General features: G+C 65.1%; 43 protein-coding genes. 30 read left to right on the forward strand and 13 right to left on the reverse strand.

The features are described 5' to 3' along the window. A partial coding sequence (locus tag AC30QB_RS09270) for a DUF1615 family protein (RefSeq protein ID WP_489545923.1) occupies positions 1–380 on the reverse strand: 380 nt, incomplete at its 3' end. Between the two features lie 170 nt (positions 381–550). Beyond that, positions 551–1,834, reverse strand: a complete 1,284-nt coding sequence (locus AC30QB_RS09275) for a phospholipase D-like domain-containing protein (RefSeq protein ID WP_489545924.1) — start codon at positions 1,832–1,834, stop codon at positions 551–553. Positions 1,835–2,107: 273 nt separating this feature from the next. Between AC30QB_RS09275 and AC30QB_RS09280 the strand changes: the two genes are divergently transcribed. Together AC30QB_RS09280 and AC30QB_RS09285 are read left to right on the forward strand one after the other, a co-directional pair. After that, positions 2,108–2,791, forward strand: a complete 684-nt coding sequence (locus AC30QB_RS09280) for a response regulator (RefSeq protein WP_489545925.1) — start codon at positions 2,108–2,110, stop codon at positions 2,789–2,791. Continuing rightward, positions 2,757–4,730, forward strand: a complete 1,974-nt coding sequence (locus tag AC30QB_RS09285; RefSeq protein ID WP_489545926.1) for a sensor histidine kinase — start codon at positions 2,757–2,759, stop codon at positions 4,728–4,730. Before AC30QB_RS09280 ends, AC30QB_RS09285 begins: the two co-directional genes overlap by 35 nt. A gap of 12 nt (positions 4,731–4,742) precedes the next feature. On the opposite strand, the gene AC30QB_RS09290 is transcribed toward AC30QB_RS09285, so the two are convergent. After that, complete coding sequence (locus AC30QB_RS09290) at positions 4,743–5,636, reverse strand: hypothetical protein (RefSeq protein WP_489545927.1); 894 nt, start codon at positions 5,634–5,636, stop codon at positions 4,743–4,745. A gap of 279 nt (positions 5,637–5,915) precedes the next feature. Here AC30QB_RS09290 and AC30QB_RS09295 point away from each other — a divergent pair, with 279 nt between their 5' ends. Together AC30QB_RS09295 and AC30QB_RS09300 are read left to right on the forward strand one after the other, a co-directional pair. Then, positions 5,916–7,811: a hypothetical protein gene (locus AC30QB_RS09295; protein ID WP_489545928.1), complete on the forward strand. Its 1,896-nt coding sequence runs from the start codon at positions 5,916–5,918 to the stop codon at positions 7,809–7,811. A 17-nt stretch (positions 7,812–7,828) separates the two neighbouring features. Next, positions 7,829–11,047, forward strand: coding sequence for a hypothetical protein (locus AC30QB_RS09300; RefSeq protein ID WP_489545929.1), 3,219 nt, complete (start codon positions 7,829–7,831; stop codon positions 11,045–11,047). Positions 11,048–11,081: 34 nt separating this feature from the next. Here AC30QB_RS09300 and AC30QB_RS09305 read toward each other — a convergent pair whose 3' ends face one another. Next, positions 11,082–11,825: a hypothetical protein gene (locus tag AC30QB_RS09305; protein WP_489545930.1), complete on the reverse strand. Its 744-nt coding sequence runs from the start codon at positions 11,823–11,825 to the stop codon at positions 11,082–11,084. A gap of 300 nt (positions 11,826–12,125) precedes the next feature. Between AC30QB_RS09305 and AC30QB_RS09310 the strand changes: the two genes are divergently transcribed. Both AC30QB_RS09310 and AC30QB_RS09315 read left to right on the forward strand, forming a co-directional pair. Further along, positions 12,126–14,849: a hybrid sensor histidine kinase/response regulator gene (locus AC30QB_RS09310; protein ID WP_489545931.1), complete on the forward strand. Its 2,724-nt coding sequence runs from the start codon at positions 12,126–12,128 to the stop codon at positions 14,847–14,849. A 95-nt stretch (positions 14,850–14,944) separates the two neighbouring features. Beyond that, complete coding sequence (locus AC30QB_RS09315; RefSeq protein ID WP_489545932.1) at positions 14,945–15,829, forward strand: helix-turn-helix domain-containing protein; 885 nt, start codon at positions 14,945–14,947, stop codon at positions 15,827–15,829. Here AC30QB_RS09315 and AC30QB_RS09320 read toward each other — a convergent pair. Further along, positions 15,762–16,157, reverse strand: coding sequence for a hypothetical protein (locus AC30QB_RS09320; RefSeq protein WP_489545933.1), 396 nt, complete (start codon positions 16,155–16,157; stop codon positions 15,762–15,764). The genes AC30QB_RS09315 and AC30QB_RS09320 overlap by 68 nt on opposite strands. A gap of 35 nt (positions 16,158–16,192) precedes the next feature. Next, the gene (locus tag AC30QB_RS09325) at positions 16,193–17,209 is read right to left on the reverse strand and encodes a zinc-dependent alcohol dehydrogenase family protein (RefSeq protein ID WP_489545934.1); all 1,017 of its coding nucleotides are present in this window, start codon (positions 17,207–17,209) and stop codon (positions 16,193–16,195) included. Between the two features lie 290 nt (positions 17,210–17,499). Between AC30QB_RS09325 and AC30QB_RS09330 the strand changes: the two genes are divergently transcribed. From AC30QB_RS09330 to AC30QB_RS09345, 4 genes are all read left to right on the forward strand, one after another. Continuing rightward, positions 17,500–17,991, forward strand: coding sequence for a helix-turn-helix domain-containing protein (locus AC30QB_RS09330; RefSeq protein WP_489545935.1), 492 nt, complete (start codon positions 17,500–17,502; stop codon positions 17,989–17,991). Continuing rightward, positions 17,988–18,395, forward strand: a complete 408-nt coding sequence (locus AC30QB_RS09335) for a VOC family protein (protein ID WP_489545936.1) — start codon at positions 17,988–17,990, stop codon at positions 18,393–18,395. The genes AC30QB_RS09330 and AC30QB_RS09335 overlap by 4 nt, the downstream gene beginning before the upstream one ends. A 12-nt stretch (positions 18,396–18,407) precedes the next feature. Next, on the forward strand, positions 18,408–18,800 hold the full coding sequence (locus AC30QB_RS09340; protein WP_489545937.1) for a DUF1801 domain-containing protein: 393 nt from the start codon (positions 18,408–18,410) through the stop codon (positions 18,798–18,800). Between the two features lie 131 nt (positions 18,801–18,931). After that, positions 18,932–19,183: a hypothetical protein gene (locus AC30QB_RS09345; protein ID WP_489545938.1), complete on the forward strand. Its 252-nt coding sequence runs from the start codon at positions 18,932–18,934 to the stop codon at positions 19,181–19,183. 85 nt (positions 19,184–19,268) lie between these two features. Here the strand turns inward: AC30QB_RS09345 and AC30QB_RS09350 are convergent, their stop codons facing one another. Further along, on the reverse strand, positions 19,269–21,611 hold the full coding sequence (locus AC30QB_RS09350) for an ATP-binding protein (protein ID WP_489545939.1): 2,343 nt from the start codon (positions 21,609–21,611) through the stop codon (positions 19,269–19,271). A gap of 306 nt (positions 21,612–21,917) precedes the next feature. On the opposite strand from AC30QB_RS09350, the gene AC30QB_RS09355 reads away from it, so the two are divergent. The 5 genes from AC30QB_RS09355 (at position 21,918) to AC30QB_RS09375 (ending at position 25,751) form a co-directional block, all read left to right on the forward strand. After that, complete coding sequence (locus tag AC30QB_RS09355) at positions 21,918–22,280, forward strand: VOC family protein (RefSeq protein ID WP_489545940.1); 363 nt, start codon at positions 21,918–21,920, stop codon at positions 22,278–22,280. A gap of 11 nt (positions 22,281–22,291) precedes the next feature. Then, entirely contained in the window at positions 22,292–22,615 is a 324-nt protein-coding gene (locus AC30QB_RS09360; RefSeq protein WP_489545941.1) for a 2Fe-2S iron-sulfur cluster-binding protein, read from the forward strand. A gap of 77 nt (positions 22,616–22,692) precedes the next feature. Then, positions 22,693–23,913, forward strand: a complete 1,221-nt coding sequence (locus AC30QB_RS09365; protein ID WP_489545942.1) for an NAD(P)/FAD-dependent oxidoreductase — start codon at positions 22,693–22,695, stop codon at positions 23,911–23,913. Between the two features lie 66 nt (positions 23,914–23,979). Beyond that, positions 23,980–24,978, forward strand: coding sequence for an ABC transporter ATP-binding protein (locus AC30QB_RS09370; protein WP_489545964.1), 999 nt, complete (start codon positions 23,980–23,982; stop codon positions 24,976–24,978). Beyond that, positions 24,975–25,751 (forward strand): ABC transporter permease, encoded by a 777-nt coding sequence (locus AC30QB_RS09375; protein ID WP_489545943.1) that lies wholly within the window; start codon positions 24,975–24,977, stop codon positions 25,749–25,751. Before AC30QB_RS09370 ends, AC30QB_RS09375 begins: the two co-directional genes overlap by 4 nt. A 43-nt stretch (positions 25,752–25,794) precedes the next feature. Here AC30QB_RS09375 and AC30QB_RS09380 read toward each other — a convergent pair whose 3' ends face one another. Next, positions 25,795–26,640: an SDR family NAD(P)-dependent oxidoreductase gene (locus AC30QB_RS09380; protein WP_489545944.1), complete on the reverse strand. Its 846-nt coding sequence runs from the start codon at positions 26,638–26,640 to the stop codon at positions 25,795–25,797. Positions 26,641–26,754: 114 nt separating this feature from the next. Here AC30QB_RS09380 and AC30QB_RS09385 point away from each other — a divergent pair, with 114 nt between their 5' ends. From AC30QB_RS09385 to AC30QB_RS09425, 9 genes are all read left to right on the forward strand, one after another. Then, positions 26,755–27,381 carry a TetR/AcrR family transcriptional regulator gene (locus AC30QB_RS09385; RefSeq protein WP_489545945.1) on the forward strand — a complete coding sequence of 209 codons (627 nt, stop codon included), beginning with the start codon at positions 26,755–26,757 and terminating at the stop codon, positions 27,379–27,381. Between the two features lie 414 nt (positions 27,382–27,795). After that, entirely contained in the window at positions 27,796–28,710 is a 915-nt protein-coding gene (egtD, locus tag AC30QB_RS09390) for an L-histidine N(alpha)-methyltransferase (protein ID WP_489545946.1), read from the forward strand. 13 nt (positions 28,711–28,723) lie between these two features. Then, a complete protein-coding gene (gene egtB / locus AC30QB_RS09395) occupies positions 28,724–29,908 on the forward strand; it encodes an ergothioneine biosynthesis protein EgtB (RefSeq protein ID WP_489545947.1) in 1,185 nt (394 codons plus the stop codon). A 185-nt stretch (positions 29,909–30,093) separates the two neighbouring features. After that, complete coding sequence (locus AC30QB_RS09400) at positions 30,094–31,140, forward strand: LacI family DNA-binding transcriptional regulator (RefSeq protein ID WP_489545948.1); 1,047 nt, start codon at positions 30,094–30,096, stop codon at positions 31,138–31,140. Positions 31,141–31,193: 53 nt separating this feature from the next. Beyond that, on the forward strand, positions 31,194–32,552 hold the full coding sequence (locus AC30QB_RS09405) for an enolase C-terminal domain-like protein (RefSeq protein ID WP_489545965.1): 1,359 nt from the start codon (positions 31,194–31,196) through the stop codon (positions 32,550–32,552). A gap of 199 nt (positions 32,553–32,751) precedes the next feature. Continuing rightward, positions 32,752–33,276 carry a hypothetical protein gene (locus AC30QB_RS09410; RefSeq protein ID WP_489545949.1) on the forward strand — a complete coding sequence of 175 codons (525 nt, stop codon included), beginning with the start codon at positions 32,752–32,754 and terminating at the stop codon, positions 33,274–33,276. Positions 33,277–33,303: 27 nt separating this feature from the next. Beyond that, a complete protein-coding gene (locus AC30QB_RS09415) occupies positions 33,304–33,948 on the forward strand; it encodes a hypothetical protein (protein WP_489545950.1) in 645 nt (214 codons plus the stop codon). A 206-nt stretch (positions 33,949–34,154) separates the two neighbouring features. Then, positions 34,155–34,670 (forward strand): GNAT family N-acetyltransferase, encoded by a 516-nt coding sequence (locus tag AC30QB_RS09420; RefSeq protein ID WP_489545951.1) that lies wholly within the window; start codon positions 34,155–34,157, stop codon positions 34,668–34,670. A 51-nt stretch (positions 34,671–34,721) separates the two neighbouring features. After that, positions 34,722–35,168, forward strand: coding sequence for a GNAT family acetyltransferase (locus AC30QB_RS09425; protein ID WP_489545952.1), 447 nt, complete (start codon positions 34,722–34,724; stop codon positions 35,166–35,168). An 83-nt stretch (positions 35,169–35,251) separates the two neighbouring features. Here the strand turns inward: AC30QB_RS09425 and AC30QB_RS09430 are convergent, their stop codons facing one another. Next, on the reverse strand, positions 35,252–35,614 hold the full coding sequence (locus AC30QB_RS09430) for a hypothetical protein (RefSeq protein ID WP_489545953.1): 363 nt from the start codon (positions 35,612–35,614) through the stop codon (positions 35,252–35,254). On the opposite strand from AC30QB_RS09430, the gene AC30QB_RS09435 reads away from it, so the two are divergent. The 3 genes from AC30QB_RS09435 (at position 35,613) to AC30QB_RS09445 (ending at position 40,970) form a co-directional block, all read left to right on the forward strand. After that, positions 35,613–37,952: a nitric-oxide reductase large subunit gene (locus tag AC30QB_RS09435; protein ID WP_489545954.1), complete on the forward strand. Its 2,340-nt coding sequence runs from the start codon at positions 35,613–35,615 to the stop codon at positions 37,950–37,952. The two genes, AC30QB_RS09430 and AC30QB_RS09435, sit on opposite strands and share 2 nt — an antisense overlap. 239 nt (positions 37,953–38,191) lie before the next feature. Beyond that, positions 38,192–39,427, forward strand: a complete 1,236-nt coding sequence (locus tag AC30QB_RS09440; protein ID WP_489545955.1) for an MFS transporter — start codon at positions 38,192–38,194, stop codon at positions 39,425–39,427. Positions 39,428–39,446: 19 nt separating this feature from the next. Then, positions 39,447–40,970, forward strand: a complete 1,524-nt coding sequence (locus tag AC30QB_RS09445) for a hypothetical protein (protein WP_489545956.1) — start codon at positions 39,447–39,449, stop codon at positions 40,968–40,970. Between the two features lie 50 nt (positions 40,971–41,020). On the opposite strand, the gene AC30QB_RS09450 is transcribed toward AC30QB_RS09445, so the two are convergent. From AC30QB_RS09450 to AC30QB_RS09460, 3 genes are all read right to left on the reverse strand, one after another. After that, positions 41,021–41,539, reverse strand: coding sequence for an SRPBCC family protein (locus AC30QB_RS09450; RefSeq protein WP_489545957.1), 519 nt, complete (start codon positions 41,537–41,539; stop codon positions 41,021–41,023). A 47-nt stretch (positions 41,540–41,586) separates the two neighbouring features. After that, a complete protein-coding gene (locus tag AC30QB_RS09455) occupies positions 41,587–41,928 on the reverse strand; it encodes a YciI family protein (protein ID WP_489545958.1) in 342 nt (113 codons plus the stop codon). A 305-nt stretch (positions 41,929–42,233) separates the two neighbouring features. Beyond that, positions 42,234–42,836 (reverse strand): tRNA-uridine aminocarboxypropyltransferase, encoded by a 603-nt coding sequence (locus tag AC30QB_RS09460; protein ID WP_489545959.1) that lies wholly within the window; start codon positions 42,834–42,836, stop codon positions 42,234–42,236. A gap of 671 nt (positions 42,837–43,507) precedes the next feature. On the opposite strand from AC30QB_RS09460, the gene AC30QB_RS09465 reads away from it, so the two are divergent. From AC30QB_RS09465 to AC30QB_RS09475, 3 genes are read left to right on the forward strand one after another with little or no spacing between them, the layout of a single operon-like run. After that, positions 43,508–44,848, forward strand: coding sequence for a sensor histidine kinase (locus AC30QB_RS09465; RefSeq protein ID WP_489545960.1), 1,341 nt, complete (start codon positions 43,508–43,510; stop codon positions 44,846–44,848). Between the two features lie 11 nt (positions 44,849–44,859). Then, a complete protein-coding gene (locus tag AC30QB_RS09470) occupies positions 44,860–45,987 on the forward strand; it encodes a sugar ABC transporter substrate-binding protein (RefSeq protein WP_489545961.1) in 1,128 nt (375 codons plus the stop codon). Then, positions 45,984–46,346, forward strand: coding sequence for a response regulator (locus tag AC30QB_RS09475; RefSeq protein WP_489545962.1), 363 nt, complete (start codon positions 45,984–45,986; stop codon positions 46,344–46,346). The genes AC30QB_RS09470 and AC30QB_RS09475 overlap by 4 nt, the downstream gene beginning before the upstream one ends. A gap of 79 nt (positions 46,347–46,425) precedes the next feature. Here AC30QB_RS09475 and AC30QB_RS09480 read toward each other — a convergent pair. Next, the coding region (locus tag AC30QB_RS09480) for a ferritin-like domain-containing protein (RefSeq protein WP_489545963.1) at positions 46,426–46,929 on the reverse strand (504 nt) is incomplete at its 5' end.

Raw genomic sequence — 46,929 nt, forward strand, 5'->3', positions numbered from 1 at the left:
CTGAGTTGAAGCGCAGCCCGCACCAGCAACTTCGGGATGCCGGCGCGCTCCGCCTTGCGATCGATTTCGGCCCAGGCGATCTTGCCAAGACCTGGTACCGACGGGTCGACTCGATAGGTCGATTCCTGCTCGACTACGGCGAGCACCGAGCAGATGTTTTCGGCACTGTGCTCGATTCGATGCACAGCAAATGCGGCATAGATGTCGGCCGCCCAGCCCGCGCGATCAGCGGTCTTCGGCGGCATCAATGCCACGATCTGCGCGCGCACCTGGTCTGGCGACGCTTGCGGTCGCACTACCTGCTGCTCGACCGCGCAGCCGGCGAGCAGGAGCGTGCCGCCGATGATTGCGGCCGACACAATGGAACGAAGCGTGTGCATGGTGCGAGCTTATCCTGCCGTGGCGACTCAGCGCGATACCTTGACCCGAGCGGAGTCGATACTGGCGCGAATTGCCGCGGCCTCGGGCAACTGACGCTCGGCGTCGCAGTGATCTTCGTGACAGCGGTACTCGGTGGCTAAGCTGGCAGCCTATCGATGACGCTGGCGCATCAAAGCAGCTCGTTGATCAAGTAATAAGCGTTGTCCTTCAGCTTGTGCCACAGGCCGCGCTTGCGCCATGCCTCGAGCTCGATTTCATGACATTGCGGCGCATATTTCTCGAACACGGCGTCGAGGCGTTGTGCGGTCGCCGCGTCGACGATGCCGATCGTGATTTCGTCGTTGGTCTCGAACGAGCGGTCGTCGAAATTGCTCGAACCGATCGCGCTCCATATGCCGTCGACAGTCATCACCTTCTGGTGCAGCAACGTATGCGGATATTCGAACAGGCGCACGCCGCAGCGCAGCAATTTCTCGAAGTTGCGGTGCCCGGCGTGCTGCACCATCGGGTTGTCCGAGCCGCCGGTAGAGGGCATCATCACCCGCACGTCGACCCCGCGCGCCACCGCCCGCCCAAAGGCGTCGATCGCCTCAGGTTCAGGAATGAAGTATGGGTTCTGAATGCGTATGCACTTGCGCGCCATGCAGATGGCGGTGTGGTGCAGCAGCTTCACCGCCGGCGCCGAGCCCACGGGTTTGAGGTAGGCGGCGTGGATCGACACCTCACCGGCCGGCTGCAGGGCGGGGAAAACATCGTCACCGACGAACACTTCGCCGGTGTTGCCGGTCCAGTTTTCGCTGAAGGCGGCCTGCACGCTGTTGACGATCGGGCCATGAAGGTGAACGCTCAGGTCGCCGTAGTGCTCGTGGTCTTGCGCGTCGCCGAGCCAGGTGTCGACGATGCAATGGCCGCCGACGAAGGCTTCTCGCCCGTCGATCACGCACAGCTTTCGGTGGTCGCGGTCATTCATCACGCCCAGGTTGCGTATGGCCCATTCGTGGAAGAACTCGACCCCGCAACCGGCGTCCCGCAAGCGCTGCACCACGGCCTTGCCGACTTCCTTGGAGCCCACCGCGTCCAGCATCACTCGCACCTGCTTGCCGGCGCGGGCGCGCTCGCACAGCGCGTCGGCCAGGCGTTGACCCAGCACGCCGTCCTTCCACAGGAATGTCTCGAAGTGCACCGAGTACTGTGCCGCCGCGATGCGCCGCAGCAGCACGTCAAAGAACTCGCCGTTCTCCAACACGGCAACCGAGTTGCCCGGCACCACGGTGCTCAAGCTCAGCCCGGCGAGTGAGTGGATCAACTGGTCAATCGGCGCGGCGCTCTCGATTTCGAGCTTCGGAGCGTGGTGACGCCGGATGGACCAGATGGCAAGCGCCAACAGCACGACGCCGAACACCGCGCCCGCGGCAACGTAGACGAAGATATCAGTCCAGATCGGGTCGCTCATCGTTCATGCTCTCGTTGAGATCAAGGCCGCTTTGTACCGTATGGCGATCAGCATGCGCGGCGCACCCGCTGGGCTTGGGCTCGATGCCCGACCGATTCTGACGGGCAGACGGGGCCATGGGCCGCTTCACCCGAAGCCGTGGGTCGCCGGGTTGCCAACTGTTCGCGCTGTGTACAAGTCAACAGAAACTCCCATGGAATCAGGCACACGACGCTGCTCTAATTCGCAGAGATCCCCTGTTACCGTCGCGCCCGGCGCGCACTTTGCTTTTCCATGGCTCCCCTTCCTGACTCTCTCATCGGCGTGGCCCTGGTCGAAGACTCCCCGCATTTCCGCGACGCTTTCAGCGCGGCCATCCGCGCCGCGCCCGACATGCAATTGCTCGGCGTCGCAGAAACGCGCGAGCAAGGCCTGAGGCTGCTCGACCAGCCTCCCGCTGATGTGCTGTTGGTCGATCTCGGCCTGCCCGATGGCTCGGGTATCGATGTGATGCGGGCTGCGCTGCAACGTTGGCCTCGTTGCAACATGTTGGTGAGCACTGTGTTCGGAGACGAGGCCCACGTCATGCAATGCCTGGCCGCAGGTGCCACTGGCTACGTGCTGAAAGACAGCTCCCCCGAAGGGATCACGCACGAACTGCGTACCGTTCACGCGGGGGGCAGCCCGATCAGCCCGCTGATCGCCCGCAAGCTGCTGGGGGTCTTTCGCCCTGAGTCGATCCCTGCCCCCACCGTGGCCGACGCATCGGGCCAGGCGCTCGTGTCGCTGTCAGGCAGAGAGACGCAGGTGCTGCAGTACGTGACCAAAGGCTTCACCTACGAAGAAATCGCTGGCCTGATGAGCATTTCCCGCAACACCGTGCTGAGCTTCGTACGGCGCATCTACGCCAAGCTCGAAGTGCGCTCGCAGATAGAAGCCATTGATGAAGCTCGACGCCAAGGCCTTCTGGCGTCGTAGGCGCCCCGCCCTCTGGGGTGTGCTGGCAGCGCTTGCGATCCTCGCCGTGCTCGGCGGCCTCTGGCTCGCGACCGGAGAAGGGCCCGGCGAGGGGCATGTCGCCGTAGCCCGGGTCAAGACCGTGGCGGGCGGCTCGTTCGCAGCGCCGGCGCATGTGCTCGACTTGCCAGCCGTGAATGCAGGCGAGTGGGCAAGCGCGGCGCTGCCTTACGCGCTGCCGCGTGGGGCCCGCGACAAGGCCTCGGCCGAAGTCAAGACTGTCACTTGGCTGCAGGTGTCGCTCGCCAACCTGACGCCCTCTTCCGGTGGCACGGTGTTGTATGTGCCGCGCTGGCAGGCCAAGGGGCAGATCGCGGTCTACGGCGACGAGAAGCTGGTGTACCGCTCGCGTGGCGACCCGCTGTGGAACGGCTTCAACCACCCGCTGTGGGTGGCTCTGGACACCGAGGGCACGCAGCCATTGCCGAAAGTGCTGTATCTGCGCATCGACAGCTTGGCGAGCGCGAGTGGGGCCGTCTCTTCACTGTGGGTGGGCTCTGCCGAGGCGCTGTTGCCGCGTTACCAATGGCGCAGGTGGTTGCAGACGGGCGTGACGCAGGCGATGAGCATCATCGTCTTGGGGCTGAGCGCCTACGCGTTCGCCGTGTGGTTGATGCGTCGGCGCGAACGGGTGTACCTCTACTTCTCGTTGTTCGCCTTCGTCTGGGTGCTGCGCAGCCTGCATTTCCATGTCGGCAACGAGCCGCTGCCGATCCCGCCTGCCTGGTTCGGCTGGATGACCATCACCTCGTCCAACGCGCTGCTGCTCACCTGGTATTTCTTTGTTGGCACCTTGGTGCCCGGCCTGCCGCGCTGGCTCGGGCGAGGGCTGCTGACGCTGCTGACGCTGTCGGCCATCGTCACGCTGCCCCCGCTGGCGGTGTACCCCCGCATCGACGCATTCGCCCCGCTGGCCTACTTGGTGACCATCAGCACCGGTATCCCGGCCGGTTTCGTGTTGGCGTGGTTTGCCTGGAAGCACGGCGGGCGCGAAGGCATTCTCGCCACCTCTGTCGGCTTGGTGCACGTGCCGGTCGCTCTGCACGACTGGCTGCTGCACAGCAGCCTCATCAGCCCCGAGGGCTACTACTTCTGGCCGATCTCGACTATAGCGAGGCTGCTGCTGTTCATCTACATCATCCTCAGCCGCTACACCGGTGCCGTCGATGAGGTCGAGCAGGCCAACCAGCGGCTCGAACAGCGTCTGCGCGAGCGTGAAGATGAGCTCGCCGTCACCTATGAACGCATGCGTCGCATCGAGCAACGAGAAACGCTGACCCAGGAACGGCAGCGGCTGATGCAAGACATCCACGACGGCATGGGTTCGCAGTTGATGACGGCGTTGAAGGTGGCCGAATCAGGTGCCCTCACAGAAGCCCAGGTGGCGCAGGTGCTGCGGGAATGCATAGACGATCTCAAGCTCACCGTCGACTCGTTGGAGCCGGTCGATGCCGATCTGCTTCTGCTGCTGGCGGCATTGCGCTTCCGGCTCGCACCGCGGCTTGAGGGCAGCGGCCTGCGGCTGCGTTGGGAAGTGTCAGACGTGCCAGCACTGAGTTGGCTAGACCCGCGAAGTTCGCTGCACGTGCTGCGCATCGTGCAAGAGGCCTTCACCAACGTGATCAAGCATGCTGGTGCGAGCGAGGTGCGTGTTTCCACCGGCCGAGAATGCGAGGGTGTCTTCGTGCAACTGGTGGACAACGGCGCCGGCTTCGACGCGTTGATGTCGACCGCGGGCCGCGGTCTGCGCAACATGCAGCGACGTGCCCGCGCCGTCGGTGGCGCGGTGTCGTGGAGCACAGACCCGAGCGGCGGCACGCGGTTCAGGCTCTGGCTGCCGTTGCAGCAGCCAGCACCGGCCACGGCGCAGCCGCCCTTGGCCGCACCCATGCCGACCTGATCACTTGAGCCGTCAAGCCTTCTTCGATTTGGCCAACGACTTCGCGAGATCCTTGTGCCGCTTGTGCTCGGCCTTCACGGCCTTGCGGTAGTCCTTCTCGTTCTGCTTGATCTTCTCGCGCTGCTCCTTGGGTAGCTGCTTCCAGTCTTCCTTGGAGAACGAGCCTTCCATCAGCACCTCGCCATCGTGGCCCATCAGCTCGGCGACCAAGGCACCCTTGTCGTCCTTGTTGATCGAGAAGGCTGCGGTGCCGGTGTTCTTCATCGTGAACTGCAGCAGCGGTACCGTCTTGTCGCCGTGCGCGGTGAGCACGATGTAGATGTTGTCGTGCTTGTCTTTGATGCGCTCGCTGATCACGCTGCCGGGCTGCACGTCACCGTAGTTGAGGGTGTACTTGTCCTCGATGTCGTGCTTCACGCTGCGCGCGATCAGCTTGGCCGGGTCGATGGTCTTCTGGATCGTCATGGTGGTCACGGTCGTCAGCGCGCCGCCTGCTGCGCCACCCAAGCCGGCGCCGGCACCGGCCAAAAAGGCCGATGCTGTGCCCGCTGTCGGTATGCCTGCTGCTGCACCCAGCACGCCGCCGACCACGCCGCCGACCACGCCGCCCGTCACGTCGATGGCGGCGAATCCTGCATCGGTCCACTTCTCGATTTTCTTGGTTTTCTTCTGGATCTCGCTCAGCATCTTCGGGTAGTCCTCTTTCTTCTTGAAGACCCACACGCGAATCTTCTTCAGCTCGAAGGTCTCTTTGCCCACGGTCTCCTTGTCGTCATCGGTGACGGTGCGCATGACGAAATTGCCGCTGCTGTCGTCGTCGTAGTACAGCGTGTAGGCCTGCGCCGGGGCGCTGGTGAAAAGAACGAGCGCGGCGGTGAGCGCAGACAGCGGGGGCGTGAACTTCACGGGGTTCTCCTGGAGATGATGGGTGGGGTTGACGAACCCGTTGAAGGAGCGGGCACGGCGGCCTTGCGAAGGCGCGCGGGAATTCTGTGGCGCTGCTGCCGCCGGCGATGTCGCTATCCGTAGCTACAGACGAACACGGCCGTCGTTTAGAGAATCGGCGTCGCGCGCGGTCGCACGACAGCGCGCGTGGGTTGCTGTGCCCGCTTTCTCTCGTTCTGTCGCTTACCCATGAGGTCGTTCCGAATGCATCACTGCGCCGCTCGTCGCCCGCTCCGGCGTTTGTCTCTGGCCCTGCTCGCGGCTTGTGCCTCAGGCCTCATTGAAGGCTGCGCCACGCCAGGCGACGCGGGCAAGCTGCCGGCGGCGCTGGCCGACCTGATGCCGAACACCCGGTTGGTGGCCGAGGTGCCGCTCAACAAGGTGAACACCACGTCGCGGCAGATCGCCATGGAAGGGCTGGTGGCGCTCGACGCCAAAGACTACCGCCGCGCCTCGGAGTTCTTCAACCTGGCGGTGAAAACCGACATGACCAACTCCTACCTGCACCTGCTCAATGCGGTGGCGTACCAGATGCGCGCCATCACCGGCGAGAGCAGCCTGCTGCCGTTGGCCGAGCAAGGCTTCCAGGCGGCGGTGCAGTTCGATTCCTCCAACTGGCTGGCGCGCTATTACGCGGGCCACCTGGCCATGGGTCAGCGCGACTACGCTCAGGCGCAAAAATGCTTTCTCGCCGCCGGCCTCTATGCCGGTGAGCGAGCGGAGTTGCTCTACGACCTGGCCGTGGCTTCGTACAACAACCACGACCCACGCACCGCGGCCGCGGCGCTCGAAGGCCTGCGTCGTTTGAGCCCGGTCGCGGCTACACAGCCCAACGCCCTGCGCGCGGCCGTGTTGGTGCATGCAGCACTCGACGAGCGCGACGAAGCCCAGGCCTCGCTGGCGCAGCTGCGTACCACCTCGACCGACAGCTTTGAGACTTCTCTCGTCGAGGCCCGTGCCGCCGCCTGGAACGACGCTTGGAGCCGCGCCCGCATGGTGAAAACGGCCGGTTTCGCGAAGAAGGCCGACGGCACGCCGGCCACCCCCGAGAAGGCAGAAAGGGCCGACAAGCCCGACGCCAACCCGCCTGCGGCCCCGGGGGCGCCCAAGCCGCGCGACCCGGGCGAGTTCGTCGACAAGCAGATGGCCTCGGTCGACGTGATCATCCTGAGCACCGAAGAAGACAACACCGACGCCGTCGGCATCAATCTGCTCGACGGCCTGAAGCTGCAGTTCGGCAACCCGATCACGCAGACCGGCGCCTTCACCCGCACCTCGACCAGCAGCACCGCCACCACCAGCGAAGCGGCCAGCACCGACCCGCGGCTGTCCACCAGCTCGACCGTCATCACCCGCCTTATCGGCATTCCTGCGCTCACCTACGACCTCAACATCGCCAACGCCAACGCCAAGCGCAACGAAGTGCTGGCGCGGCCCACGCTGGTGGCGCTGGCCAACCAGACCTCGACCTTCTTCTCGGGTGTCGACGTGGTCGGCGCGGCGGTGTCTGGCGGGCAGGGCAGCGCGGTGCAGATCCAGAAAGAAGTGGGCGTGAAGATGTCCATCACACCCGAGTTCCTGCCCGACGACCTGCTCAAGCTCAACGTCGTCGCCGAGCGCACCTTCCTCGCCATTCCCAGCACCTCGGTGAAGTTTGACTTCCGGCTCGACACCACCAAGACCATGGTGAATGCCAACGTGGTGATGAAGTTCGGCGAGACGCTGATCCTCTCGGGCTTGTCGGAGCGTGACCAGACCCGCGACCGCGACGGCACGATGGGCCTGCAGGACGTGCCGGCGCTCAAGTATTTGTTCTCGCGCTCGGTCACGCGCAACTACACCAAGTCGATCCTGATCCTGGTGACGCCACGCCGGGCGCAGTACACCGACCGCTCGGCCGCCGCCATCGACGCCGAGCGCGCCAAGCTCGGCGAGGACGACAAGGCCATGCTCGAGTTCGAAGACAAGCACCGCCCGTGGTTTCGGCCCGTGCCCAACATCGGCGAGGCCACGCGCCAGCTCGAGCGCGGCAGCTTCATGCGTGAGTTCCGAAGCGGCGACCTGATCGGCCCGGCCAGCCGCATCAGCTCGCGCGAAGTCGGTCTCGTGGCCGCGGTGAAGCAGCTCTTCAACTGAGCGCGCGAGGAGCCGTCGTGAAGCGCGTGCTCGCGCTGCTGGCTGCAGGTCTGGTCGGGTTGTGTGCCACGACCGTGGCCTGGGCCATCACCTTGGCCGAGGCCGGCTTCCGGCCTGTGCCGGGCGCCGCCGCGACGCAGCTGTCGGTGGGGCAAGACGGCACGGTGTTCGCAGTCGCGCTCGATGGCCACGTATGGCGCCGTCGCCCCGCCGGCCCGCGTGCGCCCTGGGCGCGCCTGCCCGGCCAGCTCGTGCGCGTGGCCGCATCGAGCGCCACACGCGCCTGGGCGCTCGACGATGGCGGCCAGCTGCTGCGCTACGACGGCACCTGGTGGCGCCCGATGAACTTCATCGCCACCGACGTCGCCACCGGCGTGCGCGATGCCAGCTTCGCCATCGATGCGCAAGGCCGTCTGTTTTCGCTCGATGCGCGGTCGGGCCTGCCCACCGCGATGGTTGCGCCCGGCGAGTTGCGGCGCGTGGCCGTCGACGAGCGCGGCCTGCCCTGGGTGGTGCAGGCGGGTGGCCAGGTGCAGCGCTTCAATGGCTTCGGGTGGACGGCACTGCCTGGCGATGCGCTCGACATCGCCGCCGCGGCCGGGCGCATTTACATCGTCACGCGCGCAGGGGTCTTGCAGCGCTGGGACGCGTTCCAGGGCCAGTGGCTCGCGCTTGCCGAAGGTGTGGCCGCGGTGGCCGCCGCGCCCGATGGCTCGCCCTGGGTGCTCACGCCGCAAGGCGCGCTGTGGGCCGCAAACCCCGACACGCGACGCGGCGACGTGAGGCCGGTCGGGCCGGCGCCGGTGTTTCGCGAGTTGCTGCCATGGCGCCGCGTGAAGGGCAATGCCGAGCAGGTGGCGAGTGCGGCCAACGGTGCGGCCTATGCGCGCAGTGCAAGCGGCGAGGTCTGGGCCTGGAGTGGCCAGCAGCGCTGGACCTCGCTGCCCGGCCGCTTCAAGCGCATCGCCGCCGACCCGGCCGGCGTGCCTTGGGGCGTTGCCAGTGACGGACGCGTGTTTCAGTACCGCGGCAACTTCTGGCGCCCCGTTGGCGGCGAGGTCGTGGCGACCGACATCGCCATCGGTGCCGACGACGCAGTGTGGGTGTTGCAGGCCGACGGCCTGCCCATGCGCTGGAACGCGCTGCGCAACGAGTGGATTGCGGTGCAACCCGCCATCGACGCGCGCCAGCTTGCGGTCGACCCGCTAGGCCACCCGTGGATCGTCGACCCGCAGGGCGAGGTGTGGCAGCACGACGGCGCGGCGTGGCTGCGACAGCCGGGCGTTGCGGCCCGCGGCATCAGCATCGCGCCTGAAGGGCGCGTGCTGGTGGCCGGTGTGGACGGCAGGCCCTGGCGCTTCGACGCCTCGGCCGCGCAGTGGGTGCAACTCAACGGCGATGCCGCCACGGTCAGCGCCGGGCCCTCGGGCCGGCTGTGGATCACCACCCCGCAGGGCGGACTGTTCGCGCTCGCCTCAATGCTGGCCGACACGACCGAGGTGCCGCGCGTGAGCCTGCCCGCGGGCGGCACGCCGGTGGCACACGACACGCTCACGGCAGTGCCCACGCCCCCTGGCGGCGGTGGTGCAGCGGCCGGCCGGCGGGACGCTCCCCTAAGCTTCCAGCGACTCAGCGGCACCGGCCGCCTGCTCGCCATCGGCGCCGAGGGCAGCGTCTTTCTCACCGGCTTCGACAGCAATCTCACGCGCTGGAGCAACCGGCGCAACGCCTTCCTTTCCTTCCCCGGCCAGGCCCTGCGCATCGCCGTCACCCCGACGGGCCGGCCCTGGGGCGTCACGACCCGCGGCGAGGTCTACCGGCACGACGGCCTGCGCTGGCAGCGCGTCTACAACATCGTTGCGCAAGACATCGCCATCGGCTACGACGGCACCGTGATGGTCGCCGACGAGCGCGACGCGCTGCAGCGCTACCGCCCGGCTGACGACCGCTTCGAGCGCGTGACCGATGCCGACGAAAACGGCACGCTGCCGGCCGGGCTCAAGCTCGCCGTCAACCCTGCCGGCAGGCCCTGGACCATAGGCCGCGATGGCTACGTGCGCCGCTGCGAGCGCGGCCCCTGCGAGCGGCTGCCGCAGCGCGCCAGCGAGATTGCCATTGGCCCCGAAGGCACGGTGATGGTGGTCGACGCCAACCACGCCCTGCTGCGCTGGAACCCGTCCAACGCGCGCTTCGAGCTGCTGCGCACCGGCGCCGAACCGCTGGCGGCGGTGGCGGTTGGCCCGCTCGGCAAGCCTTGGGTCGTGAACGGCAAGTTTGAGGTCTGGGCCGCGGGCTTCTTCGAGCGCGACGAGTCGCAAGACTTCGGCCTGGCCGCGGCCAGCGGCAACACCATCGCGCCTGATGCGCCGCCGGTGTTCACCTTCACCAGCAACCTGGTGATGGACGAGGTGACCTGGACCGGCGGCGCGATGACCGTGCGGGCGCTGGCCATCGGCGCCAGCGGCAAGGTGGTGGTGCTCAAGACCAACGGCATCGCGCTGCCGTGGAACGTGCTCGTCTACGACCCGCAGCGCAAGAAGTTTGTCACCGACGGCAGCGTGCCCTTTCCGCCCGTGGCGAGCCCACCCACCGGCGTGGGTGCCGCACTCGCACCCGACGACACGCTGTGGGCGTGGCAGGTGCCGGCCAACATCGGCGACCCGGTGAAGGTGTGGCGCTTCGTCAACCGAAGCTGGTCGGCCGTGCCGGGCCTGACCAGCGACGCCGCCTTCGTGCTCACAGACTTCAATGTCGCCTTTGGGCGCGACGGCCTGGTGCTGGCCACCAGCCCTGCCATCAAGAAGCTCTTCCAGTACGACGTGGCGGCCAACCGTTTCGTGCCCTATGCGCTGCAGATCAACGCGCAACCCTTTGCCGTCGAGATCGACCCCTCAGGCCACGTGTGGGTGGTCGCGGGCTTCAGCCCCAAGGTCTACGAGTTTGACGGCGCGAGCTTTCAATTGCACACCGCGCCCAGCGTCACCGGCGACGTGTGCATAGGCCCGTCCAACGGCTGCCTGGCCATCGGGGCCAACGGCTCGGTGCTGAGCTGGATCTCCGTCGGTTTCGGCCAGGGCCAGCCGGTGCGCTGGAACCCGCTCAGCCGTGCCTGGGACCGCCTCACGCTGACCTTGCTTCCTGCCCAACCTTCGGTCGACATCCGCAAGGTGGCCGTCGCGCCCGATGGCCGGGTGTGGGTCGTGGACTTTCAAGGGAAGGTTTTCCGTGCCCGCTGATGGCTGAGCGTTTGAGCGCGTTGAGGGCTGCCCGTTACCCGAACAGATCGCGCAGCACGCTCCACAGCGCGAACGCGGCGAGCAGTGCACCGAAGACCCACAGCATTCGATTCGAGCGGCGGCGCTCGGCTTGCGCCTGAGGGCTGTTGGGCAGGTACTCGCGCCCGGCGTTGAGCACGCGGAACGCATCTGCGAACGCCGCATGGCGCACTGTGCACATGAAGCGCGCCGACTCAAACGCAGACGCGGTGTCGTCGCTGAAGTCGAACGCGATCGTCACGTCGCTCTGCGGCGGCACTCGAAAGCGCTGGGTCTGATCCCAGACCGCGCGCGATTGCGCCCACGCGATCAGGCCGAACACTGCACCGATGCCCAGCTCCACAAGCACTCGCGTGGCACGGGCATGGAACAGGTCTCCGAGCGCCAGGTACAGAAGAAACAGCGCAGCCAGTGCCGGAAAAACGGCGCCCAGCATGTCCATCGTCGCGAAGCTGGAGATCAGGTCTGACGTCATGGTGCGCTTCTCTTCCTGCGCACGGTGCCGTGCAATACACGTGTCGCAGAAGGGCACGGCGATCGACGTGACGACATAGCGCGTGGGGCCGTCGGAGTCGGGTTGGCGAAAAACCTTGGCGTAGGTGAGTGGCTTCTTGGCCGCGCTGCCGCAGTTTGGACACAAGGGTGGGAACTGCAGGCTGCTCAACCTGCCACTTAAGGTGTAGCGGTGCTGATGCGGCGCCAACTCGGACGCGTTGTCTTGTGGCTCGAAGCGTGTCATTCGCCCGAGCTTAGCGTGACGGCTAAGGCAACGCTGAACAAGCCCCTCGCGAACGGCGCATCCTCGCTTTGGGCGTCCTGCGGCGTTGCAAATGCTCGCGATACCTGCGGGTATCGCTGCGCTTTGCGCCTTGCAATCCATCCCAAACCGAGGCGCGCCGCCTCGCGGGGACTTATTCAGCGTCGCCCTAAAGCGACCCCACCCGTGAAGGAAGCCCGGTAAGCGCGGGCATTCCACGACTGGCGCCGGCCGTGTCTTGGCTAGACTTCAGCGTGTAACTTTCACTTACATTTTTCGCGCATGGCGATTCGCAGTCCTCTGCCGCTGTCCCTGCCCACCACCGCGTGGGCGGCCTTGCTGGAGGCCAGCACGGAGCTGTTGGCTCTGCTGGACCGGCAGGGTGTCGTCTTGTGGGTCAACACTGCCATGCTGCGGGCCGTCGGCGTGCACGCGCAGGCTGCCGCTGCGCAGACGCTTGCGCAAGTGCTTGCGCTGAACGAGCACGAACCCGTGCAAGCTCGGCGGCTGGCCGATGCCTTGCTCGCAGGCCAAGCGCTGCAGTTGAGCGAGCTTTGCTGGCGCGATGCCGACAGTGCGACGCGCACGGCGGAAGCGAGCCTGAGACCGCTTCGCGATGAAGAAGTGCTGCACGACCCAAGCTGCGACGCGCGCTGGCTCTGGACGATGCACGACACCACCGAGCTCACGCGCTTGCGGGCCGAAACGGCACGGATCAGCGAGCGTCTGGAGCGTGCCCAGGAGTTCGGCCGCCTCGGCCTCTTCGAGCGCGAACTGCCGATGGGCCTTGGCCACTGGGACGCCAACATGTTCCGCATGTGGAACCTCGACCCTGCCAAGGGCGCGCCCGACTTCAACACGTTTGTGGCTCGTATCCACCTCGACGACCGCCCTGGGTTGGACTACCGCGAGGCCGCCAAGACACCGGGCAAGTACGCCAAGCGCTACCGGATCATCTCGCCCAGCGGGCAGTGGCGCCACGTGCATGCGCAGTGGGAGGTGAAGGCCGGCCCCGACGGCACGCCGAACATCATCACGGGGGTGATGGTGGATGACACCGAGGTCTACGAGCTGGCCGAATCGTTCAACACCACGAGCGAGCAGCTCAAGCTGGCCGTCGACCTGGGCAACATCGCCATTTGGCGGCGTGACCTTCGCACCAACCGAATCCACTACAACGACAAGAGCTTCGAGGTGCTCGGCATCACGCCGCGGCCCGAGGGCCTGGCCGTCGAAGAAGTGCGTGCGCTGATCCACCCGGACGACATTCGCCGCGCGATGGCCGCGGCCGTCGAATCCCGGAACATCGACCGACCCGTGGACCTGGAGGCGCGCTACCGGCGGCCCGATGGGACGTACCGCTATGTGCTCACGCGCCGTGTGGTGCGGCGAAATGCCGATGGCGAGCCCATCGAGTTCGTGGGCGTGGCGCTGGACGTCACCGAGCAGGTGGCCGAGACCCGGCGCGCCCAGGAGCTGGCCCGGCGGCTCGAAGTGGCGGCGTCTGCCGCGGGGCTGGGCATCTGGAGCCGCGAGCCCGGCCTTGAGCGCGGCGAGTGGAACGCACAAATGTTCGAGATGATCGGGCGGCCGCGGTCGCTGGGCGTGCCGCGGCGCACCGAGTGGCTGAACGAAGTGGTCCACCCTGATGACCGCGAACGCATGCGCACGGCGCACGCCGAGTTGTTCGCCACGGAAGACATTACCGTGGAGCATGAGTACCGCATCGTGCGGCCGGACGGCGAGGTGCGCTGGCTGGTCAGTCGGGCGCGCCACGAGGCGCGCGAGGGAGGGGCTGTGCAGTTCGGCATTGCGATCGACGTGACCGAGCGCCAGGAGAAGCTGGTGGCGCAACGTGAGAGCCAGGCCAAATCAGAATTCCTCGCGCGCGTGAGCCACGAGCTGCGCACGCCACTGAACGCAGTGCTCGGCTTCGCGCAGCTGCTTCGGGTGGACCCTCAGCTGGCCGCCTCTGCGTCGCTTCAGAAGGTCGATCACATCCTGTCGGCGGGTGAGCACCTGCTGTCGTTGATCAACGATGTGCTTGACCTGTCGAGCCTGGAAAGCGGCGAGGTGAGGCTGGCCCTGGGCCCGGTGCGCTTGGGTGATGTGTTGCAGGAAGCCTGGGCGCTGGTCGAGCCGGCTGCCCGTGAAGCCGGCGTCAGCGTCCAGGTCGACGAGACCGATGTGGTCGTGCGGGCCGACCGGATTCGCGCTCGTCAGGTGGTGATCAACTTGCTGAGCAACGCGGTCAAGTACAACACCGCGCGCGGGCGCATCCATGTCAGCGTGAGCGCGCGCGACAGAGACGGCGGCAATTCAGTGGTGCTGACGGTGGCCGACACCGGGCGCGGCATGACGCGCCAGCAGATGGCGCATCTGTTCGAGCCGTTCAACCGCCTGGGTGTCGAGCACGAAGGCATCGAAGGCGCCGGTGTCGGGCTGTCTGTCGTGAAGGCCCTGGTTGAACGCATGGGCGGGTCGGTGCGGGTGGAGAGCACGCCTGGCGTGGGCTCTCGTTTCGAAGTTCGCCTGCCGCTGCATGTGGGGACCGTCGAAGTTGAGGAGGCGCCGCCCCCCTCGGCAGAGGCTGCAGCGATGCCACCCGAGGTCTTGCCTGTGGCACGGCTTGATCGCCCGGGTCGCGTGCTCTACATCGAAGATAACCCTGTCAACGCCTTGCTGGTCGAAGAGATGGTTCGCCACCACGCGGGCCTGCAAATCGAATCGGTGGCCAGTGGGCTTGCGGGCGTGGCGCGCGCCGACGCAACCCAGCCTGACCTGATCCTGATCGACATGCAGTTGCCTGACATCCATGGCCATGAAGTGTTGAGCCGGCTGCGCGCGCAGCCCTCTACCGCGGGCATACGCTGTATTGCGCTGTCGGCCAACGCCATGCCCGAGGACATCGCCCGCGCGACAGCGGCCGGCTTCTCCGACTACTGGACCAAGCCCATCCACCTGGCCACCTTCCTGGCCGCTCTGGATCGCCTGTTTCCGGGGTGATCGCGTCGCGGAGCATCGACAGCTCAACAGGTGAGATGCATGCCATGACCTCTGAGGTCATTGCCTCGCCAGGCTGCGTTCCCTATGCTTGACCCATGGAACTGTTGCAGGCGCCGTCCCCCACGCAAGGCTTCCCGTTCGGCGCGGTGTTGAGGCATTGGCGAATGCTGCGTGGGCAAAGCCAGATGGCGCTCGGGCTGTCAGCCGACGTCTCCACACGCCATGTCAGCTACCTGGAGACCGGGAGGGCGCAACCCAGTCGCGACATGGTGCTTACCTTGGCCCAGGCACTCGACGTGCCCTTGCGTGAGCGAAACCACTGGCTGGTGGCCGCGCGGTATGCGCCCTTGTACCGAGAGACGCCGTTGGATGCGCCGGCGCTCGGGCCGGTGCGCGACGCACTGCAGCTCTTGCTCACGGCGACCGAACCGAACCCGACCTTTGTCGTCAACCGGCGTTACGACATCCTCGATGCGAACCCGACCGGTCATTGGCTGACCTCAACGTTTTCGCTGGACCTCACCCGGTTTTCGTCGCCGCTGAACATGGCGCAGCTGCTCATCGACCCGCAAGGCATGAAACCGTTCGTTGAAAACGGAGAAGACGTGGCACGCAAGGTGCTCGGCCGCCTGCGCCGCGACCTGGGCAGTGCGCCTACGCGCGACGCGGTAGACACCACCCTGTTGGAGCAGGCTGATAAAGCCTGGAAGGAACTCTCCTTGCCGTCCACCTCTGTAGAGGCGCTGCCGCTGATGGTCGGCGTGCGCCTGCGCAGAGGCGATCTGGCGTTGAATCTGTTCACGACGATCGCGACCCTGGGCACGCCACTCGACGTGACCCTGCAAGAGATTCGGATCGAGACGCTCTTCGCTGCCGATGCGGCGACCAAGCGCGTGCTGACAGAGCGCTCTGTCACACCGACGCCGGCTGTGCTGCCGCAGCAAAGTGGTACAGCGATCGGATTCGCCCCGCCTCGTTGAGGACGAAGACGTCTTGGCCTCGCGCCTCGGCCTGCCCGCCGTCTCGCGGCACCATCTCCCACGGAAAGATGATGAGGTTGTTGTGGGCATCGAGCTGGTCTGTGGCCCGGAAGATGCAGCGCTTGGCTTGCACCCATTCCAGGTGTGCGCGGTCTACGCGTTGAATGATGTCTGCAATGCCCCGCACGATGAAGCGGCGTGAGATGTTCTCAGCGTCGTCGGCCCACAGCCCTTGCACGATCGCGTGGCGCCGATCGGCGTCGGGCTCATGCCACATGCTCAGATAGCGCGTGATGACATCGTTGGTTTGCTTGGGGTCCAGGTTCATGTGTTCGCTCCAGTACGGTTAGGGTTTGCTGGGATTCAAGGCATCGAGATCACGACCTTGCCGAACGACTGCCCACGCATGAAATGCCGGTAGGCTTGCTTCGCTTCTGAGAAGCCGAACACCTGCTCGATCACAGGGCGCAAGCGCGTCTGCTCGATGGCCCGGTTCATGGCCTCGAAACTGTCGCGGTTGCCCACGAAGACGCGCCGGATGGTCGCCATCGTGGCCGAGTAGGCCTGGGCTGAAATCTCGATGTTGGGCTTGTGCATGCCGCGGGCGATGAGCAGCATGATCTGGCCATGCAGGCCGACGGCGCGCACCGATTGCTCGATGGTGTCGGCGCCAAAGGTTTCAACCACCAGATCGACCCCGCGGGCGCCGTTGGCCTCGCGCACCACCTTGCCCCATTCCGGTTGCTCGGCGTAGTTGATGACCACATCGGCGCCCAGGGCCTTGAGCCGTTGTGCTTTCTCGGGCGTGGACGTGGTGGCGATCACGCGGGCGCCGGCAGCCTTCGCGAATTGCATTGCAAACGTCGAGACCCCACCGGAGCCAAGCGTGAGCACCGTCTGACCGGCTGTCACGGGCACCGGGCCATTGATGCAGTTCCAGGCCGTGACGCCGGCGCAGGGCAGGGTGGCAGCCTCCTCCCATGACAGATGCGCCGGCACGCGCACGGCCCACTCTTGGTCGAGTACCGCGTATTCGCCGAGCATGCCGTCGAGGGCGCATCCGAGTTGGTCGAACACGTCGAAGTCGATCGGCCCGCTCTTCCAGCGCGCGAAGTAGTGGCCTGCTACACGATCACCGATGCGCCACCGTGTCACCTGCTTGCCCACCGCGACCACCTCGCCGGCTCCATCACTCAGCGGCACCACACCGGGGCGGGCCGGCAGGGGATACGTCCCCTGAAGGATGAAGAGGTCGCGCTTGTTGAGCGACGCAGCGCGCACCCGAACCCGTATGTCGGTCGGCCCGACCCGCGGGGTCTCGCGCTCCAGCACTGCGAGCCCGTCTGGGTCGCCAGCTCTTTCGATGATGTAGGTCTGCATGGTGGGCGTGACGTGTGGTGTTGATGCTCGCCATGCTGAAGGCGCTCCGCGCATCTGTCGATAACGTCGGAGGTGATGACGCCTTGCTAGCCGTTCCATGGCTCCGTTCGCCCCGAGGTATCGAAGGGCAGCGCAGTGCACCAGCGCACCCTTCCATACCTCAGGTCAAACGGAGTTTGAACATGGGGGAGGTCTTTGTTGTCGACGCCGCTGGGCCTGGAATGCCGGTCGTGGCAAGCTTGCGACCGCAAGAAGATCGCGGCAGATGACCCATAGGCGCAACAGTCAGCATGAGTGAAGGCCCTGCAACCCAAGATCCCGAGCTGCTGCGCCGCTTGCTGCGCGCGAAAGACCGCATGGACGCCGCTTCGCAAGAGGCCTGGCCCGTCCAACGGCTCGCTGAGGTGAGCGGCGTCTCCGAGGCCCACTTCGCGCGATCGTTCAAGCAAGCCTTCGGCACGCCGCCCCACCGCTACCTGCTTACGCGGCGCATTGAGCGGGCGACGGCACTGCTGCGCGACACCGAGCTGCCCATCACCGACATCGCCTTCCAAACCGGATGGGAGAGCCTGGGCACGTTCGGGCGCACCTTCCGCGACATCACCGGTGAGAACCCAAGCGCCGTGCGCTCGCGCGCCAGAGCCACGGCGCACGAGCTGGGCCGTGTGCCCGCGTGCATCGTGAGCGCCGCGCACAGGCCCGACCTCAGAACCGCAGTTTCGGAGAAGCGGCGCCAGGAAGCCGACGGTATAAATGGATCCCAAGAAAAGGAGATTCCATGAACCAAGGTGTTGAAGTTGTTGGCCTGTACGTGCGAGACCATGACGAGGCGCTCGCGTTTTATGTCGAGAAGCTGGGCTTTCGCGTGCACACCGACGTGCGCAACGGTGACTACCGATGGCTCACGGTGCAGCACCCCGAGCAGCCGTCGTTTCAGCTCGGCCTGTTCACGCCGGGGCCGCCCACGCTTGACGCCGCGACAGCGCAGGCGCTGCGCGCCATCGTGGCCAAAGGGGCGATGCCGCCGATGGTGCTGACGGTGACCGATTGCCGTGCGGCCCACGCCCAGATGCGCGAGCGCGGGGTTGAGTTCACGCAGGAGCCCATAGACCGCTTCGGCACGGTCGATGCGGGCTTTCGCGACCCATCAGGCAACGGCTGGAAGATGATCCAGGCGCGCCGCTGAGGAGACCACCCCATGAAGAAGAGCCCATTGACGAGCGCCGAGCCGGCCGCTGAGCTGATAGACGCAAAGATCCAAGCCCTGGGCGATTGGCGGGGCGAGATGCTCGGCCGTCTGCGTGCCCTGATCAAGGAGGCCGTGCCCGAGGTGATCGAAGAGTGGAAGTGGGCCACGCCCGTGTGGTCGCACCACGGGATTATCTGTACTGGCGAGACCTACAAGAAGGCCGTGAAGATGACCTTCGCCAAGGGAGCCGCTGTGGCAGACCCGGCGGGCCTCTTCAACTCAAGCCTCGAAGGCAATGTCAGGCGTGCCATCGACTTCCACGAAGGCGAGAAGCTGAACAAGACGGCGCTGAAGGCGCTGGTCCGGGCTGCTGCGGCTTTGAACCAAGCGGCCTCTGGCTGAGAGATCCATCAGGAATGGAAATGCTCCTACACACGCACAGCACCTGCGCTGACGCTTGAAAGACCTTACGCCACGCAACATCCGCGTACGCATCGCCGGGGGCGGTGCAGACACAAAACCTGGAGATGACGATGAAGAAACTGATCGCTGCGATTGCCGTTCTGATGCTCGCGAACGTTGCCTTTGCCCAAGCGGGCACGGCTGTCAAGGAATCTGGAAAGGCCGTGGCCGAGACGGCCAAGCAGGGCACGGAAAACACCAAGGCCGCGATGTCGTCTGAGCCGAAGAAGACCGTGCACAAGGCCAAGGCCAAGGTTCACAAGGCCAAGGCCAAGAATCACCGCGAAAACGCGAAGGATGCGGCCAAAGAGACGACGAATTAAGGTCCGGTCTCAAACCGCAGACGGGCTGTCGCCCGGTGGGGCGCCGAAAGTGGGCGCCCTTTTTCGCGCCTGCTGAAGTAGCGCGTCAGCCGTCTCGCGCCTTGCGGCCGATGGCCACCCACTTCGCCAGCACGCCAAACAGCTCGACCGGGTCTATGGGCTTGGTGACGAAGCCATTCATGCCCACCGCCAGGCACTGGTCGCGGTCGCGTTGCATGGCGTGGGCGGTCATCGCGATGATGGGCAGAGACTGCAGCTTGGGGTTTTGGCGGATGAGCAGGGTGGCCTGGTAGCCGTCCATCACAGGCATCTGCACGTCCATCAGCACCAGATCGAAGGGCGCTTCACTGACCTGCCCCACAGCCTCTTGCCCATTGAGTGCGACGCTGATGTGGGCACCGGCCACGTGGGTCAGCAAGTCGGTGGCCACGATGCGGTTGAGCTCGTTGTCTTCCACCAGCAAGATGCGCGCGCCGGCCAGCTCGGCCGGTGCGCCGTGCACGGCCCAGGTGTTGGCCGTGACGGCGTCTTCGGCGCTGGGGGCGTGGGCCGGTCGCTGCGGCTCTAGCGACTCACCTGTGCCCACCGCAAACGGCAGCGTGAAGTAAAACTCGCTGCCCTGGTTGAGCCTGCTGTGCACGCCGATCTCTCCACCCATCAGCTCAATGAGCTGCTTGGTGATGGCCAGGCCCAGGCCGGTGCCGCCAAACTGGCGCGTGGTCGAAGCGTCGCCTTGCGTGAACGGGCTGAACAGGCCGGCCATCTGCTCGGGGGCGATGCCCGGGCCGGTGTCGCGCACGCCAAAGCGCAGCGTCACACGTTGGTCGGGCAGGGTGTTTACCTTTTCCACCGACACCAACACCTCGCCGCGCGAGGTGAACTTGACTGCGTTGCCGCACAGGTTGACCAGCGCCTGCTCCAGGCGCAGCGCGTCACCCACCAGCACCGGCGGTACCCCAGGCCCCAGGTGCGACAACAGCGAGAGCCCCTTGTCTTGCGCCTTGAGGCCGATCACGTTGCGCACGCGCTCTTGCACCACGGCCAGCGAAAACTCGCGCGACTCCAGTTCGAGCTTGCCCGCCTCGATTTTCGAGAAATCGAGAATGCCGTTGATCAGGCTCAGCAGCGAGGTGGCCGCCGTCTGCACCTGGCACAGGTAGCGCCTTTGCTCGGCGTTGAGCTCGCTGCGCAGCGTGAGGTCGGTGAGGCCGAGGATGGCGTTCATCGGCGTGCGGATCTCGTGGCTCATGTGGGCGAGGAACTCGCCCTTGGCATGGTTGGCCGCCTCTGCTGCTGCCTGCGCGCGACGCGACGACTCGACCGCGCTGCGCGCGTCGATCATGCGGTTGAACTCGACCGCGAGCTGGCGAAATTCGCCCGGCAGGCTTTCGTCTGCACGCGCCCCCGGCTCGGCAGCCGCCAATGCACGTGCGCTCTCGCCCAGGCTGCGCAGTGGCGTCGTCAGCCGGCGCGCCGCCCAGGCGGCCACGAGCAGTCCGAGCAGGCCCACGCTCGCGGCGATGAACGCGCTGTGCCGAAAGCCCTTCTCGCTCTTGGCCAGGATGGTGGCCATGGGCACGCCCGCTCCCGCCACGAGGTCGAAGTGCTTGAGCTTGGTGCGGGCGTACAGCCGCACGACCCCGTCTGGCCCTGCGCCGATGAACAAGCTTTTGTTCGCACGCGGCTCGTTCCCGCGCGTGCTCGACGGCACGGTCTTGCCCATCCATTGCAGCAGCCCGGGGTTGCGCGCAAAGATGGTGCCATCGGGGCCGATCAGTGAGACCACGCTGTCTTCGGGCAGGGTGCCCCGGCCGAGCGTGGCTTCGGTGAGCATGCCCAGGTCTATGGCCGCACCCAGAAAGCCGATGCGCTGGCCCTTGTTGTTCGTGATCGGCACCACCAGGTTGACCAGCGGGCGCCGGCTGATGTCGCCGACAAAGGGTTTGCTCAGGAAGGCGTCGTTGCGGCTGAGCGCCTCCTTGAACCAGGCCACGTCTTTGTACGACTTGAAGCGCGAGGGCGACACGACCGACAGGCACAGCGGTGAGCCGTTGATGTCGACCGCGCCCACGTTGGCCAGCAGCGAGTCGACCGAGGTCAGTCCCTTGATCAGCTCGCTGCAACGCGTGCCGTCGAGGTCTTGCAACTCTTGACGCGTGGCCAGGAAGCCGAGCACGCGCTCGGCGCGGCTGAACACAGCGTCGATCTCTTTGGCAGCGTCTTTCGACCGCGCGGCCACTGCGGCCACGGCCTCGGCTTTCTCGTCTTCGGCTTGGCGGTAGAGCGTGTAGGCGTGCAAGGCCAGCAGGGGCAAGGCCACGGCGACGGCGCACAGCAGCAGGCGCTTGAGGAAGTAGCTTTCGCGCAAGCGCCGGCCCGCACCGCGCAAATGGCGCCAACGGGCTGAAAGATGTGACCCTGTACCCATGGTCTTGTTCTTTGCAAGTGACGCAAGGATTATGACCAGCCGCCCGTTCGCAGGCATAGGCAGCTTTCCCGGGGGGCTGCGCTGCTTCAGGCGGCTCGCTTGCTACCCCGCGGGGCGTGCCCCATGCCGCAATCCAGGCGTATCCTGCGGCTTGTCATTTTCACAGGAGCATGCGATGCATCCTTTCGCCAACACCGCGTCGAATCGGCGCGGGTACAGAAGCGGCTGCGATACGGCTTTGCCGCGGCCTTTGCAGGCCTGGGCACCAAGCTCGCGTTGAACGAAAAGTGATCAACCGCCATGTTGATGCAATCGAAACTTGTCGCCTTTGCTGCCACATCCAACCCTGATCGTGCCAAGGCGTTCTACCGAGACAGCCTGGGTTTGACGCTGCTCGAAGACACGCCGTTTGCCCTGGTCTTCGATGCGAACGGCACCACGCTGCGCATTCAGAAAGTGCAGGCCGTGCAGGCGCAGGGCTACACCAGCCTGGGCTGGGCCGTAGTCGACATCAATGCCGTGCTGCAGGCGTTGGTGGGGCGGGGTGTCGTGTTCGAGCGCTTCGCAGGCCTGCCGCAAGACGATGCAGGCGTCTGGCGCGCGCCCAGTGGCGCTCAGGTGGCGTGGTTCAAAGACCCTGATGGCAATCTTCTGTCCATCACAGAGTGACCAGCAGTGACATGCCCGACATCAGCTTCATCCTCCCCGACGACAGCGAGCAAGGCTTCGAAGCGCCTGAAGGGGTGAGCCTCATGCAGGCGGCCACCGGCTTTGGCGTGGCCGGCATCGTGGCCGAGTGCGGTGGCGCGGCGCAGTGCGCCACTTGCCATGTGTATGTGGACCCAGCCTGGGTCGACAAGCTGCCCGCGCCCTTGCCGAACGAGCTCGAAATGCTGGAATGCACGGCTGCCGAGCGTTTGCCCACCAGCCGGCTGTCCTGCCAGATCAAGCTCACCGGGGCGATGCAGGGGCTGGTCGTGCGCGTTCCACCCTCTCAGTACTGAACACGGCACGGCGGTAAGCTGGCGGCCGGCGCACCGCCCGCCTCACCGCTCCTCCAACCTGAGATTTCTTGCCCACCATGAGTGATGCTGTTTCGATCGTGATCGTCGGCGGCGGCCATGCCGCTGCCCAGCTGTGCGCTGGCCTGGCCGCGGCCGGCCTGGGCGCACGCGTGCACCTGGTGTGCGAAGAACCCGAGCTGCCTTACCAGCGGCCGCCCTTGTCCAAGGCCTATTTGAAAAGCCCAGACGAGGCCCTGCAATGGCACCGTGCCGAGGCCTGGTATGCCGAGGCTGGCATTCAAGTGCACCGGGCCAACGCGGCGGTGGCCATAGACCCGGCGCAGCGCAGTGTGCGGCTGCGTTCCGGTGAAGTGCTTTCCTACGAATGGCTCGTGCTGGCCACGGGCGCGCGTGCGCGTCGCCTGCACTCTCTGCCTGAGAGCCTGACGAATGTGGCGGCGCTGCGCAGTGCGGCCGACGCCTTGCGGGTGCGCGAGTTGGTCACGCAAGCCGCGCACATCACCGTGCTGGGGGGCGGCTTCATCGGGCTTGAGATTGCGGCCACCGCGCGCGCGCTCGGCAAGCCCGTCACCGTGCTCGAGAGCGCGCCACGGCTGCTGATGCGATCGGTGTCGCCCGAGGTGTCGGAGCATGTGGTGCAGACCCACCGCGCGAGCGGCATCACGGTGCAGCTGGGCGTGGCGGTCGGCGGGTTCGAGATCGAGGGTGACCGCCTCGTGGCCCTCACTGTCGACGGCCAGCGCGAGAGCGTCGACCTGCTGGTGTCGGGCATAGGCGCCTCACCCGAAGACAGCCTGGCCCGCGCGGCCGGCCTGGCCTGCGACAACGGCATCACCGTCGATGCCTGCCTGCGCAGCAGCGACCCGCACATTTTGGCCATCGGCGACTGCGCGAGCTTCCCCGAGTCGCGCAGCGCGCAGCGTGTGCGGCTCGAGTCGGTGCAAAACGCCAACGATCAGGCGCGCACGGCCGTCGCCACGTTACAAGGGCGCGAAGAGCCGTACCGGGCGCTGCCCTGGTTCTGGTCAGAGCAGGGCCCCATGCGCTTGCAGATGGCCGGCCTCGCACCAGCCAACGGCACGCGCCACCGCCGCCCCGGCGCCAGTGCGGCGAGCTTCTCGCTGCTGCACTACCTGGGCGAACGGCTGGTGTGTGTGGAGAGCGTCAACGCGCCGCTAGACCACATGGCCGCACGCAAGCTGCTCGAGACCGGCACCAGCCCCGCGCCTGAGGTGGCCTGCGACCCGGCGATTGCGCTCAAGACCTTGATCCCTTGACCTGATCCAGTGGCCCTGGGGCAACGCGGCTCGCCGTTTGCTCCTAACATGCTCGCCCGCCCACAGATGCTTGCCATGACGCCACCCACCACCCAAGCGCCTCGCTCGGTTTCCATCTCCGGCTTGACCAAGACCTATGCCACAGGTTTTCAGGCGCTCAAGCACATAGACCTCGACATCAAGCCGGGTGAGATCTTTGCGCTGCTCGGCCCCAACGGTGCGGGCAAGACCACGCTGATCTCCATCGTCTGCGGCATCGTCAACGCCAGCTCGGGCAGCGTCACCGTGGCGGGCCACGACATCGTGCGCGACTACCGTGCCACGCGCTCCAAGATCGGCCTGGTGCCGCAAGAGCTGGCCACCGATGCCTTCGAGAGCGTGTGGTCTACGGTCAACTTCAGCCGCGGCCTCTTCGGCCGCAAACCCAACCCACCCTTCATCGAGAAGCTGTTGCGCGACCTCTCGCTGTGGGACAAGCGGCACAGCAAGATCATGGAGCTGTCGGGTGGCATGAAGCGCCGCGTGATGATCGCCAAGGCGCTGTCGCACGAGCCCGAGATCTTGTTCCTCGACGAGCCCACTGCGGGTGTCGACGTGGAGCTGCGCCGCGACATGTGGGCGCTGGTGCGCCAGCTCCGCGAAAGTGGCGTGACCATCATCCTGACCACCCACTACATCGAAGAGGCCGAAGACATGGCCGACCGCATCGGCGTCATCAGCAAGGGTGAGTTGATTCTGGTGGAGGAAAAATCCGTGCTGATGAAGAAGCTGGGCAAGAAGCAGCTCACCATCGAGCTCGAACACGCGATGGATGCGCTGCCTGCCGAGCTGGCCGAATGGAAGCTCGTGCTCAAGCCGGGTGGCCACACGCTGCAGCGCGAGTTCGATGCAGGCGACGCCGGGGGCGTGGCACCCCTGCTGCGCCGCATGGCTGAGCTGGGCATAGGCTTCAAAGACGTGAACACGCAGCAGAGCTCGTTGGAAGACATCTTCGTGAGCCTGGTGCATGACAAGTCACGCGACGAGTTAAATGACAAGGCACAAGAGAAAGGGGTGGCAGCATGACGCCCGCCCGCTTCAACGCCTACGGTGTCTGGGCCATCTACCGCTTCGAGATGGCGCGCTTCATGCGCACCGTGGGCCAGAGCGTGATCACGCCGGTGATCACCACCTCGCTCTACTTTGTGGTGTTCGGCGCGGCCATCGGGGCGAGCATGTCGAAGGTGAGCGGCGTGGCCTATGGCGCCTTCATCGTGCCAGGGCTCATCATGTTGTCGCTGTTCACGCAGAGCTTGTCGAACGCGTCGTTCGGCATCTACTTCCCGCGCTTCACCGGCACCATCTACGAGCTGCTGTCGGCGCCGATCTCGTCACTGGAGTTGGTGCTGGCCTACGTGGGCGCGGCGGCCACCAAGTCGATCGCGCTCGGGCTGGTGATCCTGGCCACGGCCTACCTCTTTGTGCCGCTGCACATTGCGCACCCGGTCTGGATGGTGGCCTTTCTGGTGCTCACCGCGGTGACCTTCAGCCTCTTCGGTTTCATCATCGGCATCTGGGCCAAGGGCTTCGAGCAGTTGCAGCTGATCCCCATGCTGGTCATCACGCCGCTCACCTTTTTGGGCGGCGCGTTTTACTCCATCGACATGCTGCCGCCGCTGTGGCGCACGGTCACCTTGTTCAACCCGGTGGTCTACCTGATCGACGGCTTTCGCTGGAGCTTCTTCGACACAGCTGACGTGGGCGTGTGGTGGAGCCTGGGCGCCACCCTCGCGCTGCTGTTGACCTGCATGGCCGTGGTGGGCTGGATGGTGCGCACCGGGTATCGCTTGAAGAACTGAGCCCCGTAGCCGGCAACCGCTGCGAGCACCAGCGGCAAGGCGGCTATGTTGTTGCTGCGGCGCGCTTGAGGCCTGCCTTGGCCACACGCTTCTTGAGCACGCCCCAGTAACCCACCGGCATCAGCCGTGACAGGCGGTCGAGAAAGCGCGCATCAGCGCCGATGCGGATGCGCAGCTCGCCCTTGTCCAGGCCCTGCAAGATGCGGTCGGCTGCCTGCTCGGGCGTGGTCTTCACCGCCATCACGAAGGCATCAGCCGCGCCGCGCTGCAAGGCCTCGGGTATGCCAGCTGCGCGCCGCGCCGCGTGGGCGATGTTGGTCTTGATGCCGCCGGGGTGCACCGCCACCACGCGCACCGACGTGCTTTCCAGCTCGTGGCGCAGCGAGTCGGTGAAGCCGCGCACGGCAAACTTGGCCGCGGCATACGCCGATTGCCCGGGCGGCGCCACGAAGCCGAAAACGCTCGACACGTTGACCACATGCGCGAACGGCTCGTGCAGCAGCGCGGGCAGAAACGCGCGCGTCATGTTCACCACGCCCCAGAAGTTGATGCCGAAGAGCCACTGGAAGTCGGCGTCGGTGAGCTGTTGAAACTCACCCATCAGCGCCACGCCGGCGTTGTTGAACAGCATGCTCACCCGGCCGTGCTCGGCCAGCACCGCCGCGGGCAGGGCGGCCACGGCGGCAGGGTCGGCCACGTCGAGCGGGTGCGCGCTGACGTGGGCGCCGGCGGCGCGAGCCTCGCGTGCCGATTCACTCAGGCGCTCGGCATCGATGTCGCACAGCGCCAGCGCGCAGCCGCGCTCGGCGAGGCGGCGTGCCAGCGCGCGGCCTATGCCGCTGCCCGCGCCGGTCACAACCGCCACGCGGCCCTTCATGTCCTGATGCATCCAGTCTCCCTGATACTTCAAGGAATCTAAGGTGCATGCCTTATGGGCGTCATCAGTGCTTGCCCGAGGGTCGGCTACGGTGACAATCAATGGCCGCTGTACGAAGTTACCCCCTTGAACACCAAAACCCAGTTGTCGACCCGCGAGCGCGTGCTCGAAACCTGCCGCAGCCTCTTCAACGAGCGTGGCCCCGGCGCCGTGACCACGGCTGAGATCGCCGCCACGGTGGGTATCAACGAAGGCAACCTGTACTACTACTTCAAGAAGAAGGAAGAGATGGTGCTGGCGCTGTTCGACCAGTTCGAGCTGGCACTGGTCGACCTGGGCCGCCTTCAGATGGCCAACGAAGAAAACGATGTCGACGAAGACAGTCTGATGGACTTTTTCAAGCTCGCCTGGGACTGGCGCTTCTTCTACCGCGATGCCGCCACGCTCTACGAGCTGGCCCCGCAGCTGAGGGCGCGCAACAAAGGCGTGGCTGCCACCACCCACGAAGGGGGGCGCCGTTTGCTGCGACGCATGGTCGAGCGCGGCCACTTGATCGCCTCGCCCATCGAGCTGGAGCGGCTGGTGGTCAACACCTGGATCATCGCCACCTTCTGGATCGAGTACCTGCAGGTCACGCAAGGGGTGAAGCGCATCACCCGCAAGCATCTGGAAGCGGGTTACGCCCAGGTGCAGGCGCTGTTCTGGCCCTACGTGCCCGAAGGCACCCGCTCGCGAGAGCCGCGCTGGAACTAGGGAAGCGACCTAGGGGTTTCGCAGGCCGGCGGCGCTTGCACAGGCGCATGAAAAAGCGACCACATAAGGTAAGCACCTTATTTCGCAGCGCTTCGCCTGATGCCGCACGACCCCCTGGCAGCGCGTGGCCTGGCCGACCACTTCAGCGCGTGCTGGCGTGTCGGGCGTGAGCCTGCATGTGTACGCCGGCGAGACGCTGAGGCTGGTGGGCGAGTCGGGTTGCCGGCAGCACTCCTGACACAACGCTGTCAGGAGAAGCCCCGTCTACTGTGCGGGCGGCATGTCATTTGCTCCCTGCATGGGAGCCGGGGTGTAAGAAGCCTTGTGCCCGCCGCGACTTGCCAACACCACCACCGTGCGACGATCATGCACCTGCGCTCAGCAGGCGTCTGCCGGTCCCCATCAGGAGACGACATGGTCGAAGATTTGCATGAAATCACCCGAGGTCTGGCCGCTGCGCCGGCCACCATCTCGCCCAAGTACTTCTACGATGCGCGCGGCTCCGAGATCTTTGAAGAGATCACGCGCCTGCCCGAGTACTACCCCACGCGCACCGAGTGCACCATCATGCAGCGCTACGCCGGCGACATTGCGCGCAAGCTCGGCCCCGGCCGCACGGTGATCGAGCTGGGCGCGGGCAACTGCGAAAAGGCGCGCAGCCTGTGCGAGGCAATAGACGCATCGCGCTTCGTGGCGGTCGACATATCCGAAGAGTTCTTGCACCAGTCCGTGGCGCGGCTGAAGGCCGAGATGCCCACGCTAGACGTGAGTGCCTTCGCGGCCGACCTCACGCGCGAGATCGAGATGCCGGCCTCGGTACCCAAAGCGCAGCGCCTCATCTATTACCCCGGCTCGTCGATCGGCAACTTTGACTTGCCCGAGGCTGCCGGCCTCTTGCAACGCATGCGGCACATGCTGCAAGACGACGGGGCGCTCCTGATCGGCGTTGACTTGCGCAAAGACGTGGCGGTGCTCGAAGCGGCCTATGACGATGCAGCGGGCGTGACGGCTGCCTTCAACCTCAACGCGCTTACCCACCTCAACCGTCTCATCGGCAGCGACTTCGACCTCGCCGGCTGGAAGCACGTGGCCTTCTTCAACGACGCCGCCTCGCGCATCGAGATGCACCTGGAGGCGCTGGCCGATTGCCGCGTGCAGTGGCCGGGCGGCGGGCGCGATTTCGCTCAGGGCGAGCGCATCCACACCGAGAACAGCTACAAGTACGACATCGAAGGTTTCGCCCGCTTGCTGGACGAAGCCGGCTTCCACCGCACCGTGGCCTGGACGGATGAGCGGCGCTGGTTTGCCGTCGTGCTGGCCTGCCCCTGAGACGAGAGACTGCATGCCCGACTTGAACGCACCCGCACCCGCACTCGCCACTCACTACAGCCAGGTCCGCGCACACACGCTGGCGCTCGCCGCGCCGCTGTCGGCTGAAGACGCGTGCGTGCAGTCCATGCCCGACGCCAGCCCTGCCAAGTGGCACCTTGCGCACACCACCTGGTTCTTCGAGACCTTCGTGCTCGAGCGTTGGGAGCCGGGCTTCAAGCCCTTCGACGCGGCCTTTCGCGTGCTCTTCAACTCTTACTACAACGCCGTGGGCGACAAGCACCCGCGCGCGCAGCGCGGCCTGCTCACGCGGCCTGCACTCGACGCGGTGCGCGCCTATCGCGCCGACGTGGACCAACGCATGCAGCGCTTGCTCGCACAGGCCGAGCCCGCTGCACTCGCGCTGATCGAGTTGGGCCTGCACCATGAGCAGCAGCACCAGGAGCTGATGCTCACCGACATCAAGCATTTGCTCTCGTGCAACCCGCTGCTGCCGGCCTACCGCGAAGTGGCTTTGGATGAGGCGCCTGCGCAGGCATTGCAGTGGCATGCCTACGATGAAGGCCTGGCCGAGATCGGCCACCACGGCAACGGGTTTGCGTACGACAACGAAGGCCCGCGCCACCGCGTGTTCCTGTCGAAATACGAGATGGCCTCGCGCTTGGTCAGCAACGCCGAGTACGCCGGCTTCATCGAAGCCGGTGGCTACCGCGACCCGGCGCTGTGGCTGTCAGAAGGGTGGGATTGGCAGTGTGCGCAGGGCCGCGAGCACCCGCTTTACTGGAGGCGCGGCGAGCGGGGTTGGCAAGAGTTCACCCTGGCAGGCTTGCGTGCGCTGGCTGCGCATGCACCGGTCACGCATGTGTCGTACTTTGAGGCCGACGCCTATGCGCGCTGGGCCGGTGCGCGCCTGCCCAGCGAGGCCGAGTGGGAGCATGCGGCGCAGCACAGCGGCGCCAAGCTGCAGCAGCTAGCCGACGTGTGTTGGCAGTGGACGGCCAGCGCTTACCTGCCATACCCCGGTTTTCGCGCGAGCGAGGGCGCGGTCGGTGAGTACAACGGCAAGTTCATGGTCAACCAGATGGTGCTGCGCGGAGGCTCGGTCGCCACGCCGCGCTCGCATGTGCGCCTGAGCTACCGCAACTTCTTTCCGACCACGGCGTGCTGGCAGTTCAGCGGCATACGCCTGGCGCGCTGAAGAACCGTCCATTCCCGCTGACGTTGCGCTCGTCATTCCCGTGAAAACGGGAATGCAGGATGCCGGCAACGAGCGGCAGGGCTGCGCAGAGCAGTCATCTGCGTATATACAGAAATCAGATTGATATATTGAAAGTCAAGCATTGAATGGTAGCGATGTCAGCCGTGCCGCTACACTCGCGCCCCATGGTGAACCCCGCTCCGCCTGCCCCTCGCCGCACACGACGCGGCGGCGGTGGCATCACCCTCGCCGACGTGGCGCGACTGGCGGGCGTGTCACCGATTACCGCCTCTCGCGCCATCAACACCCCCGCGCTGGTGGCCACAGAGACCCTGACCCGTGTGAACGAGGCCGTGGCTCGCACCGGCTACGTGCCCAACCGCCTCGCCGGTGGCCTGGCCTCGGCGCGCAGCCGCCTCGTGGCGGCCGTGGTGCCCACCATCACCGGGCCGGTGTTCATGGAGATGGTGGAGTCGCTCACCAGCGCACTCGCCGAAGCGGGCTACCAATTGATGCTGGGGCAGAGCGGCTACGCTGAATCGCGCGAAGACGCCCTGCTCGACGCCATCATTGGCCGACGGCCCGATGGCATCGTGCTCACCGGCATCATGCATTCGCCGGCTGGCCGCCGAAAGCTGCTGGCCAGCGGCATCCCGGTGGTGGAAACGTGGGACCTCACACCCACCCCGATCGACATGCTGGTGGGCTTCTCGCACAGTGCCGCGGGCACCGCTGTGGCGCAGCACCTGCACGCCAGCGGCCGGCGCCGTGCGGCGCTGCTCACCGGTGACGACGAGCGCGCACAGCGCCGCAACCGCGGCTTCATCGACGAAGCCGTGCGCCTGGGCCTGGCGCACAGCGAAACCGACGTGCCGCTGCTGCGGGTGCCCGCACCTACCACGCTGGGCAGCGGCCGCTCGGGTCTCGCGCAGTTGCTCAAGCAGACCCCCGATCTCGACGCGGTGTTTTGCAGCTCCGACCTGCTGGCGCTGGGCGTGCTTACCGAGGCCGCTGCGCGTGGCATTGCCGTGCCACAGCAGTTGGCCGTGGTGGGCTTTGGCGACCTCGCCTTTGCCGGCGACACCCACCCCGCGCTGAGCACCGTGCGCATCGACGGCACCGGCATAGGCCGGCAGGCGGCACGCTTCATCGTCGAGCGCGCCGAGGGCCGGGTGGTGGCCGACAAGGTCATCGACCTGGGCTTCCGAATCATTCAGCGCGCCAGCAGCTAGGGTCTTCATTTCAGCGCCGGCTTGGCGTTCAAAAAAGGTAGCGCTACCATTCAATTTCTGACGGAGTTTTGACCATGAATGACACCCCCAAGATCGTGACCATGCAGGTCATTCCTGTCGCTGGCCGCGACTCGATGCTGCTCAACTTGAGCGGTGCCCACGCCCCGTTCTTCACCCGCAACCTGGTGCTGTTGACCGACAACGCCGGCCGCACCGGCGTGGGCGAAGTGCCAGGCGGCGAGCACATTCGCCAGACGCTCGAAGACGCGCGCAGCCTCGTCATCGGACAGCCCGTCGGCGACGGGCAGCGCGTGCTGCGCACGGTGCGCGAGCGCTTCGCCGATCGCGACAGTGGCGGGCGCGGGCTACAGACCTTCGACCTGCGCACCACCATCCACGTGGTGACCGCCATCGAGTGCTGCCTGCTCGACCTGCTCGGCCAGCACCTTGGCCTGCCGGTGGCGGCCTTGCTCGGCGAAGGCCAGCAGCGTGATTCAGTCGAAATGCTGGGCTACCTTTTTTACATCGGCGACCGCAGCGAAACCAATTTGCCTTACGCCTCACCTGCTGTCGAAGGTGCCGATGCCGACCCTTGGCAGCGGCTGCGCCACGAGCCCACCACCACCACCTGGAAGATCGTGCGCCTGGCCGAAGCGGCGCAGGCGCGCTATGGCTTTAACGACTTCAAGCTCAAGGGCGGCGTGCTCGCCGGTGAGGCCGAGGTCGAGGCGGTGACGGCGCTGCACGAACGATTCCCCGATGCACGCGTCACCCTGGACCCCAACGGCGGCTGGCTGCTGAAAGACGCGGTGCGCCTGATGCGCGACATGCACGGCGTGCTGGCCTATGCCGAAGACCCCTGCGGGGCCGAAGACGGCTACTCAGGTCGCGAGGTGATGGCCGAGTTTCGCCGCGCCACCGGCTTGCGCACCGCCACCAACATGGTGGCCACCGACTGGCGCCAGCTGACCCACGCGCTGTCGCTGCAGTCGGTCGACATCCCGCTCGCCGACCCGCACTTCTGGACCATGGCTGGCTCGGTGCGCGTGGCGCAAACCTGCCGCGACTGGGGCCTCACCTGGGGTTCGCACTCCAACAATCACTTCGACGTGTCACTCGCCATGTTCACCCATGTGGGCGCGGCCGCACCCGGGCGCGTGACGGCCATCGACACGCACTGGATCTGGCAAGACGGCCAACGCCTGACGAAAGACCCACTCAAGATCGTCGGCGGCCGTGTGCAGGTGCCGAAAGCGCCCGGCCTGGGTGTTGAGCTCGACATGGTGGAGGTGGAGAAGGCGCATGCGCTCTACCAGCAGCATGGGCTGGGTGCGCGCGACGACGCGGTGGCCATGCAGCACCTGCTGCCGAATTGGCGCTTTGATCCGAAGCGGCCGTGCATGTTGAGGTAGTGGAGAGTGCGGCGTTGGCGGCTCAGTACACTGCCAGCCATTTCGCCGCCCATCCATTCCGACACCGAGTGCCATGAATCGACTTTTCTTGCGGGCTCTCCTCATGCCCGCCATTCTCGCGACCTGCTTGGTTGGGTGTGCTCTCACGCGCAGCGACGGCAAGTTCGAGTACCGACCGGAGCTGGTTCAACTTGAGGCCTTGTCGGGCTCGTTGGCCGGCACCTCTGTGCGCAGTGTGGTTGTCACCGATATGCGCAAGGACATCTTCACCCGCAAGACCCTGGACGATCAGCGCATCCTGGTCAACAAGCGCAACAACCACGGTGCCAAAATGGAAGGCGTCTTCGCCGTGGATCATCCGCTGAGCGAGTACGTTGCGCAGGCTTTCGACGCAGCACTGTCACAAGCTCACGTATCGAAGTCACTAACCTCGCCACTGGAGCTGCAGGTGCGGCTCGATATTCTGGATGACCCTGTGATTGAGCGCGGGTTCTTCAAAACCAAGTGGGGTCTCGCCTTGGTGGCCAACATCACGCTCTTCAACCGCCAGACGGGAAAAGAAGTCTGGCACCAGCCTTACATCGGACGAGCCGAACTCAGGCAGTTGGGGCTGCTGCCGGCCATTGACGACTACACCAGCAGCCTGCCCGTCACCCTCAACGACCTCGCGGCGCAATGCTTGAGCACGCCCGCATTCCAAATCGCGCTACGCAGCGCTCGCTGAACCCTTGCTACCCTCTTTGGATCTTGCATGTCAAAACGATTTCACTCGGCCGTTGTTCTTGCCTGTCTGCTGCTGAGCGCGTGCGCATCGACGACCATTTCTTCCGACTACAAACTGCCCCCGGACAGACGAGTCGGGCTGGCTGCTGGCTCTATCACCTTCGACAGCATGCGAGGGAAATACCGCGTGTTCGTGGAGAACGTTGACAGTGGTGGAGGATTTCGATTCGAAATCGGCGAAAGCCAAGTGACACCGATCGCTCTCTTTTCTTCCATTACCGACGAAGATTTGAAAATTTATGGGCGCCCCTTCGCCACTGAATTGCCCGCGGGCAAGTACAAGATCACCGGTTGGGGTGTAGCTGCCGGTGCGATACGCGCCACGTCAGGGCTTGTGGTTGGTGTGCCGTTTACCGTGGAAGCGGGCAAGACGACGTACATGGGTAACTTTCATTTTGTCGGCCGCTTGATGCCTTTTACCGGAGGCTCGATGACGGCCACGCTGAAAGACGAGGCTGCACGAGACATCCCGGTGCTGAAGAAGCGGTTCCCAATCATTGCTACCACGGTGCCGATCCGCGTGGCCGTGGTGGCTGGCACCGAGCTTCCTTTGATTGGCGGCTACGGCAAGATTGCTGACCCCGTTCAGGTCTATGCCCCAGTGGCGCCGTAGGCCACTGCCAACATCACGTATACGAAGTAATTCTTGGCTCCGAGACAGACGACAAACTCTTTAAAGAGCTGCGGCAGCCCAGGGCCTGCCTCACCTGGCCCTGCAGTCTTCAGTATCAACACCAGTGCGCAGGCCCTGTACCGCTCCACAGGCTACGGCATCACCGGCATGAACATGATCAAGCCGCTCAGGCACGACGGCGCCTGATGCTTCACCTGGCACCTCTGCAAACGGCTGATGCGCCAGACCTGCTGGCCTTCGAGCAAGACAATCGGGCATTCTTCGAAGCGCACATCAACGCGCGGCCGCCCGCCTACTACGCCGTCAGTGGCGTGCGTGCGGCCATAGCCGATGCACGGCGCGAGGCTGCCGAAGACAAGTCGTACCACTACCTGGTGAGGGACGGCAGCGGCCTGTTGGTCGGCCGCGTCAACCTCACACGCGTCAAGCGCGCCCACTTTCACTCGGCCGAGCTGGGCTACCGCGTGGCGCAATCTGCGTGTGGCCGCGGGGTGGCGAGCCAGGCTGTGCGACAGGTCATCGCGATCGCGTTCCATGAGCTGAAGCTGTTGCGCATAGAGGCCACGAGCCGGCCCGAGAACCTGGGCTCGACCCGCGTGCTCACGGGCAATGGCTTCACGCCTTTTGGCCGGTCGCGGCAAAGCTTCGAGCTGGCGGGTACCTGGTACGACCTGGTTCACTACGAGCTGCACGCCGACTGAAGCTCGATCCCCGGTGCCACGCCTTGCACTTCAACCCAACCACGACAGCAGATGCAGATCCGCCCCTACCGAGAATCCGACGAAGCCGCCGTGGTGGCCCTGTGGCACGCGTGCGGCCTGACCCGCCCTTGGAATGACCCGCACAAAGACATCGCCCGCAAGCTGACAGTGCAGCGAGAGTTGTTCTTCGTGGGCGAGCTGGCCGGCAAGCCGGTCGCCACGGTGATGGCCGGCTTTGAAGGGCACCGCGGCTGGGTCAACTACCTGGCGGTGGCACACGAGATGCGCGGGCGCGGCTATGGCGCGCTGCTGATGCAGCGTGTGGAGCAGGCCTTCATCGAGATGGGCTGCCCCAAGGTCAACCTGCTGGTGCGCAGCACCAACACGGCGGTGCTCGATTTCTATCGGCACCTGGGTTATGCGCCTGATGACGCGGTGCCATTGGGCAAGCGGCTCATTCCCGATGAGCCGCTTGCCGTCGGGCCCGCCACGGGTTGATCCACGCCGGGGGCGCGGCGTGGAGGGGCCGCAAAACCCTGCGCTCACAGGCATGCGTTCGGTGGCGCACAGACGCTTCATCCTCAATAGGCGCAATCTGCGCCAGGAGGAGCTTCAAACAAATGGCCATACACCATGCGCTTTCGGGCGAGTTGATCGACATTCGGCCACTTGGCAGCGCCATCACGACTGCCCGCACCGCCACGCTGTACAAGACGCATCACCTTGAGGTGTTTCGCGTGGTTCTGCTCGCCGGCAAAGCGATACCCGAGCACGATGTGGTCGGCGAGCTGACGGTGCAATGCCTGGAGGGCAGCGTCGAGTTTTCCATCGGGAGCACCCACGATGTCATGCGGTCTGGCGATCTGAAATGCCTGGCTGGCGGCGTCCCCCACTCGCTTCGAGCCATAGAAGACTCTTCTCTTCTGGTCACACTGCTGCTTCATGGCGCATAGCCCGACCCAGAACGTGGCTGCGCAGCCTGTGGCCGAAGACGACGGCCCGCTGTCGCCCTGGTGGATACGCGCCATGGTGATCGTGATGGTGCTCGGCTTTGCGGGCCTGATCCTGATCACGACACTCTCGTACCGCAACGCGCCTCCCATCCCCGCGCGCGTGGTCGATGCGCAGGGCACGCTTGTGTTCAGCGCAGATGATGTTGGCGATGGGCAGGCCGTGTTTCTGCGCTACGGCCTCATGGCCAACGGCAGCATCTGGGGCCACGGGGCCTACCTTGGGCCTGACTTCTCAGCCACGGCACTGCACCGCATGGGGCGGGTCACGGCCGAGGCCCTGGCACAAGAGCGGCATCACCAAACTTTTGCTGCGCTGACCCGCAGCCAGGCCGCGGCCGTGCAGGCAGAGACGATCGTGTCGCTGAAAACAAATCGCTATGACGCGCCTACGGGGGTGCTGCAATTCACGGCCTCGCAGGCCGCCGCTTTCGGCCAAGAGATCACGCACTGGGCCAGCTACTTTCACGACCCCTCGCGCAACGCCGGCTTGAAGGCCGACCTCATCACCGACCCTGCCGAGCTGCGCCAGCTCACGGCTTTCGTGACCTGGGCGGCCTGGGCATCGGTCGCAGCGCGGCCCGGCGAAGAGCACTCTTACACCAACAACTTCCCCTACGACCCGAGCGTAGGCAACCTTGCCACCTCGGGTGCGCTGCTGTGGAGCGCACTCAGCCTGACGGTGCTGCTCGCGGGCATTGCTACGGTGCTGTTGGCGTTCGGCAAGTTCGACTACCTGGGGTGGATCACCCGCGGCCACAAGGTCAAGCCACAGATGCTGCCGGGGCAGTCCAGCCGAGGCCAAAACGCGCTGGTGAAATTCTTCGTGGTGGTGGCGTTGCTGCTGCTGGCGCAGGCGCTGGTGGGCGGCGCGGTGGCCCACTACCGCGCCGACCCGGGCAGCTTCTACGGCTTTCAGCTGGAGCGCATCTTCCCCAGCAACCTGATGCGCACCTGGCACCTGCAGCTGGCCATCTTCTGGATCGCCACCGCCTACGTGGCGGCTGCGCTGTTCCTAGGGCGCTCGCTGCGAAGCGACGAGCCGCGCTGGCTGGCGGCTTGCACGCATGCGCTCTTCGCAGCGTTTGCGGTGGTCATCTTCGGCAGCCTGCTGGGTGAGTGGGCGGGCCTTGAGCAGTTGCTGGGGTCGTGGTGGTTCTGGCTTGGCAACCAGGGCTGGGAATACCTGGAGCTGGGCCGCGTCTGGCAGATGCTGTTGGTCGCAGGCTTGTTCGCCTGGTTTGCGCTGCTGTGGTCGCTGGTGCGCCCGCGGGCGCTGGCCGATGGCACCGCCCAGCCCATCGTGCGCATGTTTTTGGTGGCGGCACTGGCCATACCGTTGTTCTACATCCCGGCGATGCTCTTCGGCGCCAAGACCAACTTCACCGTGGTCGACACCTGGCGCTTCTGGATCATTCACCTGTGGGTCGAAGGCTTCTTCGAATTCTTTGCCACCACTGTTGTGGCGCTGACCTTCTATCAACTCGGGCTGACCCGCCGCAATGTGGCGCTGCGGGTGATCTACCTCGACGCCATCCTGTACTTTTTGGGAGGCCTGATGGGCACCGGCCACCACTGGTACTTCACAGGTCAGACCAACGTCAACATGGCAGTCTCGGCACTGTTCTCGGCGCTGGAGGTCGTGCCGCTGACCCTGCTCACGCTAGACGCTTGGGACTTCGTTCGCACCACGCGCGGCGACCGCGACGCCAACGGCAAGCAGATGGTCATCCCGCACAAATGGACGTTCTATTTTCTGATGGCCGTGGGCTTCTGGAACTTCGTCGGCGCGGGCATGCTTGGCTTCCTGATCAACCTGCCCATCGTCAGCTACTACGAGGTCGGCACCTTGCTCACACCGAACCACGGGCACGCCGCGATGATGGGTGTGTTCGGCATGCTGGCGATCGCGATGATGGTGTTCGTGCTGCGGCAGACGAGCAGCGATGCGCGCTGGCCCGGCATTGAGAAGTACATACGCTGCGCCTTCTGGGGCACCAACGTCGGCCTGGCGATGATGGTCGTGATGAGCCTGTTCCCAGGCGGCTTGCTGCAGGTTTGGGACGTGCTGCAAAACGGCTATTGGCATGCGCGCAGTCTCGACTACATCGGCAGCGAGCGATCGCACCTGATCGAGTGGCTGCGCATGCCAGGCGACGTGGTCTTCATCGTGTTCGGGGCGGTGCCGCTGGTGATCGCCGCGGTCAAGGGGTACCTCAACCTGCGTGCTGGGCCTCACGGCGAAACAGTGGGCCCGGCACACTCAGCCTGAGTGCGGGCCGGGGCCGCCTTTCGGTTTGCGCGCGGCTGGGTGAGGGCAAGGTCGACGCTCAGTGCATCAGCTTTCCTGGCGGGTGCTCAGAGATCGGGCTTGTCGACACATGGGTGAGCCCGCTCAACTCACGTCGCGGTGAAAAGTCAGGATAGACGCCACACTGCGCACCTGTCAGGCTAGCGCCTTTTTCGCATCGTTCACGGCCTTGCCGTGGCAAATGCATCACACGACCCCGCATGTTTCTTGACCTCGGCCCGTTGCGCCGCAACGCTGCGTTTCGCCACCTCTTCGCCAGCCAGTTCATCTCGGGCCTTGGCACCATGGTCAGCTACGTGGCCGTGCCATGGCAGCTCTATGAGTTGACGCACTCCAACGCGCAGGTCGGCCTGCTTGGCCTCGTGCAGCTCGTGCCCGTGCTTGCTTGCAGCCTCTTGGGTGGAGCCATGGCCGACCGCATGGATCGCAAGCGCCTGCTGATCGGCTCAGAGGCCTTGATGGCGCTGTGCCTCGCGGGCTTGCTGGCCAACGCGCTGGCCGCCGCCCCCAGCGTGCTCGCGATCTACGCGCTGGTGGCGGTGCTGCAGGGCGCGAGCGGCTTTCATCGGCCGGCGCTGGAGGCGCTGACGCAAAAGCTCGCGCGGCCCGACGAGTTTGCCGCCGTGGCCGCACTGTCGTCGGTGCGCGGCACGGTCGGCATGGTGGCGGGCCCGGCGCTGGCAGGTGTGCTGCTCGCACGCTGGGGCGCGGTGGGTGCCTATGTGTTTGACTTCGTCACCTTCATTGCTGCGCTGCTGTTCATCGCTCGCATTCCGCGCGATCGCATCGGCAGCGTCGTGCCTGCCGGCGAGCGCTCGCACCTGCTGGCCGATCTCGCCGAGGGCTTGCGCTTCGCGTGGGCACGGCCCGCGTTGATGGGCACTTACCTCATCGACATCGTCGCGATGGCCTTCGCCTTCCCGGTTGCGCTGTTTCCGGCCATGGCCGCCGCCGACGGGCGTACCGAATCTGTCGGCTGGCTGATGTCGGCCATGGCGGTGGGCGCGCTGCTCATCGGCCTCTTCAGTGGCTGGACTTCGCGCGTTACACGTCACGGCCGTGCGGTGGTGATCGCCGCGGTGGTGTGGGGGCTGGGCATCGTGGCGCTGGGCTTTGCACCCAGCCTGGCGTGGGGCTTGCTGTTCCTGGCGGTGGCCGGTGCTGCCGACATGGTGAGTGGCGTTTTTCGCGGCACCATCTGGAACGAAACCATCCCCAACACATTGCGCGGGCGACTGGCCGGCATCGAGATGATCAGCTACCTCACCGGCCCATTGATTGGCAACGCGCGGGCTGGCTTCATGGCCGATGCGTGGGGGGTGTCTTGGGCCATAGGGGCCGGTGGGCTGGTGTGCGTGGCCGGCGTCGTGGCCACGGGCGCGCTGCTGCCGCGCTTCTGGGCTTACCGCAGCACGGAAAACATGACCTCGAACTAGAAAGAAAGAGACCGACAACATGTGGACCGAATCAACTTTCAAGTGGGCTCTTGCCATGGGCGCTTGTCTGCCCGCCCAGCTCTGCCTGGCGCAGCCGGCAGCGGCCACGCTCACCAAAGGCGAAGCCATGGTCATGCTGGACTATCAAGTCATCCGCGTGCCCGACGCCCCATCCCTCGACCTGATGGGCTTCCACTTCTTGAACAAGATGAACGACTGGCTGTATCTCGGCGTTGGCGGCTATGCGCCAGTGGTCAAAGGCGAGTACGGCGGCTTCATGGCCTTCGACGTGACTGCCCACGCGCAGCGCAAGGTATACGGCGATGTCTTTGCCAATGCCGGCCTGTCTATGGGTGGCGGCGGTGGCGGCAAGAGCGTTGAGCAAAGCAAGGTGCTCTCCGGCACGGGCGGTTTCTTCAAGGGCTATGTCGGGCTGGGCTACGACTTCAAAGACTTTTCGGTCGGCGCCAACGTGTCGAAGGTGAAGTTCATCAACTCGGCCATCAACAGCTCGCAGCTCAACGTCTACGTGCAGGTGCCGTTCTCGTACAACGTTGGCCCTTATGCCAGCTCTGGCGAAAGATTTGTGTCGAGCGGTCAGCCAGGGGGCTTCGACACGGAGGGAGCTTCCGGTGAAAACACGCTGACGGTGGGGCTAGACAACTATTCGCAGGTCAACCCCCAGGGGTCGGCCAAGGGCATCATCAACGTGGTCGATCTGCAGTTCTCGCACTTCATGACCAGGAGTGCTTACTGGTATTTCAGCCTCGGGGTGGGCTACCACGGCCTGCCCTTGTACAACCAGATCCTCGGGGGTGTTGGGTACCGCGTTCCGGTGTCACCCAGCGTCAACCTCTACGGCCAACTCGGGCTCGGCTCAGGCGGCTACGCCCCCGAGAAGATCGACACCGGCTCTGGGCTGCTCGTCTATCCGAAGGTATCTGCTGAATACCTGCTCAACAAAAACTTCGGTGTGGCCCTGTCTGCGGGCTATTTGGTCGCACCCACCGGCTCGTCGAAAAACCACACCTTGGGCCTGGCACTGAACTACCGCCTTCACTCTGGCGGCACGAGCGCAAGTGGCAACGATGCGGCTGACGGCATCTACCGTGGCTACCGGCTCAGCCTGTCGCAACAGACCGAGTTCAAGGTGAGGGTCAGAGGCGGTGGGGTCGACAACATCAACATGCTTGCCGCGCAAGTTGACCACCTCATCGATGACCACCTCTACATTCCTATCCGGGCCGGTGTTGCATACAACGCCTACCTGGGCTACCCCGGGTACGGTGAGCTTGCGGCCGGTGTCGGGCTGCAAAGCAAGTACGCCAAGGGCGATGGCTTTCAGTACTTCGGCCAGTTGCTGGTGGGTACCAATGTGCACGGCCCCATCGTGCAAACCGGGCTCGGTTTGAACTACGGCCTGAGCGACCGCCTGGCCATCCACGGCATGGCTGGGCAGACGATCGGTGTCGACAACGACAAGTTCAAGTCGGGCTACGTGGGCTTGGGGGTGACGTATCGGTTCTCGGTGCCCAGCTTGTAGGGTGGGCCACGCGAGGGTAGTTCGACTACGGTGAAGCCTCGGTCTAGGGCTTAGTCCATGTCGGGTGCTGAGCCGAGAAGCGCGTCAAGTTGGTTGAACGTCTCATCGTTCCAACTCGTGCTCCCCGAGCCGATGTCTTGGTCGAGCGCTTCCTTCGAGGGATAGAGGTCGTGCACGACGAGCAGTGTCTGCCCAGCGCTTTCCTCGAGCGTGACCGTGGTGACCTGCCCGGTGCCGCCCGCTTCTTCGTTGGTCCAGACAAAACGCGAGGGCGGTGTCACTTCCAGGTACCTGCCGTGAAACGCCATCGGCTCTTGGGCGGCAGGGTGGCGGAACACGAGGCGGTACGCGCCGCCCACGCGAACGTCAAGCTCGCAGGAAAGCAGCGTCAGCCCAAGCGACTTCGGAACCCACCAGCGTTGAAACAGCTCGGCCGTGGTCCACGCCTCGAACACGATGCGCGGCGGGGCGTTGATGGTTCGCGTGACGACGAGCTCACGCTCAGACTTCCGCTCCATCGACATTTGATTCTTCATGGAGCTTGCCTGACTACTTCTTCCTGCGTCCATCGTCTCTCTCCTTGCGTTTTAATTCCTCGACACCTTTGCTGCCCAAGTCAGCTCTCGGGGTCGTACCCAAACTCGCGGAGTTCCTGCGAGCAGCGACAGGCGTTGGCGATGCTGGCGGCCCACTGAACCGCCGCTTCGCGAGACGGGAGTTCCAAGACGCAGAAGCCGCCGTTGAACTCCTTGGTTTGCGGATAGGTTGTGGTGGTGACGGTGCCGTCAGCGGCGACCATCAGCGGTGCAACGTCTTCGTTGATGCCACCACCGAACACATAGACACCGGCACCCTTGGCCTTGCGTATGACCGCGCGTGCCGCTTCGCCGACGGCAGCCATATCGGCATCGGGGACGTTCATGGCCTGTGCAGGGAAGGAGATGAGGTACTTGGTCATTGTTCGGTCTCCCGGGGGTGAGTTTCGGTATGGAGGTGAAGCCTAAGGTTGACAGGCTCGCACTCACACGACGTTTCAGGCGCTCCCGTATCGACACAGATCCGAAAGTAATTTGAATCGCTGTCCTGCAAGCTTGCGACCACGCCGCACGCCATGCGGCGCCCGGAGTTGCCTGCGGGCTGCGAGGTGTAGTCATCGGGGTCGGTGCGCACCACGACCGCCTAGCCCCTCAAGCCAGGCGCGCCCGAGCCGGGCAGCACAGCTTTCACCGAGGAGTCGGGAGGCCCCGCTTGGCCGGAGCGCGGCTAAGGCCGCCGCCGCGCCGCCAGGCCAGTGACAAAACGGCCGAAGGCGTCTACCAGCGGTGCGGCTTCGAAGGAAGGGCCTTCCAGCATTGCAAGTGCTTGCACGGTCGCTTCCAGTGTCGAGACCTGGTCAGCCCGCCGCGCCGCGCGGATCGCACGGTAGCCTGTTGGCGCCGGAGCGGCCAGCGACAGTCGCGGCAGCGCTGCCAAGGCCGGATGTTCCAGCAGCATCCGCAGGCTCTTGCGCCAAGTCGCGTCGATAACTACCAGCCGCATGGGCGATGTTGCCGTCGTCCCCGGGGTCGACGGCGTGGGCAATGCCGGCACATCCGGGTATAGCAGCTGCGTGTCCCGCCCGGGGCGATGCAGCAGTGCGAGCAGCGCGCCGGGCGCGAAGCGCTCGCCAACGATGACCTCGCAGTTCGCCAACGACAGGCGCAGCAGTGCCACGGTGTTCTTCGCCTGGCGTTGTTCCTGCGGGTGCTGCAGCACCAGCACCTCGGTACGGTGGGCGGTCGGCCGCGCCAGCGCACAGAGGCAGGTCGCCTGCGGGCGCAGGCAGTGCGCGCAGGCCGCGCGGCAGAAAGTAGACGGGCCGTTCATGCGGGAATGGTCGCACGCATGTCGCGCGCCCCGCGCACCCGCGTCGGTGTTGAGCACCGATGTAAAGACCGAACGCGTCTAACGACAACGGCACCAGCACGGTGGGTGTCTCATCAGACGACCAGAGCTCGAGGGAAGTGTCGTTCGGCGTCAGGACCTCTGAACGGCAGCTTATAAGACGCTGCCGGCAAGTCGCACTCGGGTCGCCGCGCGGCTCTTGCTATCAGAAGAGAGCGCGAGCCTGACTCAATAGGGTGGTTGTCGGCCCGACGGTACGTCACACGCATCGATGATGACGCGAGCATGACGGCAAACCACCTCGCGGACTCCACTCGGCCGCAGCACCTGAAAGAAGCATCGTGACCACAGACAAGCCGCACGAGCCGAATCAAGGTCGACCCTAAGAACGTGCTCATCGGCGAGCCTTCTGAGCGCTAAAGGGCATGCCGAATCGACATTCGTGCCGTCGCGCGATGCATCCTTCGCGACCAAGTAAGCGTGCGCTGCCTCCGCTTATTCAGGCGGGGCCTCCCAAAAGGTCGGGCATCATGCAAGTCAGCCTTAAGATTGACTGATTTCCAAACCAATGACAGACAGGTTTTTAGTTTGGAACACAGAGCGAAGGCGCGCGCTCCATTTTTTTGTCCACCTGGTCCTTTGAAAGTTGATTGATGTTCGGACGAAGCCGGTTGGCGATAGGCATTGGCGCGGGCTTGACGATTGGCTTTCTCGCGCTGATCGTTATCGTGGGCACCACCATCTGGCTGGTGGAACGCGGCAACAGCCTGTTTGAGCAATCGGCGTTGCAGCGCACGATCCGCGTCGCCGCGGTGGATCTGCGCGATCATTTGCGCACCGCGGAGTCGAGCCAGCGCGGATTTCTTCTGACCGGAAACCAGATTTATCTGGCCCCTTACGACACGGCCAAGACGCGGGCGCGGCAGGAGCTGGACGATCTGGGCCGGATGATTGCGCCGGATGCCCCCAACCGGGCCATGTTGCCCAGGTTGTCGGAATCGGTGGGCGAAAAGATCGCCGAGATGGACAACAGCATTGCGCTGAAAAGTGCCGGCCGGGATGCCGATGCCATGGCATTGCTCCAGAGAAATCGCGGCAAGACGTTGATGGATGAAATCAACGTCTTTCTTTATGGGGCGATATTGATCGCCGACGAGAACAGCACGCAGAGCAGCGCCGAACAGCAACGCAATGCGTCACTGTTGCGCTGGATATCGGCGGGCGCCGCCGTGGTCATCATCCTGGTGGTGTTTGTGGTGGCCTTTACTGTCTACCGCAACGGGCAGGATTTGAAACTGGCACGCGACGAAGTGCGGGCAATCAATCTGACGCTGGAAGAACGTGTGAAAACACGCACGGCCGATCTGGCCATGGCGCGGGAACGCGCAGAAGTCCTGCTGACCGAGGTCAATCACCGCGTGGCCAACAGTCTGCAGCTGGTGGCGGTGCTGGTGGGGATGCAAATGCGTGCCGTCACCGATACGGCGGCCAAGGGCGCCTTGCTTGAAACGCAATCGCGGATCAATGCAATCTCGCTGATTCATAAAAGCCTTTATACATCCGGCGATGTGACAAACGTGGCGCTGAACGATTATCTGGGCGCCATGCTGAGCAATCTGGAAACAGTGATGAAGAAGGACGGTCATACCGCCATCCTGAAATGTTATCTGGAGCCGATTTCGCTTAGCACTGACGCCAGCGTCAGCTTGGGCGTGGCCGTACAGGAACTGGTCACCAACGCCTTCAAATATGCCTATCCCGACGACAAGCCCGGCGAGGTGCGGGTGCGGCTGACGCGATTGGGCGACGGCAAAGCCGAACTGACGGTCGAGGATGATGGCGTGGGGATTGCGCCGAACGCCGCGCATGCGGGCACGGGGCTGGGCAGCAAGATCATCCGTACGATGGCGTCTGCGCTGCAGACACACGTGGAATATATCAACCGCGCGCCGGGTACGCTGGCGCGGCTGGTGCTGACAACGGCGAGTGCTTAATGGGATCTGCGATGAAATTTCGACTGTCTGCGGTTGCTTCGCTTGCCTCACTTGCATTTGTCAGCGTCGCTTCGTTTGCCGCTGGCGGCGATGGGCTTACCACGCCGGTCAAGTTGCCCCCCTACGATGCGGCGCGGGCTTCTTGCAGGGCGCCCATTGGATTTCAGAAAAAGCTGGTATTCGTGCAGGACAACAAGCGCGAGTTCATGCAAGGCGTGGGACGCGGGCTCGAAGCCGCAGCGCGGGCGCGAGGCCTCGGCTATGGCGTTGCTTTTGCCAACAATGATCCTGAGCTGATGATCAAACAGGTGGGCGGCATTGCGGCCGACAAAACGGGCGCGATCGTGGTGGCGCCGATCGATCCGCCGTCGTTGGCACCGGCTCTGAAGAAGGTCATCGGCGCGGGCGCCTATGTGGGTGCCGTCGTGGCGCCCCCGGCGACGACGGTGCTGAACGCGCCGCAATACCTGACCGGCAAAGTTCTGGCGGAAGCGGCGGCAAATTACATCCGCACGCAGCTTGGCGGAAAGGCCAAGGTTGTGCTGCTGACGCATGACAGCCTGCAATTCCTGGCGCCGCGTTTCACCGCCATGCGCGATACCCTGCGGACACTGCCGGGCGTGACGATCGTGGCCGACATTTCGCCTGCTACGGTCGACAAGGAGGGCGGCTATCGCACGATGAAGACGATCCTGCTGGCGCAACCGAATATCGATGTGGTGCTTGGCGCGGACACGGTGGTGCTGGGCGCGCTGACGGCATTGCGCGAAGCGGGCAAGGCGCGGCCGGAGCAATTTCTGGGCGGTATCGACGGCGAGCAGGAAGCGGTTGTCGAAATCAAAAAAGGGGGCAGCCCCTACAAGGCGAGCATCAGCCTTGCTTCATCCATCTTCGGTTATGCGATGGGCCAGCAGGCCGCTGATTGGCTGGACGGAAAATCCATTCCCCAGGCCATGGATATCCTGCCCAAGGCGCTCACCAGCAGCAACATCGCGGACTATGAACGCGATACGGCCAACCCCGGCGCGGTATATGCCGATCTGTCGCGGCGCGCGTCTTATCTGAAGATGTACGGAAATATCTGTTTCGATACGCGCGACAACTACATTAATTTCCCCTGGTCCTCAGAAACCAAGTGACCGCCAACCCTTTCGTCATCCTTTACGTCGAAGACAACGACTTCGTCCGCGAGTCGTTCGCCGAGTTGCTTGCCACTGCCGATCGCCGACTCGTGTGTGTGGCTGACTGCGCTGGCGCGCGCGAGGCGCTGCGCGAGCAGAACGTGAACCTGCTCGTGACCGACATCAACTTGCCTGACGGCTCGGGCCTTGACCTGGCGCGCGAGGCTCTTCGGCAGAACCCGAGGCTGCCAGTGATCGTCTGCTCCGGGCAGGATTTGAGGGACCTCGCCGGTTCGCTCGGCCCTACCGCTCATCCGCTGATGAAGCCCTTCGAGCTCGACGAACTCGAGGCGCTGGTCGAACGGCTAGCGCAGTGAGCGACTTGACCGCGCAAGCCCGTGATCTGCGCTCGGTGCACCATCCGCGCGGATAGCGGGTCAGTAGCGTGGCACTCGCTCAACTCCCCAGTTGGGCGAGTTCTGCTTCGTCAAAACCTGCCGCTCGCCGCGCTTCCAGGTTGAAGGGGCCGCGTAGAGCGGGGGCTTCGTACTGCTTCGCGAGTTGGCCGTAAGTCGCAAGCGGGTCGAGTCCACGACTGCTGCACAAAAAGCGGTACCAGTGGTTGCCAATCGCAACGTGTCCGATCTCGTCACGCAGGATGATGTCCAAAATCGCAACGGCCCCCAGGGCGCCGGGGCTGCCGACTTTGCGAAGCTTGGCCTGCATCGCCGGCGTGGCGTCCAGCCCGCGGGCCTCCAGGGTGCGGGGAACCAATGCCATACGGGCGAGCACGTCATCAGCGGTTTTGGCGGTCATGTCCCACAGGCCGGTATGCGCAGGAAAATCGCCGTAGTCATACCCCAAGGTCTGAAGGTGGGCGCGCAAAAGGCTGAAGTGATGCGCTTCTTCAGCCGCAACCGAGAGCCAGTCAAGATAATAGTCACGCGGCATGCCGTCAAA

The sequence above is a fragment of the Rhizobacter sp. genome, from assembly GCF_046595475.1.
Lineage (GTDB): Bacteria > Pseudomonadota > Gammaproteobacteria > Burkholderiales > Burkholderiaceae_C > Rhizobacter.

Excerpts from the sequence above, each read along its gene's own strand:
- AC30QB_RS09450 (WP_489545957.1), bottom strand. The coding sequence starts at position 41,539 with ATGGACGCAGGAAGAAGTAGTCAGGCAAGCTCCATGAAGAATCAAATG.
- AC30QB_RS09280 (WP_489545925.1), top strand. The coding sequence starts at position 2,108 with ATGGCTCCCCTTCCTGACTCTCTCATCGGCGTGGCCCTGGTCGAAGAC.
- AC30QB_RS09435 (WP_489545954.1), top strand. The coding sequence starts at position 35,613 with ATGGCGCATAGCCCGACCCAGAACGTGGCTGCGCAGCCTGTGGCCGAA.
- AC30QB_RS09370 (WP_489545964.1), top strand. The coding sequence starts at position 23,980 with ATGCTTGCCATGACGCCACCCACCACCCAAGCGCCTCGCTCGGTTTCC.
- AC30QB_RS09310 (WP_489545931.1), top strand. The coding sequence starts at position 12,126 with ATGGCGATTCGCAGTCCTCTGCCGCTGTCCCTGCCCACCACCGCGTGG.
- AC30QB_RS09345 (WP_489545938.1), top strand. The coding sequence starts at position 18,932 with ATGAAGAAACTGATCGCTGCGATTGCCGTTCTGATGCTCGCGAACGTT.
- AC30QB_RS09355 (WP_489545940.1), top strand. The coding sequence starts at position 21,918 with ATGCAATCGAAACTTGTCGCCTTTGCTGCCACATCCAACCCTGATCGT.
- AC30QB_RS09470 (WP_489545961.1), top strand. The coding sequence starts at position 44,860 with ATGAAATTTCGACTGTCTGCGGTTGCTTCGCTTGCCTCACTTGCATTT.
- egtB (WP_489545947.1), top strand. The coding sequence starts at position 28,724 with ATGCCCGACTTGAACGCACCCGCACCCGCACTCGCCACTCACTACAGC.
- AC30QB_RS09320 (WP_489545933.1), bottom strand. The coding sequence starts at position 16,157 with ATGAACCTGGACCCCAAGCAAACCAACGATGTCATCACGCGCTATCTG.
- AC30QB_RS09315 (WP_489545932.1), top strand. The coding sequence starts at position 14,945 with ATGGAACTGTTGCAGGCGCCGTCCCCCACGCAAGGCTTCCCGTTCGGC.
- AC30QB_RS09400 (WP_489545948.1), top strand. The coding sequence starts at position 30,094 with ATGGTGAACCCCGCTCCGCCTGCCCCTCGCCGCACACGACGCGGCGGC.
- AC30QB_RS09465 (WP_489545960.1), top strand. The coding sequence starts at position 43,508 with ATGTTCGGACGAAGCCGGTTGGCGATAGGCATTGGCGCGGGCTTGACG.
- egtD (WP_489545946.1), top strand. The coding sequence starts at position 27,796 with ATGGTCGAAGATTTGCATGAAATCACCCGAGGTCTGGCCGCTGCGCCG.
- AC30QB_RS09335 (WP_489545936.1), top strand. The coding sequence starts at position 17,988 with ATGAACCAAGGTGTTGAAGTTGTTGGCCTGTACGTGCGAGACCATGAC.
- AC30QB_RS09445 (WP_489545956.1), top strand. The coding sequence starts at position 39,447 with ATGTGGACCGAATCAACTTTCAAGTGGGCTCTTGCCATGGGCGCTTGT.
- AC30QB_RS09440 (WP_489545955.1), top strand. The coding sequence starts at position 38,192 with ATGTTTCTTGACCTCGGCCCGTTGCGCCGCAACGCTGCGTTTCGCCAC.
- AC30QB_RS09430 (WP_489545953.1), bottom strand. The coding sequence starts at position 35,614 with ATGAAGCAGCAGTGTGACCAGAAGAGAAGAGTCTTCTATGGCTCGAAG.
- AC30QB_RS09460 (WP_489545959.1), bottom strand. The coding sequence starts at position 42,836 with ATGAACGGCCCGTCTACTTTCTGCCGCGCGGCCTGCGCGCACTGCCTG.
- AC30QB_RS09360 (WP_489545941.1), top strand. The coding sequence starts at position 22,292 with ATGCCCGACATCAGCTTCATCCTCCCCGACGACAGCGAGCAAGGCTTC.
- AC30QB_RS09365 (WP_489545942.1), top strand. The coding sequence starts at position 22,693 with ATGAGTGATGCTGTTTCGATCGTGATCGTCGGCGGCGGCCATGCCGCT.
- AC30QB_RS09415 (WP_489545950.1), top strand. The coding sequence starts at position 33,304 with ATGTCAAAACGATTTCACTCGGCCGTTGTTCTTGCCTGTCTGCTGCTG.
- AC30QB_RS09285 (WP_489545926.1), top strand. The coding sequence starts at position 2,757 with ATGAAGCTCGACGCCAAGGCCTTCTGGCGTCGTAGGCGCCCCGCCCTC.
- AC30QB_RS09305 (WP_489545930.1), bottom strand. The coding sequence starts at position 11,825 with ATGACACGCTTCGAGCCACAAGACAACGCGTCCGAGTTGGCGCCGCAT.
- AC30QB_RS09380 (WP_489545944.1), bottom strand. The coding sequence starts at position 26,640 with ATGCATCAGGACATGAAGGGCCGCGTGGCGGTTGTGACCGGCGCGGGC.
- AC30QB_RS09375 (WP_489545943.1), top strand. The coding sequence starts at position 24,975 with ATGACGCCCGCCCGCTTCAACGCCTACGGTGTCTGGGCCATCTACCGC.
- AC30QB_RS09325 (WP_489545934.1), bottom strand. The coding sequence starts at position 17,209 with ATGCAGACCTACATCATCGAAAGAGCTGGCGACCCAGACGGGCTCGCA.
- AC30QB_RS09350 (WP_489545939.1), bottom strand. The coding sequence starts at position 21,611 with ATGGGTACAGGGTCACATCTTTCAGCCCGTTGGCGCCATTTGCGCGGT.
- AC30QB_RS09330 (WP_489545935.1), top strand. The coding sequence starts at position 17,500 with ATGAGTGAAGGCCCTGCAACCCAAGATCCCGAGCTGCTGCGCCGCTTG.
- AC30QB_RS09425 (WP_489545952.1), top strand. The coding sequence starts at position 34,722 with ATGCAGATCCGCCCCTACCGAGAATCCGACGAAGCCGCCGTGGTGGCC.
- AC30QB_RS09340 (WP_489545937.1), top strand. The coding sequence starts at position 18,408 with ATGAAGAAGAGCCCATTGACGAGCGCCGAGCCGGCCGCTGAGCTGATA.
- AC30QB_RS09275 (WP_489545924.1), bottom strand. The coding sequence starts at position 1,834 with ATGAGCGACCCGATCTGGACTGATATCTTCGTCTACGTTGCCGCGGGC.
- AC30QB_RS09455 (WP_489545958.1), bottom strand. The coding sequence starts at position 41,928 with ATGACCAAGTACCTCATCTCCTTCCCTGCACAGGCCATGAACGTCCCC.
- AC30QB_RS09420 (WP_489545951.1), top strand. The coding sequence starts at position 34,155 with ATGCTTCACCTGGCACCTCTGCAAACGGCTGATGCGCCAGACCTGCTG.